Source organism: Kitasatospora sp. MBT63 (assembly GCF_000710465.2).
Lineage (GTDB): Bacteria > Actinomycetota > Actinomycetes > Streptomycetales > Streptomycetaceae > Kitasatospora.
The window spans coordinates 1-50,352 of record NZ_JAIZ01000202.1; the positions used below are offsets into that span (position 1 = coordinate 1).

The window sequence follows — 50,352 nt, forward strand, 5'->3', positions numbered from 1 at the left end:
GGGACCGGCCGCGTTCCGTCCAGGCCGGGGCGGCGGGGGCGGGGGCGAGCCGGCCCCGGGCCGCGTGGCCGCCGCGGGCCGGGCCTGACCCGCCGAGGGCGTCGTCGGCTCGGAGTTCCGCTGCCTCGGCGGTCCCGCGATGAGACTGTTCGTTCCTTGGACCACGCGCTGCAGCAACCCGGTACGCGGCGGTGCGTCCGCCTGCTCCTGCTGCTCCGGTACCTCGACGGCCGGGGCGGCCTTCGGTGTCTGCTTCTCCCCCGTCCATTCGAGGAAGCCTCCGCAGGTGCCGCAGAAGGCGTCGTCGTCACGGTTGTGCAGCCCGCAGCTGCGACACACGATCATCGCTCGACGACCTCCAGACTGTGCGGGACATGGGCGGGTTTCTCTGCCACGAGCAGCTCTTCCAGGGCGGTGACGTCCACCGGCGTACCCTTCGCCACCGTCACCCGGACGGCGAGGTGGGTCTGCGCCCGGCCCGGCAACGGGGAGTTGGGGGTCGTGGACCAGCGGATTCCGCCGCTCTCGGTGATCTCCACCTCGCCACCGGTGGCGAGCTGGACCATGGCCCGCAGACCGTCGACGGTCCCTCGTCCGCGAAAGAGCCGCACGCACTCGGCCACGGCCTCGCGTTGTCGCTCCAGCGGCCAGTTCTCGTCCAGGACGGTGCCCAGCCAGCCCGCCAGCCAGGGCACGAAGTCCGGGGGCGCCAGCGCCGGGTCCACGTACGCGGCCAGGCAGTCCAGGGTGGAGATCGCCGGAGCCAGCACCTCGTCCAGGGCCCCGGTCCAGCTCATCGCCACCGGGTCCTCCTGGAAGACCGCGGGCAGCATGGCACCGATCGGGTACGGCGTGCCCAGCCCTTCCACGGCTCTTCGCATCAGTGCGCCTCCACTCTGATCTGGTGCTCGTACGAGAACACCAGGCTGTTCGTATCGAGATCGATCCGGGCGGTCTCCTTGCCGTGCACCCCGGTGACCGGGTCGGCGGAGAACAGCCGCACGTCCTCGACCAGTTCGACCCCGGACACCTGCTGCAGCCGCCCGAAGATCTCCCCGGCCTGCACGGGCCGGCCGAACGGCCAGCCTGCCCCGTCGGGCCCGCCGCCCGGCAGCGGGTTGAGGTACCGGTAGAGGACGTCGAGGGCGTCCTCCCGCACCCGTTCGGCGTTCACCCGCGGCCGCGCCACCAGACGGGCGACCACGGTGACACCGCGGTACAGCGGCGGTTCGAGCACCGCGCGGGTGCCCACCACCCGTGCCCGGTCCAGGCGTTCACCGATCCGGCGCAGGGTCGGCTCCGGCGGGACGAGGTTCTCGAACAGGATCCGCCCGTCCGGCATCGCCGCAGCCGGAACGACCAGCACCCGCACGGCCCCGGCGTCGGCCGCGTCCCGGCCGGCCGGCACACACCGCACCCGGGCGATCTCCGGCGCCGCCTCGCGGGCCAGGATCTCGTAGTCCTCCGCGGTCACCGCCCGGCTGCGGGTACGCACCAGCAGCGGCCCGCGGTCCTTCGCCTCCTCCAGGGTCTCCCCGTCCACCCCGCCCTGGGCCGGCCGCCGGTTCTCCACGGCCGTGACCGACGGGATCGAGGACTTCAACCGGCTGATGGCCCCCGCCGCCACGTTCCCGTGCGCGCCGCCCCCGGTCGCGTACCCGCGGATGCGCACCTCGGCGCCCTTGTCGGGGACCGCGCCGTAGCGGCGCAGGCCGCCGTCAGGTTCGCGCACCGCCGGGCCGAACAGCAGCAGGCCCGAGACCGCGTCCAGCGCGAAGTGCCGGTCCTGCGGGCCGCTGTCGGCGAAGTGCTCGACCTCGCTCCACTCCACCCAGCCGTCCGGCGAGCTGGTCTCCACGACCGTCGGACCGTAACCGGCCAGTACGGGGCTGCGCCGCAGCGGGAACCTCTGGCCGGGCACGCCCTCCGCCTCGCCCAGCACCTCCGGGCCGGCCGGATCGGCGTGCAGTGCCTCGACGGTCGCGCCCACCGTACAGACCGTCAGCCCGTCGACGACCGGCGAGTTCGCATAGGGGGGCTGCCCCTCCTCCGGCTCGACGACCAGCGCCCTGATCCAGCCCGCCCGGTCACCCCCGATCACCGAGGCCCGGTGCCCGGCCGGTACGTGCAGGACGATCGCACCCGAGGTGTTCAGACCCCCGGTCTCGTCCAGGCTCGTCTCGCACGGCGCCCAGCCGTCACCGGCCCACGCTTCCCAGACCAGCGGCGGATGCTTGGGGTTGACCCCCACACCCTCCACCCGGCCGCGGAAGCCGATCCTGACGACGCATCCGGGGACGGGGTCGGACAGGCCGATCAGCAGCGCATCGCCGATCCCGGGGCGCCGCCGGAACGCCGTGAACGGCCGCCCGTCGGCGAGCGACCGCGAGCGGTCCGCAGTCCCGCCGGGCTGCTCCTGCCCGGCACCGCCCGTGCCCTGGCCCTCCGCGGCCTCCGCCTCGGCCGGGGTCCTGACCCTGGCGAGCGAGCACGGCACCACGGCCAGGTCCTCCCGGGTGGAGAACACGATCGACTCGGCGGTGGCCGTGCGCACGGTGCCCACCCTGGTGCCCGCGGCGATCGTCAGCGGCGAACCGGCCGGGCTGGAGAGCCAGAAGGTGACGGGTGCCCGGGCCGGGGTGGGCGGCAGCATGCGCAGACCGATCAGGTTGAGGAACGTCACGTACAGCCGGTCGGGAATCTGGTTCAGCCGGTAGAACAGCTGGTCGGTCATGTGGGCGAAGGTCTCGATCAGGGTGACGCCGGGGTCGGAGACGTTGTGGTCCGTCCACGCCGGGCAGCGCCGCATCACCAGGCGCTTCGCCTCGTCGACCAGGTCCTGGAAACGACGGTCGTCGAGGTCGGGGGCAGGCAGGGGCATCAGTACTCGCCCTCCTCGTGCTCGGGGATGGTGTAGAAGGGGAAGACGAGGTTGCGTGGACTGTTGGTACCGGGGATGACGTACCGGATGTCGATGTAGAGCAGACCGGGACGCTCCCGGTCCGGGTACACCTCCACCTCGGCGACGTCCACGCGCGGCTCCCACTGCTCGATCGCACGCCTCACCAAGTCGGCTATCTCCGCGGTCTTGTGGACGCTCGCACCGTCGAACACGTAGTCCCGCAGGGTGCTGCCGAACCGCGGCCGCATCGGGCGCTCACCCGGGTACGTCTCCAGGATCAGCCGCATCGCCTGCTCCAGCTTGACGGTCCCCGAGGCCATCGCCACCGTGCCCGCGGGCTCCACCGCGAACGGGAACGACCAGCCGCTCCCGACGAAATCGGTCATCGCGGCCTCACCCGCCCAACGAGATGGACGCGCCCGACACCGACACGGTGCCCTGGCTCTGGATGGTCAGCGAGCCCGCGGACTTCAGCGTCAGTGCGTCACCACCGTCGATGGTCACGGTGCCGGCGTCGCCCGTCACGATGTTGATGGTCCCCGCCCGGCCGCACTCGATGGTCAGCTGCCCGGCCGGATCCGCGGGCGCGCACCTCAGCGCCAACGACCCCTGAACGGCGTCCATGTCCAACTCGAAGGACCCGTCACCGGTACCGAGCGTGATCCGCGACCGCTCCGGCGTCGGCCCGTCACCCATCTCGTCGTGGAACACCAGCCGGTTGCCCGAGGCGGAGACGAAGCCGCGGCGCGCGACCGTGGCGTCCGCGCCACCCGGCCCCCGCACCACCGCGCCGCCACCGAGGTCGTACGCACTGTGCTCGGTGACCACACCGCCGAGCACATACGGACGGCGCGGATCACCGAACTCGAACCCCACCAGCACCTGGTCACCGACCTCCGGCAGGAACATCGCCCCGCTGCGCCGGCCCGCACCGAACTGGACCACCGGCGCCCAGTCCGTCCGCACGTCGGGCGACAGCCACGGCATCGTCAGCCGCACCCGGGCGTGGTCGTCACCGATGTCGTCGACCATCGCGCAGACCAGCCCCGGGATCCGCAGCGGATCGGCGGCGCCGGCCGAGGCGAGGTCGAGCAGCGAACGGTCTTGCGAGCCCCCGGCCGTGAACTCGGTACGGTAGCCGCGGTCCGTCAGATCGAAGACGTGCCGGGCCCGGGTGACCAGCCAGGTGTCGGGGAACCGGCCTGGGATCCCGCGGACCTTGACGGTGACGCCCGCCCGGACGGCGGGGTTGCCCATCGCGTCGCCCTCCGCCTCGGCGAAGGTGCCGCCGACGAAGGCGGCCAGAGCCTCGGCCGCGACCTGCGCACTGCCGACCGGCACAGTGCCGACGACGTGGGCGGTCGTGCTCGGCGCGGGGCCGCCGTCCTCCGACCCCGGCCCGCCCGCCGCCACACCCACCGGAACGGCCGACCCCGACGAGAACAGCCCCGCGACCCCGGCTGCGTCCTGCACACCCGGCGCCGAGGTGAAGACCGAGGCGACCGGCACCACGGACGCGTCCGCGAGCACGGCCCGCAACGGATCCCAGACCCGCACCTCGACCTCCGACGGCAGGTTCCCGGCGGTGACCCGCGGCTCGAACCGCAGCAGATCGCCCGGTATCGCCAGCTCCGGCGGGCTGCCACCGGAGTCCGACACCGTACGGGCCGGACGGAAGCAGAACCGGCCGTCGACCATCCCGAACTCGAACCCGATCTCCCTCGCGCGCCGGTCCAGGAACTCCCAGTCGCTCTGATTGCACTGCAGCACGTGCTCGTGCACGGTCCCGGTGTCGGCGATCCCGCCGATCGGCAACTGCGCCTCCTCGGCGATCCGCAGCGCGATGTCGGAGTCGGTCGCGTCGGCGAACGACCGGGTTCTGCGCGCCCGTTGCAGCCGGTGGCACAGGTCGTAACCACGGATCACCGTCTGCCCGGAGATGCCGTGATAGTGCCCCTCGACGGCGGTGATCTCGCCGACGATCAGCCGGCCCCCCGGCCCGGACCCGGTCCGTACCTGGACCCGCGTCCCGATCTCCAGCCCGGCATCGTCCAGGGCGAACCCGGTCAGGTCGTCGAAGGCGAGCACGAACATGGCCGGCAGCCGCAGGTGGGTGTCCACCTCGGCCCGCGCCAGACACCGCGCGGCGACCCCGGACAGCTCGCGCCCCGTACCCGGACCGATCAGAACCGTCGGCCGTACGGTGAAGGCCGGCCCCTGCGGTACGGTCATCGCTCGCTCTCCTGTGATCCGGGCAGGTAGACGAGTGTTCCCGGCCGCACCCGCAGCGGATCGTCGAAACGGTTCGCCGCGGCGATCTCGCGCCACCGCCCGGGGCTGCCGCAGGCGCGTGTCGCGAGATGCGGCAGGCTCTCCGCACCGGTGAGCAGATGACTGCGGCGCCCGGGTGCACCGCCCGAACTGGGGTTGGTGGGCGTCTCGGTGTTCCTGACCTCATGGAGCGTCAGGTCGACCGCGGCCCGCACGGGTACCCCGGAACGGTTGAACCGGCTGTACGTGACGGTCGCCTGGTGGAGCGTGACCCGGGTCTGCCTGCTTCCCCAGATGAAGTGCAGAAGCCTCGGGACGAACGTCTCCGAGGAATTGACCGCGGGCTCCAGATACGTCCATCCGAGCAGGCGCTCACAGGTCTTCAGCACGTCCCGGCCGTCGAAGGTGCACGAGCGCAGCACGATGCTCGTCGTGCCCATGGCCTTCGCCATGTCCTCCAGACTGAAGGAGGAGGCGGCCGCGTTGCCGTACGTGTTGGCCGTGTGGGAGACGGTGATGGTGGCCGGGTTGAACTGGAACTGGACGTACCCGGTCGGAGGGGTCGAGTCGACAGGGCCGAGCTGCGCTCTGGCGTCGGTGGACAGCGTGGGCTCCCGAAGGTGAGAGGGGATCCGGGTGCCACACCGTGTCGGCACCGGTGATGACAGCCGTGTTACGGCGCTTGCGGTGTGGCGGCGGGTCAGGGCAGAAAACCGGCGTGTTCGAGGGTGAGCGTCTCGATGGCGACCGCGTTCTGCTTGGCGTCCATGACCGGCCCGCTCCACGAGGCCGGATAGGCGTCGTGCAGGGTCCAGGCGGCGACCGGCTGCTGGTGGACGTCCTGCAGGACGATCTTCACCGTGCCCTTCGGCGGATGGGCGCCGTTCTCGTCGTCGTTCATCCAGCTCGCGACGAACCGGGCGAGCCAGTTCTGCAGGTCCTGGGAGCTCTTCGACTCCATCGCCCGCTCCAGGACCACCGCGGAGTAGACGACCTGGCCGGGAAGTTTGACCTCGCCGCTGTAGTCGCCACCTACCTTGACCGTCTCGGTCCTGAAGTCGACCTTCAGCCCCCGGCAGGCCGACCACTCCCCGAGCGGCACACTGGTGGCTCCCTCGAAGGTGACGGTGAAACGCATGGACAGGCCGTACTGCCGGAACGCGGCTCCGGCCGCCGCCCTGTGCGCCATGGACGCGGCTGCGGACGCGCCCGTGGCGAGACCGGTCGGGGTGGCGGCGTGGTCGGCTGTCACGGCGATGGAGGCGATGCTCACTGCGGGGCTGCCTTTCTGCTCTTCGGTCCGGTGGTCAGGAGGGGGAGATCATCGGTACGGGCGCGGCCGACGCCGAGGAGTCCAGGTCGTCCTCCAGGAAGCCGCTGTGGGCGAGCTTGAGGGTCTCGATCGCGGGCTTGGCGCCTCCCGCGTCGAACGAGTCGATGGACCAGGAGATCGGGAAGAACTCGCTCAGCCGCCACTCGACCACCGGGATCCCGACGAAGTTGACCAGCTGGATCGTGCCGCTCTGGGGCTGTGGCCGCCTGGAGGTCTGCGCGAGCCAGTGCTGCACCACCCGTGAGAACGGTCCGGCGGCCCGGCTGAGCGTGATCGGCTCGTACCGGGTGGCCCCCGGGTAGAGCCAGACGTGGTTCCCGCGGTCCCCGACCCGGTGCTCCACCTGCTGCCAGGACACCGACAGCCCGGTCACCTTGGACCACTCGCCGAAGTGGTAGGCGACGTTGTCGATGAAGACGGCGAACCGGTGGCTCATACCGACCATCCGCGGGTCGGCGATGTTCCCGGCCTGCTCGGCCGCGCCGAGCATCGACTCCATCATCGGATCTCCGTAGGTTCCAGGGCGGTCCCGGGGACCGGATGCGGCCGGTCGGGCTGCGCCGACCGGGACTTGTCAGGAGTAGCGGCCACCACCGCGCGGTGGTGGCCGTGGTGCGCCGGGGCAATGGTGCGAGGTGCGCCTGCCGGGGAGCGTCCCCGGTCACCGCACCTGCCCCAGGGGCCCGGCTTCGCCGAGCCGCCCGGATCGCTCGCGGTCGACGAGCAGTTCGCGGCGCAGCCGGGCGTGGATCGTCCGGTAGATCCGTCCGGCCAGTTCCGCGACGTGGCCCGGGTCGTCGAGGTCCATCGGGCGCTTGCCGCCGGGCTCGACGAGCCTGCCCCCGGTCGAGGCCGGTGCGGCGTCCACGCGCACCGGTTCCCCCGTGGAAGCCGCCGGCGGCGCCGCCGGCGCCGGCGCCGCGTTCATGGACACACCCGTCGGTGCGGGCACGGGAGCGGCCGCGGCGGTCACATCGCCGGTCTGCCGCTGCACCCCGCCCACGGGCGCCGGGTGCCCGGGCGGGGTCCACGGCAGCGGGAAGGTGTCGCTGCCCGCGGGTGCCTGCGTGCTCAGGCCGCGTGCCCGGCGCTCGGCCGACACCGCTGCGGCTTCCAGGGCGGCGCCGGCCTCGGAATCCTCCGGAGGGAGCGCGGAGCCCAGAACGCGCTGCTGCGCGGCGTGGGTGAGCTCGTGGGCGAGAAGTCCGCGTGCCACCGGATGATCGAGCAGCCCTTCCCGTTCGGGGAGGTACACCTCGCCACCGCGGGTGAACGCGCGGGCTCCGAGCACGGCGGCCTCGGCCGCGGCCTCGGGACCGCGGTGGATCGGCACATCGCTCACGTCCACGCCGTGTGCCTGCAGCACGGCCGCGGCGAGATCGGGCGGGGCGGTCGGCCCGGGTGCGTGCGGTCCGTCCGGGCGCTGTCCGCCCGGGCGGGGTCCGGGCGGACCGGAATCGGGGTGGACCAGATCCTGCCCGCGCCGAGCGGGCCGCGGCCCGCGGTGAACAGGCGGATGCACCGGGGCGGCGGTCGCCACCCGGGCCGGTGCGGGCCCGGCCGTCGCGGGCTCATCCGCTGCGGACTTCTCGGCCGTTGCGCGGAACGGCCGTTCACCGAGGACGAACCGGTGGACGGGACGTGCGGCCTGTCGGGCCGGCGGCTCGCCGGGCCGGTGGACGACCTGGTGAGAGGCGTTCGGGTCGGTGGCACCGTCCTCCCGCCGTTGCGGCTCCCGGTGAGGGGGTTGCACCGGCTCACCGACCGGCGCCGTGAGGCCGGCCTCGGGCGCCGGACGGTCCGTGAGCCGATCAGCCCCGGCGGGGACGTCGGGTGCGGGCCGGGGGGACGGATCCGGGTGGGCGTCCGCGTCCGCGTCGAGGCCGCCGTGGCCGCCACCGGGAGGCGGCGGCGAGGGGAACACCGGGCTGCCCGGGCCGCTCGCCCGTTGGCCGTGGACGGCGGCCGTACCGAGTGGCCCGGGCACGCCGGGCGACTCGCGCGGTGGCCCGGGGGTCTCGGCAGGGCTCTCGGGCGGATGCTCCGGAATCCGCCCGTCCACCGTCGTCGGTGGCCGGCGGATCGGGTTGCCGAGTCCGAGGCGCCGGCTCTCGGCGAGTGACGCGCGGGGCGCGGCCTTCGGCGCCACCGCCCGGGTGTTGTCCCGCGGCGGCGGAGCGGCGACGGCCTCGCTCGACCAGGAGGTGCCCGCCTCGGGCACCGGCAGCGCTGCCTCCGGCCCGCCCGGCGAGGGCGCCGTGGCCCCGGTCGCCCACGGCGGACGGTAGGACTCGACCATCTGCAGCCAGTCCGAGGAAGGCGGCGGCGCGACGGCGGGGTCTGCGGCGGGTGCGGGCTGCGGCGGTCCCACGAATCCGTCCCCGGCCTCGACCAGCTTCGGCCGGGGCCCGGACGACGCGAGCGGGCGCGGCACCAGCCGCGGTGCGGCGGGCGGCGCACCCGCAGCCCGGTCCCCGTCCGGTACCGGCACCGGCCCCCGCCGCCGTCCTCGTTCCCGAGGCGCCGCGACCGGCTCCCGCTCCGGCGGAGCATCGGAGTGGACGGCCACCAGACCGGCCACATGACCGACGGCCGTGTCCACGGCGGGCGCCGAGCCGGCCCACCGGGGAGCCGGACGCGGGGCCTGACCCGGATCCTGACGGTCCGTCGGACGGGGGAGCCGCGGTGCCCGGATCAAGGGGCGGTTCCGTTCGGCGGCGAACACACCCATCGACGGGGCCCCGGTCAACGCCGGCCGCCGGACGGTCGGTACGAGCGGCGGCAGCCGACGCCAGTGCGCACGGCCGCGCCCGCGCGCAGCAGCCTCCCCCGGCAGGGAGCCGGACTCGGGCCCTGCATCGTGGGTCTTCCCGCGTCGCCACCGGGGCATCCAACGCATCTCATCTCCTCTCCGTCCGACGGGATCAGGGCCGGAACGCCCCGAACCCCTCCGCTGCACCGCCGTCGGGACGGGTGTGGATCCGCCCGATCTCCTGGATGACCCTCTCCCGCACCGGGTGTTCGAGGCCGAGGACCTCACCCAGGGGCCAGTGCAGGTAGTACGCCACGTACACGGCCTCCTCCCAGAGCCGGTCGGCCGTGTACGTCAGGATTCCCCCGGGGCATCACCCGCGATGTCCACCGCGAACTCGTGACCGCACGAGGGACAGGCGACGTCCGCCTCGGTGTGCCCGTCCTGGTTGATCCGCCGGTAGAGGTCCTGCAGGAACGCGAGGTCCGAGGCGAACAGGTTTTCGACCACCGCCGCGTCGATCGCCGGTGTGGACCCGAGTCGGGTCAATGTCCGCGCGATCAGCACCACGCTGAGGTACGCGGGATTCTGCCGCACCCGCGGGTCGCTCTGGCTCGCGATCTCGTCGCGGGCCGTGGCCAGCCGCATCACCCCGTCCCGGTGCAGGTTGCCCTGGCCGTCCAGGTAACCCCGCGGCAGCACGAACGGGTACTGGGTCATCAACCCGGCCGAGTCGGCCGGTGCGTACAGGTCGAAGGTCGTCGGGAACGTCATCGCGGCCTCTCCTCGGGTCATCCGGCGGGCTGCATCAGGATGTGGTCGCAGTGGAGCACCACGGTCTCGGTCACCACTTCGGTCGCGCCGGCCTTCATACCGCCGATGTCCAGCTTCGACGGCCAGGCGTTCTCCAGGATGTACGTGATGATCGGGGAGTCCGACGACGGCGACCTGGACGCCGCGAACAGCATCAGCGAACAGGTCTTGCGGGCCGCGGGCTCACCCTGCAACACCGCCTGGTGCCACGCCCACATGTAGGCGTCCGTGTCCAGACCCCGCTTGAGGGTGACCGTCGGCGGCTTGGTCTTCCCGTACTGCTTCGTATGTACGATCCCCTCTCGACCGGTGGAGATGTACTCGATCGACTCGACCTCGGTGTTGATCCCGGACAGCTCACTGAACGTGGCGACCTGGATCCCGTCCACCTGGATCACGAACGTCGACGCGCTCATCACCGTCGGGTTCCCGCCGGCTCCTGCCACCTTGGACTCCCCCTCCGTTTCGCTTGCTCACAATTCCTTCCGTACACATCCGTGCGGTGCCCGCATCAACCGCCGTCGCCCTGGGCGATCATGTCGCAGGCGATCACGACGTCCTGGGTGACGACGCCTTCCCCCGCCCTGGCCGACGAAATATTGATCTTCGCGCACCAGGCGTTGACGAGCGTGTAGCTCATCAGCGGCTTCCGGTCCTGCGTGCCCGCCGACGCGCCGACGAAGATGTCCAGGCTCAGATACGGGGCGCGGGCAGTGGGCTTTCCACTGAGCGCCATCTGGTGCCAGGCCCACAACGCCAGCGAGTCGTCCAGCCCGCGCTTGAGCGTCACCGTCGGAGGCTTGGTCAGACCGAACAGCTTGCTGTGGTTGATGAACCCCGTCGGATCCGCCGACACGTACTGCTCGATGCCGATCTCGCTGCTGATGCCGGCGAGCTCCTGGAACGCGATGTTCTGCAGCCGGTGCCCGCCGGTGATCTGGATGTTCGAGGAGACCACGAAGATCGGCGCGGAGGCGACGACGTGCGGCGCCCCCTTGTCCCCCGGCGGCTGGAAACCTTGATTGAACACGATGCACGGACCCCTCTCCACCCGGCCGGAGCCGGGCTCACTCCTCCAGTGCCGCGCCCTGCGAATACTGCGAGACCCGGAACACGATGAACTCCGCCGGCTTCACCGGCGCGATCCCGACGTCGACCGTGAGGATCCCCGCATCCCGGTTCTCCGGCGGGTTGTTCTCCTCGTCGCACTTGACGAAGAACGCCTCCTCCGGGGTACGGCCGAACAGCGCACCGCTGCGCCACACCCGCCGCAGGAACATCGTGATCGTCCGCCGGACCGAACCCCACAGGAACCGGTCGTTGGGCTCGAAGACCACCCAGTTCGTGCCGTCCAGGATCGACTTCTCCACGAAGTTGAACAGCCGTCGCACGTTGAGGTAACGCCACTCGGGATCGCTGGAGAGCGTGCGCGCGCCCCAGATCCGGATGCCCTGTCCCGGGAAGGCCCGGATGCAGTTGACCGCCACCGGGTTGAGCTGGTCGTGCTCGCCACGGGTGATGTTGGTCGCGAGATCGATCACCCCGCGCACCACCTCGTTCGCCGGAGCCTTGTGCACACCGCGGCTCTCGTCGCTGCGCGCCCACACCCCGGCGACGTAACCACTGGGCGGGATCACCGAGGGCCTGCCCTTGACCGGGTCCATGACCTTGATCCACGGCCAGTAGAGCGCCGCGTACTTGGAGTCGTACCCGGCGACGTCCGTCCGCCACTCCTTGACCTGCTGGGCACCCAGCCCCGGCGGGGCGTCGAGGATCGCCACCCGGTCGGCCATCAGCTCACAGTGAGCGATCATGGCCAGCTGCACGGCTTTGACCCCGTCGAGGTCCACCGCCCCGCTCTCGTACGCCGCCATCAGATCGGGAACGCAGAGCATCGTCACGTTCTCGACCGCCTCCAGGCCCGCGAAGCCCGTCCGGTCGGCGGTGTCCCCGACGTAGTCGGCCGGGGTGACCCGCTCCACCAGCGGCCCCCCGGGAACCACCGGCGTCGATGCGGTCGTCCCTCGGCCGAGCGCGATGCGCGCGCCCTTGGCCGGCACCAGCGCCGAGGCGCCCTTGACCTCCTCCAGCGCGATCAGCTTCGAGGACTCCTTGACCACTGTCACCGCGTGGCGTGCGCCACGGCGCAGCGACAGGTTGTCGAAGACCTCCACCTCGCGGTCACCCTGCTGCACCACCAGCTTGAACATCTCGTCGCCGGGCTCCGTCGCGTCGGTGACCTCGATGCTCAGCTCGTCGCCCGCCGTCCCGGAGACCAGCGCCCTGGCCCGCAGGGCCGGGCGGGCCGCATCCCCTGCCGCCGGAAGGTCCCTCTGCGCGAGGGTGCCTGGGGCCGCAGACGCGCCACCCGGTGACTGTTCCCCGGAGACCTCCCCGCCGGCGCCGATGCGCACGATGTAGGCGGCCCCGCCGCCGTTGAGGAAGTACCCGTAGACGGACTGCGGAAGGTGTGCGCCTTCGACGAACCCGCCGAAGGCCTTCGTGTACTGAGTCCAGTTGGTCACCAGGGTCGGCTGATCGGTGACACCACGCTCGGTGAACCCCACGAAGGCACACAACGCGGTGCCCACACCTTCGATGGGCCGGGAGCCCGAGGAGACTTCCTCGACGTAGACTCCGGGGGATTGGTAACTAGGCACGTCCTGCTGACTCCCCTTCAGACCTCCGGAAAAAGCGCTGACAGGCGTCGTCGGCGGGGAAGCGCGATGGCTCACGGCCTTCCGCCGGGCGACAGCGATCAGTCTCCGGCGGACCGGACGGGTTCAGGTGCGTGCAGTGGTGGCATAGAACGCAAGCCGCTGTGCGTGATGAAGCAGAGCCGCCCGGCTCCGGCGCGGGGCGGCTCTCACCCCGCCGGAACTGGCTGCGGCGGCGGCCGGTGGAGCAGCCAGGCGGTGGTCCTGTCGGGCGGCATCGCCGCGCAGATCAGCCAGCCCTGTATCGCGTCGATCCCCTCGGTGCGCAGGCGCCTCCAGGTCCGGTGGTCCTCCACCCCTTCGGCCACGGCGGTGAGACCGAGCGTGTGCGCCAGCTCCACCGAGCAGCGGACGACCGCGGCCTCGTGGTCGTCGGAGGCCATCTCGGAGACGAACGACCTGTCGATCTTGATCTCGTCGATGGGGAGGTCGCACAGCCGGGACAGTGAGGAGTACCCGGTCCCGAAGTCGTCCAGCGAGATCCGGACCCCGTGCCGGCGAAGCTCGGCCAGGGTGTCGGCGGCGCGGCCGGGGTCGTCGAGCAACTGCCGCTCGGTGATCTCCAACCCCAGTGCCCGGGGCGGCACACGGTGACGGGACAGCGTCGCGATGACCTGCTCGGCGAACCCGGGGCCGATGATGTCACTGGGCGCGATGTTCACCGCCACGGGGATGCGCAGGCCGTGGGAACGCCACCACGACAGCTGGGCGGCCGCCCTGTCGACGGCGTAACCGGTGAGCTGCGGCATCAGCCCGCTGGACTCCGCCAGGCCGATGAACTCGTTCGGCGGGACCTGCCCGTGCCCCGGCCGGTTCCAGCGCAGCAGGGCCTCCAACGCGGTCACCCGGCCGTCCATGGAGACGATCGGCTGATAGTGGAGCTGGATCTCGGCCTGCTCGAGCGCCCGCCGCAGATCGCCGAGCAGACCGATCCGCTCCGGCGTGTCGATGTCCCGCGCCTCGTCGTACAGCTCGACCATGCTGTGACGCCGCTGGGCACAGGCCATGGCCGCGTCGGCGTGACGCAGAAGTGTCTCGGCGTCGTGAGCTCCCTCCGGAAAGGTGCAGATGCCGACACTGGCCTCCAACGTCAGATGCAGGCCGTCGAGGCGGACCGGTTCGGCCAGCCGACGCAGGACCCCGGCGGCGAGTCCGCGCAGGGACGCGGTGTCGTCGACCTGGGGAAACAGGACGGCGAACTCGTCGCACCCGATCCGGGCGACGACCGGGGAACCGGAATCCCCCGGCACCGGCCGACCGGCAGAGGACGGCGCCTCAGGGGGACCCCCGTGGAACATCTCCCGCAGCCGATGGGCGCTGACCTCCAGGAGCCGGTCACCCACCGCATGGCCGAGGGCATCGTTGATGGAGCGGAAACGGGCGAGATCCACCAGCAGGAGACCGCACCCTCGATCCTGCGCACGCATCCGGGTGATGCACCGCTCGGCCGCCACGAGCAGGGCCCGCCGGTCCGGCAGACGGGTCAGAGGGTCGATCGAATGACCTCGCCGGTGAACCTGGGCGGTCCGCCGCGAAGCCCAACCCGCAGCGAACCCGATCATCGTCCCCGCCGGGCCCAGACTCCTGCTCGTCCGCCCCATCGATCGTCTCCGTTCCGGCCCGTGCCGCTCCGTACGCCGGTCCGGGCGGAACGCGTCAGCAGGGCTCAAGTAAGGGGAGAACCCATTGTCAGCAGCGCTCCCGGCACGCCCGGTGCCTCCCCGTACCGCAGGCCGAGTGCCCGAGTCTGCCCCTCCGGGCGGCCGGCCCGGGACAGGAGCCACGGCTCCCCACGGGCGCCGGCCGCAGACCCGCCGGGCCCCCGCGCGGAACGCACGCCGTACAGATCATCCCTGCCACGGGTGCGGATCACGGACGCGCACCGGAATACCGGCGAGCTGCGCCCACAGTTCCCGCTCGGTAGGCGTCGGCGGCTGATCGGGGACGAGCCTCTCCGGGTGCCCCGGAGGAGGGCCGGACGCGACGACCCACCGGCTCAGTGCGGCGGCGCGCAGCGGTGTGGTGACCGCCGCCCAGGCCGTCCCGCAGGCCGCGGAGACCGCGCGCCACCACCGGCCGATGCGGCCGGGTGCCCGTTCCGCCCGGGGCTGCACCCACCATGAGCGACGTGACTGTGCCATCTGCGAGATCCTTCCGATCCGACGTGTACCGGTTGGCTCCAGTCTGGTCGGGGCGGTCGCCGCCGCGGGCTTCCCTTCGGGGCAGGCGGGGGTGTGGAGAGGTCCGCTCGGTGTGCGGCGTCCGAGCCCTGCGCTTCCGACACCCTTTGGCGGGGTCGGCCACGGGTGCCTGCCGGGCGGTACGGGCGGGCACCTCTCGACAGCCGCGGGAGCGGAACCTGGCACTGACAATCGCGTCGTGCTGCGCGAGAGGCCGCGCACGGAAAGGGAATCGGGTATGAGACTTGGCATTGGACGTCCGCCGGGAGGAGCCGGCAACCGTGGCCGACCGGCTGCGGTCGATCCGGGGACCAGGCGTGCCAACCCGCACCCCGGTCCCTGGCCGCCGCCTACGCCCGCTGCCCGGCGGCGCCGCCGGAAGAAGCTTCTGCTGGGGATCTCCCTGGTGGGGACGGTGTACCTGGCTGCCGGGGCCGCCGCGGCGCTGTCACTGACCCGGGCCGGTGTCGGTGAGGCGATCGCCGGCAGCGCCGCCTACCTCGCCGCCGCCTCGCTGGCGTTCGGGGTACAGGTCCCTGTGACCTGGCGGGACTACGACGTCCCCCGGGAACGGAAACGGGTTCGCTGGCCGGTGTTGGCGGTGACCGTCGGAATCGGCCTGGCGCTCGACACGGCTGTGGTCGTCGCGGTCCGGGATTTCCTGACCTTCACGGTCATCTACGGTCTGGGGGTGACGGCCGGGGTATCGGCGAACTACGTCCTGTGCGACTTCTTCGTCCTCCGTCCGCGCAGAGCCGATCGGTCGACCGTTTCGGCCCGGCGGCGGCCGAAGAAGCGCCGCCGGGTGCCGATGGCGGCCAAGTTCGCTCTGCGCGGCGTCCGTTGGCGGCAGGCCGGTCAGCGATGACCTCGGAGGGCTTCCGATCCGCCGTGGATGGGCCGGACCCGTCCGGCCCGGTGGCGACCACAGAGGCCGCCGCGCCCCCCGCTGCGCGGCGGACGGCTCACCAGATCCACAGGGGCGGTGCCGGGTACGCCTGGCGGAGTGTCGGGCCGCCGTGCGCACCGTCGCGAGGCGTGGGAACGGTGGACGGTTCTGTGGGCTCCTGGCACTTGCCGCACAGGACGAGGCCTCGGCCGCCGGGGGCGACCAACGTCGCCCAGCCCATACAGCCGTCGCAGTCGCGGGCTGCCTGAAGGTCAAGGGACTGCCCGACGACGGTGCCCTGGTGGAACTGGTTCACGGCATGCCCTCCATGTGGTCGGCGGCATGGTGCCCGCCGTGGCCGAGTCTCTTCTCACCGCTGGGCGAAGACGCTGGTGGTGATGGTCCCGTCGAACAGGCGGTGCTCCAGTGCGAGGCCTTCGGCCAGGGGGAGCGCGCGTCCGTCCAGGACGGCCCGCTTCGCGGCGAACAGGGCGGGAGCCGGATTGCGGGTCAGGTCGGCGCACCAGTCCGCGGCCCGCAGGGCGAATCCACCGCTCGGCAGGACCGCGTTGACGATGCCCAGCCGATGCGCCTCCTCTGCCGTGACCGCTCGTCCGGTGAGGATGAGGTCGGCGGCCGGGCCGTTGCCGATCAGCCGGGGGAGGCGCTGGGTCCCGCCGCCGCCCGGAATGATGCCGTTGCGGATCTCCGGCTGGCTGAAGTGCGAACGGTCGGACGCGATGCGCAGCGTACAGGCCAGTGCCGTTTCGAGACCGCCGCCCCAGGCCTGGCCGTCGATGGCCGCCACCGTCGGCTGGGGGATCGATTCGAGCAGGCCGAGGGCGCGCGGCCAGATCTCCTCCTCCTCGGCCGTCGCCAGTCCGGCGGCCTTCCGCTGGAGGATCGACAGGTCCGCGTGCTTGATGAAGATCCCGTCGATGCCGCCGGCCAGTACGACGACGCTCGCCTCGTCCGTGCGTCCGGCCAGGTCTTCCAGGTGGGACGACAGCTCCGTCAACGACTCGAGGTCGATCTGGTTGTCCGGGAGCCGACGGAAGGTCAGCGTGGCGATCTTGTTGCGAATCTCTAGGGACCAGGAGCTCATGCGGGTGGGGCCTTTCTTTGCGGCAGATCGTTCGAGTCGTTGAGTTTTCAGGGGCACCCGGGGTGCCGGGGCAGCGTGCTACGCGACCTGTATGACGATCTTCCCCCGCGCCCGCCGCGACGCGCTGAACAGGAGAGCGTCCTTGGTACGGTCCAGGGAGTACCGTCGGCCGACGTACGGCTTCAGTGCGCCGACGCTGACCAGCTCCGCGATGTCCGCGAGGTGGTCGCCTTCAGGGCGCATGAAGTAGGGCTCGACCCGCAGGTCCCGTGCCGCCGCCTGTTCCAGGGTGGCCGGAGCGAGGGGAAGCACGGACAGCAGCAGCCCGCCGGGCTTGATGACGGCGAGGGACTGCTCCTGGGTCTGTCCGCCCACCGTGTCGAGGACGACGTCGAAGTCGGCTCCGGTCTCCGCGAGGTTCTGGCTGCGGTAGTCGATCACCTCGTCGGCCCCGTGGTCGAGGGCCTGCTGCACGCTGTCGGCGGAGACGGTGGTGGCGACGGTGGCTCCCCGCTGCTTGGCCAGCTGAATGGCCAGTGAGCCCACCCCGCCTGCTCCGGCGTGGACCAGTACCCGGTCCCCGGCGTTCACCTCGGCCCTCTCGACCAGCCCTTGCCAGGCGGTCAACGCGGCGAGCGGGAGGGAGGCGGCTTCCTCGAAGGTGGTGTCGTGGGGCATCAGGGCGACATAGGACTCGGGAACGGCCACGTACTGGGCGAAGGTCCCGGGGCGGCGCGGATCCACCCGGGTGAAGACCTCGTCCCCGACGGCGAAGCGGACGACGTCCTCTCCGACCTCGACGACGACGCCCGAGGCGTCGTTCCCGAGAATCATGGGCAAGGGCATGTCCATGAGGCCACGCATCGCCCCGGACGCGACGATGTAGTCGATCGGATTGACGCCGGCCGAGTGGACCTCGATCAGTACGTCATGAGGGCGGACGGGGGGTGCCGGCTGCTCGCCGACCTCGACCACGTCCTCGATGGGACCGTACTGTTGGATAAATGCTGCCTTCACTTCTTGCGATCTCCTCGCCTCGGCCGTTCCACTTCTCGAAGAAGTAGACAGAACGGTCTGTCTATCTCTGGACTGTAGCAGTCAGCCAGCCCGGTTGGAAGTGGTGTAGACCGTGAGCTGCAAATTCCGGCTCATGCGGCAGAGTTGAAGTAGATCGTAACCGTTCAACGCCTGAGAGTGACAATCCTTTCTGGGCGTAGGTGAACGGTGTGATCTTGAAATGTATTTAAGTATTGAACGAACGTGGGGGAGTGCATGACAGGTCGGCGTCCGGGAACGGACTCGGGGCCCGGGTCGTGACCCGGGCCCCGAGGACTCCGCCGATCACCCGATGCCGGGCACGGTCAGGCTGCGCTGTACGCGGTGGTCAGTACGACGCTCTGCCTGTTGGGAAGCGCGGTGATGCTGACCGGGCTCCCCGCGGTGTAGGCGGAGCCGAAGGGGCCCGCGATGGGTGCCCACCCGGTCCAGCTTCCGTCGAGGTTCCGGGCGTCGTGATAGACGAACCCGGTGACGCCGACGGCGACGACCTGTGACGATCCGTCGGACATGCCCGCGATGCTCACGGAGGTGGCCGAGAAGATCGAGGCACCTCCGTAACCGCCCATCCGGGCGAACCCGGTGTAGGCACCGGACGCCGAACGGGCCTGGTGGTAGACCAGGTTGTCCGGACCCAGCGCGACGATCTGTGACGAGCCGTCCGGCAGCGCGGCGATCGCCAGATCGTGGGCCAGGAAGCTCTTCTCGCCGTTGAAACCGGGCACCTGGCTCCAGCCGCCCCAGGAGCCGTCGGCCTTCCGCACGCAGAGGTACACGGTCCCGTCGGCGCGGCCGATCGAGATCACCTGGGTGCTGCCGTCGGGCATCGCGGCCAGGGCGACGGCGTTGCCCGACCAGTTGCTGCCCGGGCTCTGCCCCGGAACCGGCTGGAACCCGCCGACCGTGCCGTCGACGCGCCGGGTTTCGACGTAGACGCCGTGGTCCGGGGTGACGGCCGCGATCAGTGCGCTGCCGTCGAGCAGGCCGGTCACCGCGACGTTCGTCGGGGTCTGGGCCCCGGGCGTGTCCAGAGCCTGCCAGGCTCCCACGGCACCTGCCGTGTTCCGGGTCGCCGTCCACAACCCGCCCGCCGTGCCGACCGCGACGATCTGCGCCCGGTTGTCGGGAAGGCCCGCGACCGCCTGGGCGTGCAGCGAGGTGACGGGAGGCCCGACGGAGGTGAACACCGACCGTCCCTCGACACCCGGCACGGCGGCGGACTGCGTCCAGGAGCCGTTCGGATTCCGGGTGGACGACCACAGCTGGTAGCGGCGCAGGACGTTGCGCTCGATGATGGTGCCGACCAACTGCCCGCCGGGCCAGTCCATCTCGATGATGCCGGTGTTGCCGGTGGTGGCGCGCAGGTAGTCCAACAGGCGCTGGTTCATGCCCTGACGGCCCATCGAGCCGCCGGCCACATCGGCGTAGGTCGCACCGAACGGGGGACAGCTGGCGGAGAGGCCGGTGGTGGCGACCGTGTTGCCCGAACCGGTCTCCAGCTGGTCCAGCCGCGCCTTGAGCAGTCCCCAGCGGGTGTCGAGGTTGCACTCGGTCCAGGAGATGTTACCCGTGTCGAGCCCGGCCAGACCGTAGGCGGGCTGGTGGGCGCCGTTGAACGACTCCAGCACGATCCGGCCCCGGACCTGGCCGAGCGTGGGGGACTGCGCCGCGGCGGTGCCGGTGACCGAAGGCGCCCAGAACAGGCCGGGGTAACGGGCGATGTAGCTCTGGAAGATCCGGGCTTCGTCGTCGAGCGTGGTGCTCGGCGGGTCGTTCACGCACTGGCCGATGGTCTCGGGCCCCGACCCGCACTCCCCGGCCAGCTTCATCAGGACGGTCTCGCCCGGGTGGGCGGCCAGGAACGTCCGGGCCTTGGCCAGGACGTCGTCGAAGTTGGCGTGCTCGTAGACGTTGGTGTGGTGGACGGCGAACGCGGTGCCGCTGTTGACGACCCGCACCCGGATGTCGATGGCGCGGATGCCCGCGTTGAGCTGCGCGGTGAGGGTGTCGGCGCTGTCGCCGTGGTTCTCCTGGGTCTGCCAGTACCACGGCGCGATGCCGCCGTGGATGGCCAGGGTGTCATGGGTGCCGGGGATCGACATCTGGCCGAGGCCGGTGGCGTCGGGCAGCTGGTTCATCCAGTCGGGGTTGCTCACGGCGGTCACGCTGTTGAACGACCCCGAGGAGTAACTCGGGGCCCAGGGAAGGTCGGCGGCGGAGGACGGCGCGGTGGGGATCAGGCCCAGCGCCACCACCGTGCCGACCGCGACGAGCGGCCGGACCAGCCGTCGAAGGGGACGTGCGGTGAGTCGGTTCTGCGAAGGGGGGGCAGCCACGTGAGACTCCTTACCCGATGAGGGTGAGCGGCTCCGGAATCCGGTGGGGACCGGCCGGACTGTCGTGATCGGGAGTTCGGTGGTTCGTCGGCGCCGAGCCGGATCGTTCTGATGCCGGCCCGGGGCCTGAGCCCTGGCGGCGGGCGTCGCGCCGTCCGATGCCTGTGGAGGCCGCGGCAGGGTTCACCGGGCGACGGGGAGCACGGGCGGCGATGCGTGGCGAAGAGGGACACGGCAGGGCTGATCGCGAAGTGCTGGCCCGGTTCCCGTAGCGTCCGGACGCCAGCAATGAGCATGCCAGACGAGGTGAGTCCGGAGAAGCGTTCGAGCCGTCCGTCCTGCGGGTTGCGACGACGGGCGCCGGACGCCGAGATCCGGTCGAGGCTGTGCCGCCGCACCGGAGGCCACGAACCGGACGCCATCCGGCCACGCCGAAGCCCTGACGCGCACCGTGCAGGGCGCGGCGGCAGGAACCGATGAGGCGGAACGCCCCGAACAGGACGAGCGTGGCGGAACGGGGTACGGGAGCGGGTTGTACAGGCGATTCAGATCGTTCGCATATTGAACCGGAAATCTATGGGTCCCTGTCCGAGAGGCCGTGATCTGCAGTCGGAGTTCGGTCCGGTAGCCGGCCGTGGAGTGAACTCCTGTGCCGTTTTCGCCAGAACAAGCCGAATCGCATGGAAAGCTTCGGACCCGGCGATGCCGGGCGGTGCTGCTCCGCTCCGGGCGTCCGTGAGGGTTACGCACAGGTGATGCTGGAACAGGGGATCGGTGGGGCCGGAAAATTCATTCTGGGTGGAGCCGAGCCGGCCAGGGTCTGTCGGAGTGGGCTGGGACCCTATGCTGATCTCAAGTCCCCCCTGGCGGCACTCAGTGCGCTCTCCGATTACAAGGTCGGGGAACCGCGGATCCTCATCCTGCATGGAAATATGGAACAGAAATGGCGGGAAGCCTGGCAGTGGGGGAGTGGTTCAAATCTGCCTCGGAAAGGTTCACGGGGGAGCCCGATCAAGACTCCTGCCGGTACCGGACCCGTGAAAGGCGTTCGATGCAGGGCTGCATCGCCGTGAGGAGCTCGATGACGGGGCCGTGCTCACGGATCGTCCTGCGGACGGGAGTGTCCTCCTGCCGATGCGCCGGCAGCTCGCGCGTGCGCTGGGCGTGCAGCCGGTCGAGGTGCAGCCGCATGACGTCGAGGGCATCGGTCAGGGCTGCCACGTGTCCGGCCCGCTCCTCGGGCCGGGCCGCGGTCAGGGCCGCGGGAGCGTGCACACGGTAGTCGTCGAGGCCGGGCACGAGCGCCGCCCGCCGGGTGCCGTGCGCCGTGAGGGCGGTCAGGCGTGCCATGAGCGTGGCCAGGGTCTCGACGGCGGCCGAGACCTCCGCCACCGCCGCGGGGTCGTGCGCCGGCTCCCGCCGTGCCCGCCGCAGTGACGTCTCGGCCTCGGCCAGGACGCCTTCGGCCCGGCGGCGTGCCTGATCGGCGGACGGATCGCGGGAACGGCCCAGCTCTTCCACCACCGCGCCCAGGTAGGAGGCGACCGCCCGTGTCGCCTCGGCGGCCCGTGCGCCGAGCCGGTCGTGTTCCCAGTCGGGCCACAGCAGATAGCCGCCGACGAGCGCTGCCGTGCTGCCGAGGACGGTCATGGCGATCCGCTCCAGGGCAGATCCCCAGTCACCGGGCTGCGCCACGTCACCGATCAGCAGTACCAAGGGGGTGCCGAAGACGACCCAGAACGCGTAGTTGACGGGTCTGAGGGCGAAGCCCGCACTGATCACGACGAACAGTACGACCGCGAGGACCGCGGGTTCCTCGACTCCCGCGATGAGCAGCGCGGCGCAGGTTCCACCGATCACGGTGCCGGTGATGCGCTGGCCGGCGCGTTCGACGGTGGCGCCGTACTGGGGCCGCAGAACTCTCAGGACGGCGAGGCTCGCCCACTCGCCGTGCGGCAGGCGGGCCGCCCAGACCAGGGTGAAGACGGAGGTGCAGACGGCGGTGACGCGCAGTGCGTGGCGGAAGGTGGAGGAGCCGGGCGTCATGGCCGTCCGCAGGCGGGCCGCGTCGAAGCGGTCCTGCCGGGCGGGACCGGGGTGGAGCCGGGCGGGAGCCGCGTGGCGCAGGGCGAGGGCCTGACGGTGCGCGGTGTCGGCGGCGGCGCGGATGCGGTCCAGCAGCCGGCGTTGGCGTCCGGCCCTGGCCGCCTCGGCGTAGGGCCCTCGTCCGGTGGTCGCGTCGGAGCGCAGGTCGTCGCAGGCGAGGACGAACGCCGTCATCGAGTCGGCCGAGCCCGGTGGCGGGGCCACTGCGCGGCGGGGGTGGGTGAGCAGACCGGCAACGGTCGCGCTCCGTTCGGCCAGGGCCTCGGTGGCCGTGGTGAAGGCACCGATGACGGCCCGGGGCGGGGCGCCGGTGGCGGCGAGCGCGGCGGTCAGATCGACCAGTGCGGATGCCTGGCGCAGCAGCGGTTCCAAGGTGTGGGCCAGCTGTTCGTCGCCGCCGGGGCCGCGCAGGTCCCGGACGGCCTGTTCGGCACGGCGCAGCGCGGTGACCGAGGCGTGTCCGTGGCCGGCGCCGGTCTCATCGCTGCCGACGGCGAGCCGGGCCAGGTGACGGCTGACTTCCAGGTAGGGCCGGGCGGCGGTGGCCAGGACGCCGCGCAGGCGGGGTGCGGGGGTGAGCAGGCCGGTGGCGGCGGCGTACCAGAGTCCGCCGGCCAGGACGAGGAGCGCCGCCCGCGAGGCGCCGGACGTGCCCGAGGCACTCTGCCCGGCTCCGGCGAGCAGGGCCGTCGCCGGCATGGTGCCAAGGCGGGTCACCGTCCCGTGGACCGCAGGCCCCATCGCGGCGAGGAAGACCAGCACCGCCAGCAGGGCCAGCGCGAGGGGGAACAGGCCGGTCACCAGTTCCCCGACCCCGAAGGCGAGCGCGTTGACCGCACCGGCCACGACCAGCCCGGTGGTCCGTTGCCGGCGGGGGCCGCCCTTGTTGGTGAAAGCCGCCACATAGGCGCCCAGGCACGCCAGCGCGCCCGCCTCGGAGTCACCGGCCGCCACGCCCGCCAGCAGGGGAAACCCGACGGCCACCCCGTTGACCAGTCCCGCGACGGCCGCGGGCCGGCTGCCCGGAGCCGGTGTGAACGGAGCGGGCAGCCGGGCCCCGCCGCGGTGGCCGGTCAATCCCGCTGGTACCGGCCCATCAGGACGGCCTTCGCCAGTACGTGGTCCTCGACCGCCCGTTCCAGTTCCGCGCGCCCCGCGGAGGGCGGCAGGTCCAGGCCGGTGTCGAGGGCGTAGAGGGTGAAGTAGTAGCGGTGAGGGCCGTCACCGGGCGGTGGTGCCGGTCCGATCCAGGTGTTGGTACCCCTGGAGGTGATCCCCACCACTCCGGCCTGCCCGCTGTCCGTCCCGGACATGCGGCGCTGTCCTGCCGGGATGTTCCACACCACCCAGTGGTCGAAATTCCCGTCCGGCCGCCGGTCCCGGGGTACATCGGGATCGTGCACCACCAGAGCCAGACTCGCGGCCGCGGTGGGCACGGCGTCGAACTCCAGCGGCACCAGGGACTCGCCACCGTCGATGGAGTGCTCGACGGGGATCCACCCGCCGTCATCGAAGGAGGGGCTCGAAATCCTCATACCGTCATGCTCTCCCACGAGGGGCCCGGGGCAGGCAACGGCGCCCTAGAACGCGACGAAGTCGTGGTAGCTCGCTCCTGCCATCAGCCGGGCGAGTTCCTCGTCCACGTAGAACCTCTCGCCTTTCAGGAGCCGCCCTTCCCGGGTGAGGACGACCATGATGCGGTAGACCTTCGAGTCGTACGGCGGCTTCAGCCTCAGGTCGTACTCCATGCAGGCGCTCTGCGCATCCCAGCACTCGCCGACGGGGGTGTGGGATTCGATCAGTGGGAAGAAGTTGTCGAAGTGCTCGCGGTAGAACCGTTCGACCTTTTCCCTGCCCTCCAGCCTCAGCCGGGCCGGGTGGAACTCGTAGACGGGGCGCCCGACGAGGGTGGCGAGAGTCCCCTCCAGATCGAGAGCGGTCTCCCGGTCGGAGTGGAGTCTTACGAGTTCGCGCATGTCGTCTGCCGACATCTGTTCTGGCCTTTCCGCCGGATCCGACTGTATACGAGCAGGCCGTCTTTATCATAGCTGGTGTGCGGCCGGCGCCGGGTGAGAATGGGCTCCCTCGACTGCCCGTTGACTCCATTTTGGAATCTCCTTTTCCGTTCTGCGGATCGCTGCATCTCGACTTCCGGCGATGTCCGAGGCGCGCGGGGCCAGTCATAAGTTCAGTGCACGGGCGGGGGCGGAGCGGGTGTATGTGGGTGGACTTTCGCGCAGGAATACGAGGATCCGGGGGCAGGCCGGGTGACCGGGCCCGGCTGGGCCTGGGCTCCGTCGGAGTGCCCGTGGCCGTGGCCGGTTTCGCAGGTGCGATTTCTCGCCGCCGACCTCCCGGCCTTCCTCGCCGACCCCGCGAAGCGGCCCTGGAGTCCGGTGTTCGATACGCTCCGTCGCGGGAAGCCGCCCCGGCCGAACCGGCCGGCGGCGCCCCGGAGCCCATCTGCTCGTCCGGATGCGCGGCCCGCCCGTGCGCCGGTGACCGCGACCTGACCGAAGGAGACCGCTGCCATGCGGATCGACCGGCTTGACCACCTCGTCCTGACGGTGCGGGACATCGACGCCACGGTGGACTTCTATACGAAGGTCCTCGGCATGGAAGAGACGGCCTTCCGTGGCGGGCGCCGAGCTCTGACGTTCGGCCACAGCAAGATCAACCTTCATCAGGCCGGTGCCGAGTTCGAACCCAAGGCCGCCCGGCCCGCCCCCGGCAGCGCCGACCTGTGTCTGATCGTCGATCAACCCCTCGACCAGGTGGTCGCCGAGCTCGCCGCGCACGGTGTGCCGGTCGAGGAGGGCCCTGTCGAGCGCACCGGGGCCACCGGACCCATCGACAGCGTCTACGTGCGCGACCCCGACGGCAACCTCATCGAACTGAGCAACCTCCGTCCCTGAGGCCGTTCGGACCCGTCGGCCTGTTCGAGGCATTCGCGGGGAATCCGACGGTGCGGGGCGGCCGTTCATCTGCCGGCCGCACGGTGCCAGGCTCGCGTCACCCGCCGGCAAGCCATGACTTGTAATGTCCACGACATGGACATTCAGCGTATGCCGCACGAGGCCGTCGAGCGCCTGAGCATGGCCGAGCAGCACGAGTGGTTCCGCAGTGTCACGTCCCGGCGGGCTCTGATCCGCGGCGGCCTCGCGGGCGCGGGTGCACTGGTGGCAGGTGCCTCGGTGGGGACCGGGTCGGCGTCGGCGGCCCCCGCGCCCGCGCCGAACACCGGCGGGCTGCTGGGGAAGGCGGAGCGCAGGGCGGGGGCGTCCGTCATACCGTTCGGGCGCCACCTCGCCTACGGACCCGACCCCAGAACGTCGATGTCCGTGACCTGGCAGGTCCCCGCCCTGGTGGACCGCCCGTTCGTCCGGATCGGCTGTTCCCCCACCGACCTGGGCCAGCGCATCCCGGCCCGGCTGTCCGTCCTCAGGACGCCGTACGAGTCGTTCACCGGGCCGCGCAACGGCCTGCCGCCCGTGCACCCGACCGATCTCGAGCAGTACTACCTCACCGCCCGGATCGATCACCTCACCCCCGGCCGCACGTACTTCTACACGGTCGGCCACGACGGCTACGACCCGGCCGCCCACCCGGAGCTCGGCGGCCCCGCGTCCTTCAGGACCGCCCCCGCCGGGCGCGAGAAGTACACCTTCACCGCCTTCGGGGACCAGGACGTCAACGTCGACAGCCTCGCGATGACGGCCGCGATCCGCCGCCAGGCCCCCGCCTTCCACCTGATCGCCGGAGACCTGTCCTACGCCAACGGCAACGGCGTGGGACACGTCACCGACTGGGGCTTCGACCCCCGCGCCTGGGACACCTACTTCCAGCTGAACGACTTCGTCTCCGCATCCCTGCCCTGGCAGGCGGTGGTCGGCAACCACGAGCTCGAACCCTGGTACTCCGGCGACGGCTACGGCGGCTACCGCGAGCGCTTCGCCCTGCCGGACGCCGAGCAGACGACCTACTACTCCTTCACCCACGGCAACGTCGCCTTCCTCGCCCTGGACGCCAACGACGTCGCCTACGAGCAGGCCGCCAGCCTCGGCTACACCGCAGGCGCCCAGACCAGGTGGCTCACCCGCCGGCTGGCCGCCTTCCGGGCCGACGAGAACATCGACTTCGTCGTCGCCTACTTCCACCACTGCGGGTACTGCACCGCCCCCGCCCACTCGTCCGACGACGGCGTGCGCGGCACCTGGGGACCCCTGTTCGACCAGTACGCCGTCGACCTCGTCATCAACGGTCACAACCACCTCTACGAACGCACCGACCCCCTCAAGGCCGGCCGCGCCACCGCCAAGGCCCCCATCGGATCCACCGTCACCACCACGACCCACGGCACCACCTACATCGTCGCCGGCTGCGCGGGCGACTCGCACTACAACTTCGACGTCCCCGACAGCTACCAGGGTGCCGTCCACGATGTGGACTCAGTCACCTCCACCACCCACAACCCGGCCGGCGGCAAGACCGCCGAGACCGTCGAATGGTCCCGCGTGCGCTACACCGGCTACGCCCTGCTCGCCGTGGACGTCGACCCCGGCGGGCACGGGCGCACCCCGGAACTCGTGGTACGCGGCGTCAACCAGTTCGGCGCGGAGATCGACCGCGTCACCATCCGCCGCACCTGACCCCCCGGCACCCCCACAGCCGCAGGGCCCGCCCTTTCCGGGCCCGCGGCGGCGGGAGCCCCCCGGCTCCGCCGCCGCACCGCAATCCGCCCCGACGGTCAGCCGACCGGCGGCAGCACGGCACCGGGGCCCTGCGCCGGCGCGCCGGACCGATGGAAGTACATGGTCCAGTTCGTCTCCCAGCTCTCACCGCCGTCGGCCGAGAACGCCTGCTCCCAGTAGGCCGAGTCCGCCGTGATGTCCGACCAGACGAAGCGGCACCGGATCGGGACGCCGTCGTGGGTGTCGTCACCGTGGAACACGCCCCGCCCGTCGCCGCCGAACCGGCCGCGCACGGGCGGCTGGAGCAGGCCCGTGCGGCTGCTCGCCCAGTACAACGACCACTCCATGTGCGCAGGGTCGAACAGCCTGAGGGTCAGGCCGGTGGTGCCCAGGGTGGGGAAGGTGATCTCGTCCAGATTGGCCGCCCCGTCGAACAGCGTGCCCGTGCACACCGCCCGGCCCGGGAACTCCTCCCACTCGGTGCAGCCCGCCAGTCGCGTGACGAGCCGCCGGTTCGCCACCTCCCAGGTGCCCACCAGGAAGTCGAAATCCCCGCTGCCGGGCTTCTCGATGACCGAATCGCTGTTCAAAGTGCCGACTTCCTTAGCTCTTGCTCTTGCTCTTGCGCTTGTACGGGCCGGGCCCGCTGCCCGACCGGAGGAACGTAGCCCGGCTCCACTGACACCTTGTGTCAGTGGAGTACGGCAGACTTCTCCGCATGCGTGCGAGTCGTCTGCTGTCCGTCCTGTTGCTGCTCCAGACCCGTGGCCGGATGACCGCCCGGCAGCTGGCCGAGGAGCTGGACGTGTCCGTCCGCACCGTGTACCGGGACATGGAATCGCTCAGCGCCGCCGGGGTCCCGCTCTACGCGGACCCCGGCCACGACGGCGGCTACCGGCTCATCGGCGGCTACCGGACCCGGCTGACCGGACTGACCCACGACGAGGCACAGGCGCTCTTCCTGACCGGTCTGCCCGGCGCGGCCGCGGACCTCGGCCTGGAATCCGTCCTCGCCGCCGCCCAGCTCAAGCTGACAGCCGCGCTGCCCGCCGAACTTCGCGAGCAGACCGGCGTCCTGCAGCAGCGGTTCCACCTCGACACCTCCGCCTGGTACACCGAGGCGGACGTCACACCACACCTGGCCGCCGTGGTCGACGCACTCTGGCAACAGCGCCGCATCCGGATCCGCTACCACCGCTGGAAGGCGCCCCAGGAGGTGGTCCGCACGGTCGAGCCCTACGGGGTGGTGCTCAAAGCCGGCCGCTGGTACCTGGTGGCGGGACAGCCGGAATCCGTCCGCACCTACCGCGTCTCCCAGATCCTCCGGGCCGAGGTGCTCGCGGACCACTTCGACCGGCCCGACGGCTTCGACCTGGCCACCCACTGGAAGTCCTCGCTGGACGACTTCGACGCCCGCCGTCGGCAGGGCGAGGCGCTGGTACGGCTCTCGCCGGGCATCCTGAAGGAGCTGCCGGAGCTCGTGGAACCCTCCGTCGCGCGCGCCGCCCTGGAGAGCGCCGGACCGCCCGACCCCGACGGCCGGATCCACGTCGTCATCCCGATCGAGTCCCACGACCACGCCGCCCGCACGCTGCTGCGCCTCGGCGCGGAGGCGGAGGTGCTGCAGCCCCCCGAGCTGAGGGCACTGATCGCGCGGACGGCCGCCGCCATGGCCGACACCTATCGGACCCCGCACCGGCCGGGGTAGCCCCGGGCCGTCCGAGTGAGGCTCCCCGAGCGTGCCCGGTCTCTGCCGCCGTGCACCGCCCTGCCGGCCGGTAGGGTCCCCGTGTGACCACCGTGCACTGTTCGAGGGCGTGTGCGCCCTGCTGGCGGGAAGGCCTGGTCATCGCCGCCCCCGGTGCGGCCGGCCTCCGTGTGCGGCTGTGCCGCCAGGGCGTGATCGTCGGCCGGCGGGCCGGATCATCCGGATCACCCGTGTTCGGTCCGCCCCTGCCGCCGAGGTCTTCCTCCGCCGGAACCCGGCCGGACGCCGGGCCGGCACATCCGACGGCCACGGCGTTCGCCGCCGGCTGGGACGGTGTGACCTCGGCGCCGGCCGTGCTGCTGGAGAAATCCGGCTACCGGGCCGCTCCCCACGGGGGCGACGTGCCGGTCACCGCCCCCGTCGCGGGAGAACCGACCGGACAACGAAGCTCCGGCGGCCGAACGGTTCGCGAAGCCGGACCGGTCCCCGGTTCCCGGGCGCTGCGCTACCCTTGAGGCACCGTCACTTGACGCTCTGGAGGACCGATGCGAATGGTGTTCGACCCTGCCGAGGCCGGGCAACTGCGCGCAACGGCCCGGGACACCGCGCTGGAGGATCCCACCCTCGCGTACGTCCTGCTCGACCTGGCGGAGCACGGTGTCGACCTGAACGCCTGCCGTACGTGGGAGGACATCAGGTCCGAACGCGGGATCGAGACCGCCCCGGCGGCCGGCGGCGAGCAGCGCGTTGCCTGATCGCATCCCGCGCCGCGCGGTCATCACCTTCCACGAGGTCGCCGAGCGCCAGATCGCCGAAATGGACGACGCGGCCCTGGCCAGGCTCGACCCGCACCTCAACACCATCGCATCGTCCCCGAAGACCGCCGGCGTCCAGATGCGCCCCGACAGCCCGGTCCTGGAGTACGCCAAGGACGGTGCGCGGATCGCCTACATCTCCACCGTGCTCGGCACGATCGTCCTCGTCGCCTACGTCGAGGTCGGCTGAACCCGGCCCGGCGGCCGCCCGACTCACCGGTGCGGGTCCGGCACGGCGTGCGGATCCCGTCCCGGTCGGCGGGTGCAGAAGACCGAGCGGTCTAGAAGATCCACGAGAAGATCTTGTGGATCAGGTCGAACAGCGCGCTTCCGAGCGGCCTCCTGCCGTCATCGCAGCTACCGGCGCTCTGGGTCGACGTGGCACCGAAGAACTGGTCCCCCGTGTTCTTGACCTCCGTGAACCCCAGCGGCTGCGTGGACGAGTTCCTGGGCACCGGGTTCAGACGCAGGATGCGGCCGTCGGCGGTGAAGGAGTACGTCCTTCCCGCGGACTGTGCGAGTCCGTACGACGCGGGGAGCGAACCCAGCTCCGTGGTGGTGCGGTCCGGGTGGAGCCGGAACAGAGCGGTCGGGTCCGTCGCCGACCGCCTCAGCGAGATGACGTCGCCGTCGCCTAGGACCATCAGGTCGCCGGAGGCGGAGAACCCCGCCGGGAAGTCGGCGTAGGCCGCACTCGCCCCGGTCCGAGGGTCGATGGTCCACACCGTGGTGGTGCCGCTTCCGGCCAGCAGCAAGCCGTTGGGGAGAGCGGTCAGGGAGATGATTCCGACGGCTCCGGCCGGCCCGGTGATCGGGATGGTGGAAATCTCCTGCCCCGTCCGGGGGTCGATCGTCGCCAGGACGCTGGGCGACGCCCAGTCTGCCCCGTAGAGGGTCTTCCCGTCGGAGCTGAAGGCGATGTCGCCGTAGACGCGTGTCAGCGGGACGTCGCGCAGCTTGGCGCCCGTGGCGGGGTTGAACTCCAGCAGGCGGGCGCCGTGATCCCCGGTGTTCGCCCAGAGCGACACCGGTTTGCAGCTCTGCGAGTTCGAGGGGACCTGTGCGGCATCGGCGTTCGAGGCGGTCGCCGCGAGCGAGGTTCCGGCAGTGGTCAGCGCGATCACCGCGCACATCGCGCCGTTGCGCACCTTCGAGTGACCATCGAACATCCTCATCGCCTCCGTGCCGAGTGCCGAATGGGGGACTGTGAACAGGCATCCGCATGCAGGCCGGGGTTTCCCGGTCGGCCACGTCCCACGTTCGTGCGTGGCGGCGTCGGGCGAGGATGCCCGAAGGGCAGGAGATCGGGCACGGTTCGCCGACCTCGTCCACCGGGGGGCCGCCGCCCGTCAGGTTCCGCTGGGTCAGGGACATGCCTTCGGCGTGGGGCGGGGCGGCATCATGCGCCGCGTCGGGGAGAAACGGGCCGCAGGATCACCAGACGGTTGACCGCCGCCGGCGTGGTGAAGGCGGCGAACAGGGCGGCGGCCTGAAGCGCCGGGTCCAGGTTCTGGCCCAGTCGGCCCACCAGCGTCAGGAGGGCGAGGGACGGCACGAGCCACCGGGCGACCCGGGCAGGCTGTTGTCCGACCGTGGTGACGGCGAGGAAGGCGTTGTTGCACAGGAAGATCATGAGAGCGGCCGACATCAGCCAGAGCACTCCGGGGCTCGGACGGCCGAGCAGCGTCCCCAACCCCGCGACCAGGGTCATGAGGGCCGCGGCGGGGAGGAAGTGCCCGTACATGAAGATGCGCCGGGCCAGCACGAACGCGTCGTGAGGCCGGTTCCGCAGGGTGGAGGCGGCGAGGGTCGAGCCGAAGTCGAAGTAGATCCAGCAGACCGCGCAGAGCACCGCGAAGGCCGCGACCGCGGTCGCCACCGAGTGCGGCGTGGAGTGCGCGGCGACCAGCCCGCTCACCAACTGCGCCACTCCCTCGCCGAGCACGATGATGATGAAGCCGCCGAACCGGTCCACCAGGTGGGAGACGTCCACGGAACCGGTGCGCCGGTAGAGGGCGGTGGCGATCTCGACGCCGGTCCCGGCCGCCCACAGCGGATAGACCAGCGGTGGGTGCAGGGGTATCGACGCGGCCCAGCACGTCATCGAGATCAGTACCGCGGCGCTGGAGCCTCCGCGCGGATGCCGCCGGCCGAGCAGCCATCGGACCAGCAGCAGCCCGGCCAGGACGGCCACGTAGGACCCGGCGAACAGCGCGGTGCGCCCGTGCGCGGCATCACCGGCCCCGGCGGCCATGACCAGGACGACCGCCATCTGACCCATGACCGCGACCCGGCGCTCCGCACCGCCCTCGCCGAACAGATTGGTGTAGACGGTCGAGGACACCCACACCCACCACACCGGGGCGAACAGCGCGAGCATCGTCAACGCGGCCCGGAAACTCGGGTCACCCACCAACGGGTGGGCCAACTGGGCGACCAGAGCGACGAACATCAGGTCGTAGAACAGCTCAAGCCACCCGACACGCCGGTCCTCGATCATGCCGTCAGTAAACCTTCGCCACCTGCTCGTCGTACCCGGCCGGCAGGCCCGAACGCGGTCTTCGACATCTGCGCTCAGGTCGGCGCGTTCGCGCAGGGAACGTGCTCCGGGAGCCGTACACAGTGGTCCACGCGATCCCGAGGAAGGAGCCCGGGTATGGCTGGCTGGCTCGACCCGGAGACAGCGGACCGGCAAGCGCTGGACCGTGACCTGGCCCTGCTCTCGAGCAGGACGAACGCATGCCTCGACTTCGCCACGTGCCTGTCGGACCAGGAGGCCGTGACCGCGTTCGCGGACTTCTGCCTGTACGGGCCGACCTACGATCCGCTCCCGAAGACGGACGCGGGGCAGAACCCGTCGATCGCGGAGGCCGCGCTCCTGGCGTACTGCTGCGCCACGGCGGAGACCGCCGACGTCCAGGCGGTACTCCGGGACCACCGTGCCACCTGGGGCCTGGATCCGGAGAAGAACACCCTGGTCGGCCAGGCGCTGGCGGCCGCGCGCGAAGCCGCCGGTGACGGGCTCAGCGAGGCGGACCTGCTGCGTGCGGCACTGGAAGGTGTACTCGAGGCCTATCACGAGGACTTCGTGGAAGACGTGCTGGCCCACCACACCGCTTCGCGAGACACAGAGCCCGAACCGCCGCTGTACGCGTTCCACCTGGACCTGGAGACCGCGCGGGGACGGCAGGAGCTGGGGGGCCGTTGGTACACCCGCGAGGAGGCCCTGGAGCTGTTGGGTATCGGAGGTATGGCCGGGCCGGCCGCTGCGCTGAACGCCGTGGACCGGCCCGGCACGGTCAACGGAATCAAGATCGGTAGCGTCGACGGGGCCACCACGGTCCGCGCCGTGCTGTCCCGGGAATCGGTGCGCGTGATGAACGACGGCACGCTGCTCCCGGGCTCCTCGGCCTACGTTCTGGGCGGATCGGTGCTGCTCACGGCCGTGCCGGGCCGACCGGAGGGAAGGCTGGCGGTCAGGCTGGCCGAGGATCTCGGTGCGCTCTGGACGGTATCCCTGGTATCCGGGTGGGGCGGTGTACGGATCGCCGAGGATCTCCCTCAAGAGGTCCTGGAGCAGCTGGCCGAGTTCCTTCCGCCGGGGGCGAAGCCGCGACGGCAGCAGGTCCCGGGGGAGAAGAAGGGGCCGAGCCGCAGCTCCCGGGACAGACTCTGGCGTCCCCTGCCCGACGGGTCCTGGGCCAGCTCCGCCCCCGGCGGCGAGGCTTGGCGTCCGGAGCCGGGCCCGCCCGCTGACGACGGCGCCCGGGTGGTGCTGGACGACGGAAGCACCCGTCCGTGGCGTGCCCACCGGCGTGCGCTGGCAGCCGAGCAGATCGGCCTGTCCAATCCGACGGTGCTGCCACAGCTCGGCTACGGAGAGACGCTCTACGGAATCCCCCTGCCGTGGATCAACTTGCGCAGGCTGCTGCGCGACCACGGATTCGACGCGGCGCAGGCCCGCCGCAGGCTCGCCGAGAAGTGGGAGGAGAACCCCGGCAGCACCGAGCGCACAGAGCGGATCATCCCGGAGGACCCGCTCCTGGAGCTGGCTTTGCAGATGAGGGTCGACATGTCGAGTGAGGTCCGGGTGGAGTGGCGGTTCATGGTCGGGGGCTCCCCCGTGCTGATGAGGACGGCCAACGAGCACCGGATCGACGGACTTCGCCAGAACACCGGGCGGAAGCTCCGACTCATCGAATTCGAGGCGACCCTGGTCATTGATCCGTCCGAACAGCAGCGCCGGGCCATGGAACTCGCCGCCGCACTCAAAGGGCAGGGGGCGCGGGTCCGGACGGGAACGATCAGATCGGCCAGGACGACCGTCGGGCGCCGCACCTACATCAGCGCTGCCATGGACGATCGGCTCGGGCCGTCACAGGAGCTCGCCGCACGGGTGGCGGCACGCGGCCTCACGCTCCGCAGTGCGGCCGACACCTAGACGACCGATCGACGGCGCCGCGGGGGAGAACCGAGCCCCGGTGCAGGTGGACCAGCGGCCGCGACCGCGCAGGCATAGAGGAGATAAAGGGACAATCGACATATCTGGTGCATCTGCTGTGAAATAATCGTGTCTGTGGCTGTCATCTCCAGCGACACCGAGGGGACCACCCAGACCCGGGCAGGGCCAGCGGCGGGGGGCTCGTTCGTGGGCCGCGCAGCAGAACTCGCCGTGCTGGCCCGGTACGCCGCCCAGGCCGAACAGGGCACCCCCGGCCTGGTACTTGTCGAGGGCGAGGCGGGGATCGGCAAGACCGCCCTGGTCCGCCAAGCACTCGACCACCTCGACGGCTTCTCGACCTGGTGGGCCCTGTGTGACCCCTCCGAGCAGGACTGGGCCTTCGGCGCCGTCGGCCAGTGGCTGCTCCGCGCCGACCGCGACACGCTCGAACGCTTCGAAGTCCTGAGCAGACCTCTCGGCCCCACCACCGCACCGTCCGCCGTCGGAGCCGAACTGATCGAGCTCATCGACCAGGCCCAGAGCGACGGCCCCGTTCTTCTCGCCGTCGACGACGCACAGTGGGCGGACGAGGAGTCGCTGCGCGCCCTGCGGTTCCTGCTGCGCCGCCTGTGGGCCGACAGAGTCCTGGTGGTCGTCACCGCCCGCACCTCCCCGCTCACCGCCGCAGGACCGACGGACGTCCTGTCCGAACAGGACGTCCAGGAATGGCGGCATCTGGAGTCGGGCATCGCCAACACCCACGTGCTGCGTCTGTCCGGCCTGCCCGAGAACGACGTCAGAACACTCGCCGGACCGGGAGCCGAAGCCCGACCGGACCTGGCCCATCGGCTGTGGCGCCACACCGACGGGCACCCCCTGCACCTGCTGTCCCTGCTGGAATCAGTCACCCCGGCCGACCTGGCCGACCCCGACCGCCCCCTCCCGGTGCCCACCTCGCTCAGCAGTGCCATCTGCCGGACCCTGGACACCCTGCCCCCACGGAGCCGGGCGCTCGCCGAGGTCCTCGCCGTACTCGACGCCAGAGTCCCGCTCGTCCTGGCCGGACGCTTCGCCGAGATCGACGACGTGGCCGAGGCCCTGGAGCCACTGCTGGAGTGCGGCTTGGCCGGATGGTCCCCGGGTGAACCCTCCACCCCGGTCCACCTGAACCACCAGCTGCAACGCGACGCCATCTACCAGGCCATGACACCGCAGCGCCGCCGTACGCTGCACACCGCGGCCGCCCCCCTGGTCGGCGCGGACGCCGCCTGGAGCCACCGGGTCGCAGCCTGCGACACCACCGACCCCGCCCTGGCCCTCGAACTCGAACAGGAATCCCGGCGCCAGGCCGGCGACGGCCAGCTCGCCCGCGCCGCGACCCTCCTGCGGTGGGCCGCCGACCTGTCCGACACCCGCGAACTCCACGAGGACCGCCTGCTGTCCGCCGCCACCCACATGAACAACGTCTTCAACCGCAACGGCCTCAAAGGCGCCTCCCAACTGCGCGAGGCGGTCGAACACTGCGCCCCCACCGCCCGTCGCACCATGCTGCAGTGCTGCTACGCCCAGCAGACCGGCGACTACGGCACCGCGTTGCAACTCGGAATCCTCGCCGTCACCCAGGCCCGGGAAGAGGGCGACCGGGAGACCGAGACCATCGCCACCATCCGTCAGAGCGTGGCCGCCTTCCACGCCGGGGAACAGGCACGCGCCGCCGAACTGATGAGACAGGCGGACCTGGCCACCCAGGGCACCTCCGTGCTGGTGAGATGGCTGCTGGGCATCGCCCTCATGTTCACCGAGGGCCCGCGGGCCGCTCTCCGGGAGCCCTGGCTGGCCGCCCTGCCCGAAGACCCCGCCGAGACCGCTCTGACCGACACGGTCCTGCTGGTGAACCGCGGCTTCTGCCACCTCGCCCTCGGACAGCTGCGGGAGGCGGCCCGGGACTTCAGCGCCATGCTCGCGCCGGCCAGGTCGGACGCCACCGCACCGCTCTCCCTCTCGCACGCACACAGCAACCTCGCCGTCTGCCAGTACCTGCTCGGGGACTGGCGGGCGGCCGCGGTGCAGGCCGAACTGGCTTACACCGAGGCGGAACTGGCCGCTTTCGGGACACAGGAGGCCGCCGGCCACGGCTGGGCCGCGATCGTCGCGGCCGGCCAGGGCCGCTGGGAGAGTGCCCGCGAACACTGCCGGGCGATCGCCGGCCGGCCCACCCTCCCCGTCTTCGCGGACAGCCACAGCCTCGGCCTCGCCGCCATCGCCCAGGCCCAGGCGGACCCCGCGGCCATGTACGAGGCGCTACTGCCGGCCCTCGCCCTCGTGCAGTCCGACGGCGGAGTCTGGCCGACCCACCAGTTCTGGCCGATGTGGGCCGAAGCACTCACCGGCACCGGACGAATCGACCAGGCCCGCGAAGCACTGGAGCGACTGCGGGAGCAGAGCCGACAGATCGAATTCCTGCGACCGATCACCGCCTTCACCGCAGGACGGATCGCCTTCGTCGAGGGAAACCCGGAAGCCGCCGCGGCCGCCTACGACGAAGTCCTCGCCCGACCGTTCGGACCCGACTACCCGCCCCTGCACCTGGCCCGGCTCGAACACGCGGCAGGAACACTGCACCTGCGCCAGGGCGACCGGCAACGAGCCCTCCGCCTGATCGACAGCGCCCGCGACCGCCTTCAGGGACTCGGGGCGGCCCCCTTCCTCGCCCGCCTCGAACCCGACCACCGAGCACTCGGCACCACCACTGCCCCGGAGCCCGCCGGAGCGGCCACCCGGCTCACCGACCGGGAGATGGACATCGCACGCTGCGCCGCCCAGGGCCTGACCAACCGCGAGATCGCCCAGCAGCTGTTCGTCAGCGTCAAGACCGTCGAGTACCACCTCGGCCACGTCTTCGCCAAGCTCGACCTCTCCTCACGCCGCCAGCTTCAACGCCGGCTGGCCGAGGTCGTTCCGGAACACGTCTGAGCCGTCGACCCGGACGGGACGGCCGACCTCAGACGTTTCCTCTGATCTTCGTCGGATTCGGACCGCCGCTGTCCGATTCGGACCGCGAGCTCACCCAGGCGATCCCCGCGGAGGCGACGAACTCGAACACGGCCCGCTGGGACAGGTCGAAACCGGCACTGTTCCCGGCCAGCACCATCTCCGGCGCCTTGCTGCGGAGCCGTGCACCGTGTCCGGCTCCCCCACTCATCGCCCTGATCATTTCCTTGATCTCTCCAGTGAGCGGATCGCCGCCGGGGAAGGCCTTGTCCGCCTCCTTCAGAGCATCGGTGACATTCCAGACCCCGCCCTCGCGCCCGGAGAAATTCTTCAGAGCCCCGGCAGCGGCGGCATCCGGCAGCGGGGCCCGGAGAATCGAGGTCACGGGGAGCCCGACCCCCAGGAGGTGCCTGAAGGCTTCATCGACATCATGCTCGGGAACCTCGGAGAGGCTCGACTTGAGTCGCTGCAGAGCCTGCTTCAACGGCGCGGGAACCGAGGACGAGGAGGAGGAGGGGGAGGCCGGGAACGGATCCTCACCCCCGGCCGCACGCTGGAACGCATCCAGGAAGGACTGTGCGCCCAACTTGCCCAGCTGCTCCGACTCCGGCAGCCCCCGTGCTCCCTCCAGCGCATCCCGAAGCTTGAGCAGCGCCGTACGACGGTCCCGGAGTGCCCGCATGTCGGCCCGGTCGAGGAATGCCTCCTCCACGGCCTGCAGGGGGACGCCGTGCTCGTTCTTCTGGTCGATCCCGAGGGAATTCCTCCACTGCGTCTCGAGACTGTTCGACTCCCTTTCGGTCTCGCGCAGGGACGCGTTCACCTGATTGAATCGACCGCGTATGTCGGAGGCTTTCTTGAGTACCTCCGCCTTGTGTTCCTCTAGCAGCAAGCGCTGCTTCTCCCTGCCGTCCTCCATCTGCTTCTTGACGCCCGTTATGTCATTGAGGAAGTCATTGCTGGCCTGAGTCAACTCCGTCAGCCGGCCCTGCGAGAAACCGGCCTCCTTGATGGCCGAGATGATCTCCGCATGCACGATCTCTGCGCGCCTGATCGAAGCTTCGTCCCGGTTGCTCCTCCTGAGTTCCTCCCTGGCCTTGGCCGCCTTGTCCATGATGCTCTGCGACTGCCTGTTGCCCATCTCGTTCCAGCCGTCCTCGGTCGGTGGCGCCGCTCAAGCGGCCACGGTGGTCATTCCGGCGCGCCCGGCGCGTCGAGTGCTTCGGAGAGGGCCCTGATCGCTTCGACCGCCTCGTCGAGGGTGAATCCCAGAAGCGCGTACTCCTCCTCCTGCTCCGGGGTCGGGTCCGCGGGAGGTGCCGGGGGCACCGCGCTCCAGCCCTCGTCGCCGGCTCCCGGTGTCCGCTCGGGCGAGTACAGGTACCGGTATCCGCCTGCCGTGTCCGGCAGGGTGTACCAGCCCCGTGCCCACGTTTCGTCCTCCAGGTCCTGCCAGCCGGGAATCAGGAAGACCGGCATCACCCGGGTACGGGCCTGCTCGGCGCTCAGCCACACCTCGCCGCAGCCGCTGGACCCGTTCCCGGGGGACCTGGCGTCGGCGTACTCGTAGGCGCCGTCCGGCCCTAGCCGGTAGAACATCCTGACATTGCCGTCCCAGGCCGCCTCCGAACGATCCGAAGCGCCGGAGGCGGCCCCGTCCGTACCGGCCGCCCGGGCATCGGCCCAGGCCTGGTCCCGCCAGCCGGCAGACTGCTCGTCGTACCACTCGTACGTCCCGTCCCTACGGTCGTACCGGTACGCGAGGCCGTACGCCTCGTCCCTGGCCGGTTCGGAGTAGCGGCGCTGCTCGTAGGCCAGCCACTCCTCGTCGTCCTCGCCCGCCGCGTACAGGTACCCGCCGGTGCCCGGGTCGATCCGGTAGAACTCGGTGCCGGGCGTGCCGTCGTGGTTCGGGTTGCGCCAGCACGGTTCGTCCCCGGCGTCGCCCTCCTGGCTCCGCGTGGCCTGTTCCTCCCGGGCGAGCACCACGGGGAGGAACCAGTCGATGAACGCGCCGGGGTCCGCGTCCGGACGGGTGGCTTCGACGAACCGGGACTCCCCGGCGCTGTCGCCCGCGAACCACACACGAAGAGCGTCCCGGTGGCTGACGGCCCGCCCCGGGTCGTCCGGCCACCCCCGGTCGTCCTGGAAGGCCAGCACCGCGAGCCTCTCCACCAGCAGGTCGCCCCCGGTGTGCGTCCGTGCAGGGCCGCCCTCCGCGAGCCATCCCATCAAGCACTCGACGTTCTCGGTCTCCACCGCCATGCCAGAGCCCTCCGCCCGATCCGCGAACTGACGCCACGATAGAGACCGCGCCACGACTCGAACCTGCCTGACATGGCAGAGATTCACGCAGGATCCGGCGCGGGCCCGGCATCGAAGTCGTGGCCCGGGGACGCGTGGTGCCCCAGCGGGCGAACGGAATGCCCCGACTGCCACCAATGCCCCTTTGGCGGTGTATGCACCCGCCCGCTTTGCTGTCGGGCAACTTGCTGAGGGGGCACGGAAGTTGAAGCCAGTCGTGCGGGCCCGCAGGCTGTGACCAGGAGGAACGGCCGCCACTTCGGAGACGGAACCGGTCCCTCCTCCTCACGCCTGCCACGGAACGCCCCCGTTCGCGTCCCACACCCACGCACGCAGGCACGGAAGACCCCACCCTCCCGCAGCCCAGGAGCCCGTATGCGATTCGGCCCGTTCCGCTTCCCCGCGCAGCGTCCCGGCCACCCCCGCCCGGCCACCGATACGCCCACGGCGTCGACGGGCGGTGCTGCCGCAGCGGCGGACCGACCCGGCCTGCGCGGCCTGTTCGGTCTGATCGGCCGGATCGCGGCCGAAGGCGGCCGGCCATGGCTCTGATGCAGGGGACCGAACGGGCCACCCTGGCCCAGGCCGCACTGTTCTTCGCGGACGAGAAGGCCGAGGCGGCGGGCGCCTACAACCTGGCGATCCGCGTCGAGGTCCGCGGCCCGGTGACGGCGGCCGACCTGGCCGCCGCCTGCCGCCTGCTGGTGGCCACGACACCCGCCCTGCGGGTACGGACGGGGATCGACGGCTGGACCGGCGAGATCGTCTACTGCTTCTCGGACGAGACCCCCGAGGTCGACGTACTCGCCGAGCCCGTGGCCGACACCGAAGCCTTCATCGCGGCCCGGACCATGCTGCCGTTCGAGGTGGACGGCGGCCCGCTGGTGCGCTTCCTCAGCCTCCCGGCGGGCCCGGAGCACACGACGGTGGTGCTGATCGTCCACCACCTCGTCTACGACTGGATCAGCCACCACCTCCTCGCCGAACGGCTGAGCACGCTCATCTCCGGCGCCGCAGCACCGCAACCGCCCGACGAGGACGAGTACGTCCGACTGGTCCGCCGGATCCGCGCCGCCGAGGAGGCCGCGCTCACCGAGGACCGCGACTACTGGTACGACCGGATCCAGCCGTCGGCGATGCTCACCCCGTTCCCGCGCGAGGGCTCCGCCGACACGGTGCTGCGCCGCATCATCACCGCCGACCCGGCCGCCGCGCAGGGCATCGGCCGCAGCGCCGCCTCCGCCGGCGTCAGCGTGTTCAAGCTGGTCTCGGCGGCGGTGCACCATGCCCTGCCCGTCCCGGACGGCGGCGTGACCGTCCTCGGCGCGGCCGCGTCCCAGCGGCCCGCCGCGCACGCCCCGGTGGTGGGGTGCTTCGTGAACGAGGTGCCGATGCCCGCGCACCGGGAGGGCGGCGAGACGGCCGTCGACCTGGTCCGGCGGGAGCACCCGCGCTGGTCCGACGACCTGCGGCGGCGCCACTACCCCTTCGCCGACCTGGCCGCGCACGTGCGCCGCGGCGGGGGAGCGGTGGAGGCACTCAACCAGGTGATGATCTCCCACCGCCGCCAGCAGCAGTCCGTCGAGCACACCCGCGCGGGCGTGACCTGCACCGCCGAGCTCGACGTCCCCAACTACGCGGCCAAGACCCCGCTGTCGGTGCGCTTCTTCGAGGACGGCGGCGCCCTGGGCTGCGAGGTGCAGTGGAGCGGACACCTGTCGCAGCAATCCGGCGAGCACTACACCCACCGCCTCGCCGAATCGCTCGCACAGTGCGCCGGACGAACCGTCCGGATCGAGGAGACCCCATGAACGGGACGGACGGAACAAGCCGGATGAACGACGCGGGCCATAACCCCCCCGAGCACCTGATCCCCCTCGGCGACACCGGATGGCAGGTGTGGCGGGACGTGGAACTGCGCTCCGCCGGCTTCCCGTCGGCCACCGTCGAACCGCTCGCCGACGACGCCCTGCTGGCCGCCGCGGCCGCCGAGGACGGCGAAGACCCGGCATCGCAGCAGCTCACCCTGCACTACGAACGCGCCGTCACGGCACTGGAGGAGGCACTGCGTTCGGCGGCGGCCGACCCGATGCTCCGCGAGGCGATCGCCTGGCAGAACCCCGCCATGCTGCGCGACTGCGTGGACAAGGTCGCCACCCGCTCCAAGGCCCGGCCCGCGAAGCAGCGCCGCCGCGAACTCAAGGTCGCCACCTACCTCCAGCGCTACGCACTGAAGAACGAGACCATCGGCTTCTTCGGGCCGCACTGCTGGGGCCGCTGGAGCGAGGACACCACCGGGATCACGGTCCGGCCCGGCGACAAGCTGCTGAGCCGGCGCCAGGTGTACTTCGAGACCTGGGCCCTCGACGCGGTGGCCCGCGCGATCGCCGCCGACCCGCAGGTACGGGCGTCCCTGAAGCCACGCCGCTCGCAGGCCGACACCCTGTCGGCCGACGGCGGCGTCCGGCGGCCGCACGGCCAGGTCCGCATGCTCACCACCGCGGAGGCCGAGGTCCACGACCGGTGCGACGGCGCCACCACGATCCACGAGATCGAGCGTGCGCTCCCCGGCTACACCGGGCGGACCGGCGAGCGCGTGCCGGACGTCGTCGACCGGCTCGGCGCCGAGGACCTGCTCGTGTGCGAGCTGCCGCTGTCCTTCGGCGAGTTCCGCGAGCAGGACCTCCGGGACGAGCTCGCGCAGGTGGCGGACGCGCAGGCCCGCGAGCGGGCGCTCGCCCTGCTGGACGAGGTGCTCGCCGCCCGCGACGCCGTCGGCGATGCGGCGGGCGATGCGGACGCGGTGCTCCTCGCCATGGACCGGCTCGACGAGGTCTTCGAGCGGGTGACCGGGCAGGACCCGGAACGCCGCGCGGGCCAGGCCTACGGCGGCCGGCGCGTGGTCTACGAGGACACGGTCCGCGACACCGAGGTCGCACTCGGAGCGGACCTGCTCGGGGAACTCGCCGCGCCCCTGGGCCTGATGCTCGACAGCGCGCGCTGGTTCGTCGGCCGGGTCGGCGAGGCCTACGCCGGGCGCCTCACCCAGGTGTACGAGCGGCTGCGCTCGCGCTCCGCCGACGGCGAGGTGACGCTGAACGCCCTCCTCAACGCCATGACACCGGACCTGATCTACTCCTTCCAGGACCTCGCACCGCCGGTCGCGGCGGTGGTCCCGGAACTCCAGCGCTGCTGGGCCGAGATCCTGGCCGTCCCGGACGGCGTCCGCCGCCACCACCTGTCGGCCGCCGACCTCGCCGACCGGGTGCACGAGCTGTTCCCGGCCTGCGAGCCGCCGTGGTCCTCGGCCGTCCACCAGTGCCCCGACATCATGATCACCAGCCGTGACCCGCAGGCGATCGCCGCAGGGGAGTACGAGTTCGTCCTCGGCGAGCTGCACCTGGCGATCAACACCCAGGACAGCCGGGCCGGGATGTCCCAGTTCCCGGACCCCGCCCGGGCCGCCGCGATGGACGCGGCCGACCGCCGCACCCCGCGCGTGCTCCCACTGCCCTCCCGCGAGTCCCCGGCGGTCAACTCCCGGACCTACCCCCCGGTGCTGACCGGCCCGCAGGACCTGACCTGGACCATGCACGCCCGCAACACCGGCACCACGCGCCGGGTCGTCCCCGGCGCGTCGATGAGCGTCCACCGCGACGGCGAACGCCTGATCGTCACCTCCCCCGACGCACCCGACCTGGACATCCTGGAGGTGCTGGGGGAGTACCTCTCCGGCGCCGCCATGAACGGCTTCAAACCGCTGCCGTCCGCCGCACACCGCCCCCGCGTCACGATCGACCGGCTGGTGATCTCCCGCGAGTCCTGGAGCATCGGCATCACCGGCCTCGCCTGGACCCGGCGTTCCGACCGCATCGAGCGGCACCGGGCCGCACTGCGCTGGCGCGACGCCGCGGGACTGCCGCAGCGGGCGTTCTACCGGGTCGCCGTCGAGGCGAAGCCGATGTACGTCGACTTCGCCAGCATCGCGCTGGTGGAACTGCTCGCCGCCGCCGTCCGCAGCGCCGCCGAGGACGACCCCACCTCCCGCATCTCGTTCTCCGAGATGCTGCCCGACCGCGACGGCCACTGGCTGCACGACCGCGCGGGCGCCGCCTACGCGTCCGAGCTGCGGCTCGTCGCCGTCGACCGCCCCGGCGCATAGACCCCCGGCGCGGCCCTCGCGGGACCGCACCCACCGCACCCGCCACCACCACCCCGACCGCAAGGACACCGCACATGACCACCACACCCGACCAGACGTCCCCGACGTCCGCCGTGCCCACCGCCGAGACCATCGCGCCGCGCGTCGCACAGGTCTTCCAGGAGATCCTCGGCGGCGACGAGCCCGTCGACGGCGAGAGCGACTTCTTCGAACTCGGCGGCAACTCGATGCTCGGCGCGCGCCTGGTCGCCCGGCTCCGCCAGGAATTCGACGTCAAGGTGACGATCCGCGACGTCTTCCGCGGCCGGACGGTCGACGGCGTCGCCGAGGCCGTCGCCGCCCGGACCGTCCAGGGCTGAGACCCGCCCGGAGACTGGAAGCAGGTACGCACATGACCGCAGCGACGCAAGGGTGGGACCGGCTCGGCGGGGACCACCGGGGCGCCCTGGTGCTGGCCGTCGACTTCGACGGGAGCACCCGCCAGGAGGCCACCTTCCGGGACCTGGCCCGGCTACTGCCCGACGGGCTCGACGTGTGGCACGCGATACCGCCCACGGCGGACACCCGGCACGCCGACCAGTACCTGGCGTGGTGGCTGGAGACCCTGCCCCGACCCGGCGAGCGGGTCTCGGCGGTCCTCGGCTACTGCGCGGGCGGCGTGTACGCGGCCGCCCTCGCCGACGCCGTCGAACTCCGCCAGGGCGAGCGCCCCGAGGTCGTCCTGTTCAACCCGGGCGCACCCAACGCCACCACCCTCACCCGCGACCTGTTCGGCGCCCTCGGCGCGATGACCGTCCTGGAGGACGACGAACAACAGCGCTTCCGCCGCCGCGCCGAAGAGATCGTCGAACAGTGCGGCGGCGAGTTCGCCGCCCTCGCCGACGGCTTCCACACCGTCTACACCGACGCCTCCCGGATCGCCTTCGAGCGGTGGGGCATCGAAGGCGAGGTCGGCGACGAACTCACGGCACTGTTCCGCGGCTACACCCGCTACCTGACGGCGGCACTCCGACTGGAACGCCGACCGCGCCGGACGGATGCCCTGTCCCTCAACTCCCGCGACCACGAAGGCGGCTTCACCGGCCGCGAGACCTCCTTCGACGTCAGCCGCGCAGATCTGCTGCGCAGCCCGGCCGTCGCCGCCGCCGTCACGGCAACGCTCCTGGTCAGCAGCTGAAAGGTGGTAGTCACCATGTCCTCCCGACTTCCGGCGAAGGCGCCGCGCACGGTACCCGAACTGTTCGCCGCGCAGGTCCGCGCCACCCCCGACGCGGTCGCCGTCGCCCACGACGGCCACACGTCGACCTACCGGGAACTCGACGACCGGGCGGCGCGGCTCGCCGCGGTGCTCGCCGACGAAGGCGCGCGGCCCGGCACCCTCGTCGCCGTACTGCCCGACCGGTCGGCCGACCTCGTCGTCGCCCTGCTCGCCGTCCTGAAGACCGGCGCCGGCTACGTGCCGATCGCCGCCGACGACCCGGCCAAGCGGATCGCGCAGGTCCTCGCCGACTCCGCCACACCGATCGTGGTGGCGTCGGGCGAGGCCGTACGCACCGTGCTCGCCGGGACCGCCACCGACGCCCGCGTCCTGCACCTCGGCTCCCCGCAGACCGAACGACTGCTGGACGACCACGACCCGGCCGGATCACCGTACTGCGCCCACTCCCCGGCCCCGGTCCCGCCGCCCGCGGGCGACGACACCGCGTACGTGATCTACACCTCCGGCTCCACGGGCACCCCCAAGGGCGTCGTGATCGACCACGCGGCCCTGAACGTCTACCTCGACCACGTCCGCACCCACTACCCGGCCACGGCCGGCCGGACCCTGCTGCACTCCTCGGTCTCCTTCGACCTGGCCGTGACCAGCATCTTCCCCCCGCTGCTGAGCGGCGGATCGGTGGAGATCGTCGACCTGCTCGCCCTGGCCGACGGCCGCGCCCTGCCGCCGGGATTCCGCAAGCCGACCTTCCTCAAGGTGACACCGTCGCACCTCGCGCTGCTGCGCCGCCTGCCCGCGCAGTGCTCGCCGAGCGAGCAACTGGTGATCGGCGGCGAGGCCCTGCTCGGCACCGCGCTGCAGGAGTGGCGGACCGCCCACCCCGGGGTCGGCGTCGTCAACGAGTACGGGCCCACCGAGGCCACCGTCGGCTGCTGCGTGTACACCGTCGGCCCCGGCCACCGCCTGGAACCGGGAGCCGTACCGATCGGACGCGCCGTCGAAGGCACCCGGCTGTACGTGCTGGACGGCGCCCGGCGGCCCGTCCCCGACGGCGCGCGCGGCGAACTCTTCATCGGCGGCGCCCAGGTGGCCCGCGGATACCTGAACCGCCCCGAGCTCACCGCGGAACGCTTCCTCGACGACCCGTTCGACGGGCCGGGCACGAGGATGTACCGCACCGGCGACCTGGTACGCACCCGCCCGGACGGCGAACTCGAATACCTCGGCCGCACCGACGACCAGGTCAAGGTCAACGGCCACCGGGTCGAGCCCGGCGAGATCGAGGCCGCACTCGCCGCCTCCCCGCTGGTGGACCGGGCCGCCGTGGCGGCGGGCACGGATACCGCCGGCACCACCGTGCTCACCGCCTACGTGGTGACCGCCGACCGGACCGCCGTCGACGCCGCCGAGCTGCGCCGCTCCCTGGCCCGGACCCTGCCCCCGTACATGGTCCCGGCCGTCTTCGTCGCGATGGACGACCTCCCGCTGACCGCCAACGGGAAACTCGACCGCGAGGCACTGCCCGCACCCGGCACGGGCCGACCCGCCGCCACCCGGACGGCACCCGTCACCCCGGAACAGGAACTGCTGTGCCGGGTCATCGCCGAGACCGTCGGCGCGCAGGAGGTCGGCATCGACGACGACTTCCTCGCCCTGGGCGGCACCAGCATTGCCGCCGCCCGCGTGGTCACCCGCGCCCGCAAGGCCGGACTGCAGATCCCCCTGACGGCCGTGCTGCGCCTGCGCACCGTCCGGGACATCCTCGCCGCCGGCTGACCGACCCGCCCACCCGTTCGACGAACAGGACCGTCCATGCCCATCACCGAAGGCAGCACGCTCGGCGGCGTGCAGGCCGCCGTCCACGACAACGGCCACACCACCGCCCGCGTCTACGACCTCGCCACCGTCGACAACCCCCTGGCCTGGGTCGGCGCCCACCGCGAGCCGCTGCTCGCCGAACTCCGCAGCAAAGGGTTCATCCTGCTGCGCGGCGCCTGCGGCGACGTCGGCGAGTTCCACCAGGTGGTCAGCGCGATCGGCGGCGAGCTGCTCGAGTACACCGAGCGCTCCACCCCGCGCAGCGCCGTCAGCGGGAACATCTACACCTCCACCGAGTACCCCGCCGACCAGGCGATCCCGATGCACAACGAGAACTCCTACGCGAGCCGCTGGCCGCAGCTGCTGTTCTTCTTCTGCCAGACGCCGCCCGCCACCGGCGGCGCCACCCCCATCGCGGACAGCCGCTCGGTCCTCGCCCAGCTGCCCGCCGGCCTGCGTGCCCGCTTCGCCGACGGCGTCGTCTACACCCGTACCTACCGCGACGGGCTCGGCCTGAGCTGGGAGGAGGCCTTCCAGACCACCGACCGCGCCACCGTCGAGCAGTACTGCACCCGCAACGGCATCGAGTTCGAGTGGGTCGAGGACGGGCTGCGCACCCGCCACCGCCGCCCGGCCACCGCCGCGGCCGCGCACACCGGTGAGGAGGTCTGGTTCAACCAGGCCAACCTGTTCCACGTCTCCAGCCTGGAACCGGAGGTCCACGAGGCCCTGACCGAGCTGTACGCGGAGGCCGACCTGCCCCGCAACGCCTACCTCGCGGACGGCGCCCCGATCCCCGACGAGGACCTGCGGACGATCGCCGCCGCCTACGACCGGGTCGCGCTGGCCCTGCCGTACCGGCAGGGCGACGTCCTGCTGATCGACAACATGCTGATGGCACACGGCCGCGAGCCGTACTCCGGCGAGCGCCGGATCCTCGTCGCGATGAGCTGACCGGCCGCGACACCCCACCCCCACCCCCCACTCATACCCGCACGAAGGAGAACGTCATGGCCGTCGGTCACGAGGCGCAGTTCAAGGTAGTCGTCAACCACGAGGAGCAGTACTCCGTCTGGGCCGCGGACCGGCCGAATCCGGCCGGCTGGTCCGACGAGGGGACGACGGGCACCAAGCAGGAGTGCGTCGAGCACATCGACCGGGTGTGGACGGACCTGCGGCCGCGCAGCCTGCGCGACCGGATGGCCGCCGCGGCGGACGCCTGAGCGGTCCCACTTTCCGACGAGGCTGATTGGTGAAAAGGCGATGACTCAGCGGCTCCGGCCCACCCCCGAGCAGTTCCCCGCGGCCGACCTGGACGCGGACTCTCTGGACGGCGTCCTCGACCGGTACCCGCCGGACACGGTCGTGGACATCTACACCCTGTCGCCCCTGCAGGCGGGGATCCTGTTCGAATCCACGCACCGCCCGGGCAGCGGCAACTACCTGACCCAGACGGTGTTCGAGATCCGGGGCCCACTCGACACCGAGGCGTTCATCGCCGCCTGGCGGCACGTCATCGACCGGCACCCGATCCTGCGCACGACCTTCGTCACGGACGGGGTCCCGCACCCCGTCCAGGTCGTCCACCGGGGCTTCCCGCTGCCACTGCGGACCCTGGACTGGCGCGGCCGCGACGAGCAGACGGTCCACGACGCGACGGGCCGGCTGCTGCTCGACCGGCGCCACCGCGGCATGGACCTGGCCGCGGCGCCGCCGCTGGCGTTCGACCTGATCCGGCTCGACGGCGAACGCCACCTGCTCGCCTGGCACCAGCACCACATCCTGATGGACGCCTGGAGCGGCTCCATCGTCCGCGGCGAACTCGGCGCCGCCTACGCCGCACTGGCCGCCGGTACGCTCCCCGAACTGCCCGAGCCGGTGCCCTACGGCCACCACGTCCAATGGCTGCGCGGGCGCGACGAGAGCGCCGACGAGGAGTTCTGGGCGGCTCTGCTCGGCGGCTTCGACGCACCGACCACGCTGCCGTTCATCGCCCCCGCCGCGCGCGAGGCGAGCGCGAGCAGCGCCTCCGCCGTCCGCACCCTGACCCCGGCCCTCACCGGGCAGGTGGCCGACCTCGCCCGGCGCAACCACTGCACCGTCCACACGGTGGTGCAGGGCGCGTGGGCGATCGCGCTGGCCCGCTACAGCGGCCGGCGGGACGTGTGCTGGGGCACCATCCTCTCCGGCCGCTCCGCGGACCAGGCCGGCCTGGAACGAATCGTCGGCCTGCTGATCAACACGGTGCCCGCCCGGGTCACCGTCGACGCCGACGCCGTCGTCACGGACTGGCTCACCGCGCTGCACTCCACGCTGAACGGGATGCGCAAGGCCGAGCACATCGGCATCGCCCGGATCCGGCGGCACACCGCGGTGCCGAGCGGCACACCGCTCTTCGAGAACCTGTTCCAGTTCGTCGACCTCCACCAGGACACCGACCCGCAGGCCGCCGAACCGCAGGACACCCACTCGCAGGCCGCCGGGCTCGACCTGCGGGCCGTCCGCAGCTACGAACAGACCGGCTTCCCGATGGACCTCAGCGTCGTGGCCGGCACGCAACTGCTGCTCCACCTCACCTACGAGCCCTCACGGATGAGCGAGGCCGACGCGGAACGCGTCCTGGCGCTCTACGAACTGACCCTCCAGCAGCTGGCCGAGCGGCCCGGCGCGCGCCTCGGCGAACTGGACGTGCTCACCGCCGCCGACCGCCGCGAACTGCTCGACCGCGGACTCGCAAACCTCGGCACCACCGCGCGGACCACGGTGCCCGAGCTCTTCGCCGCCGTCCTGCCCTCGGCAGCCGGCTCGACGGCCGTCGTCGGCACGGACCGCACCCTGACCTACTCCCGACTCGACCACGACTCCGACCGGCTGGCCCGGGTGCTGCGCGCGAACGGCGTGCGGACCGACACCGTCGTCGGCGTCGCGGTCCCGCGCTCGGCCGCCCTCATCACCGTGCTGCTCGCGGTCCTGAAGGCCGGCGGCGCGTACCTTTCGCTCGACCCGGCCGCACCGCCCGAGCGCAACCGGCTGCTCGTCGGCGACAGCGGGACCGAGGTGATCGTGGCCACCGTCGAGTCGCTGGCCGCCCTCGGCGAGGCGGCACAGGGCCGCAGGGTCGTGGTGCTGGACGATCCCGAGGTCGAGGCGCTGCTCGCGGCGCAGCCCGCCGGGGCGCCCGCGCCGGCCGCGGACCCCGACTCGCTGGCGTTCGTGACCTTCACCTCGGGGTCGACCGGCGCTCCGAAGTGCGTCGGCATCACCCACCGCAACATCGTCCGGCTGGCGCACCGGCAGACCTACCTGTCGGCGGGCCCCGGCTACACCGCCCTGCACACCGTCCCGCTCGCCTTCGACGTCTCGCTGGAGGAGATCTGGGTCCCACTGCTCAACGGCGGCACCGTCGTCGCGCCCGCCCCCGGCCGCCTGGACGTCCCCGAGATCGCGGCGCTGATCCGGGAGCACGCGATCACGAGCTTCAGCCCCACCACGGGACTGTTCCACCAGATCGCCGAGCAGGACATGGGGGCGTTCGGCGGCCTGCGGCAGCTGCTCATCGGCGGCGACGTCGCCCTGCCCGGCCCGTGCGCGGCCGTCGCCCGCACCTACCCGGACCTGAAGCTGATCAACGCCTACGGCCCGACCGAGAACACCTGCGTCACCACCACCGCCGTCCTCGGCCCCGAGCAGGGTTCACGGGTGTCGATCGGTGGTCCGGTTGGGGGGTCGTCGGTGTATGTGGT

The 50,352-nt window shown here is 71.7% G+C and carries 44 protein-coding genes; 18 read left to right on the top strand and 26 right to left on the bottom strand.

What is annotated here, in order from left to right:
- Positions 1 to 341: 341 nt before the first annotated feature.
- From AA75_RS14050 to AA75_RS14070, 5 genes are read right to left on the bottom strand one after another with little or no spacing between them, the layout of a single operon-like run.
- The gene (locus AA75_RS14050; RefSeq protein ID WP_033820318.1) at positions 342 to 881 is read right to left on the bottom strand and encodes a phage tail protein I; all 540 of its coding nucleotides are present in this window, start codon (positions 879 to 881) and stop codon (positions 342 to 344) included.
- Entirely contained in the window at positions 881 to 2,881 is a 2,001-nt protein-coding gene (locus AA75_RS14055; RefSeq protein WP_033820319.1) for a putative baseplate assembly protein, read from the bottom strand. The genes AA75_RS14050 and AA75_RS14055 overlap by 1 nt, the downstream gene beginning before the upstream one ends.
- Positions 2,881 to 3,288: a GPW/gp25 family protein gene (locus AA75_RS14060; RefSeq protein WP_033820320.1), complete on the bottom strand. Its 408-nt coding sequence runs from the start codon at positions 3,286 to 3,288 to the stop codon at positions 2,881 to 2,883. The genes AA75_RS14055 and AA75_RS14060 overlap by 1 nt, the downstream gene beginning before the upstream one ends.
- A 7-nt stretch (positions 3,289 to 3,295) precedes the next feature.
- On the bottom strand, positions 3,296 to 5,134 hold the full coding sequence (locus tag AA75_RS14065) for a phage baseplate assembly protein V (protein WP_033820321.1): 1,839 nt from the start codon (positions 5,132 to 5,134) through the stop codon (positions 3,296 to 3,298).
- Positions 5,131 to 5,691, bottom strand: coding sequence for a hypothetical protein (locus tag AA75_RS14070; RefSeq protein WP_233289019.1), 561 nt, complete (start codon positions 5,689 to 5,691; stop codon positions 5,131 to 5,133). Before AA75_RS14070 ends, AA75_RS14065 begins: the two co-directional genes overlap by 4 nt.
- Between AA75_RS14070 and AA75_RS49285 the strand changes: the two genes are divergently transcribed.
- On the top strand, positions 5,624 to 5,797 hold the full coding sequence (locus tag AA75_RS49285) for a hypothetical protein (RefSeq protein ID WP_158515494.1): 174 nt from the start codon (positions 5,624 to 5,626) through the stop codon (positions 5,795 to 5,797). The genes AA75_RS14070 and AA75_RS49285 overlap by 68 nt on opposite strands.
- Before the next feature lie 76 nt (positions 5,798 to 5,873).
- Here the strand turns inward: AA75_RS49285 and AA75_RS14080 are convergent, their stop codons facing one another.
- The 10 genes from AA75_RS14080 to AA75_RS53975 all read right to left on the bottom strand — a co-directional run bounded on the left by AA75_RS14080 (position 5,874) and on the right by AA75_RS53975 (position 15,220).
- Positions 5,874 to 6,446 (bottom strand): phage tail protein, encoded by a 573-nt coding sequence (locus tag AA75_RS14080; RefSeq protein WP_033820323.1) that lies wholly within the window; start codon positions 6,444 to 6,446, stop codon positions 5,874 to 5,876.
- A gap of 34 nt (positions 6,447 to 6,480) precedes the next feature.
- Positions 6,481 to 7,008 (bottom strand): phage tail protein, encoded by a 528-nt coding sequence (locus AA75_RS14085; RefSeq protein WP_033820324.1) that lies wholly within the window; start codon positions 7,006 to 7,008, stop codon positions 6,481 to 6,483.
- 159 nt (positions 7,009 to 7,167) lie between these two features.
- The gene (locus AA75_RS53455) at positions 7,168 to 9,405 is read right to left on the bottom strand and encodes a DUF4157 domain-containing protein (RefSeq protein WP_149038121.1); all 2,238 of its coding nucleotides are present in this window, start codon (positions 9,403 to 9,405) and stop codon (positions 7,168 to 7,170) included.
- A gap of 25 nt (positions 9,406 to 9,430) precedes the next feature.
- A complete protein-coding gene (locus AA75_RS14095; RefSeq protein WP_359889730.1) occupies positions 9,431 to 9,619 on the bottom strand; it encodes a DUF6760 family protein in 189 nt (62 codons plus the stop codon).
- Positions 9,613 to 10,032: a hypothetical protein gene (locus AA75_RS14100; RefSeq protein ID WP_082526494.1), complete on the bottom strand. Its 420-nt coding sequence runs from the start codon at positions 10,030 to 10,032 to the stop codon at positions 9,613 to 9,615. Before AA75_RS14100 ends, AA75_RS14095 begins: the two co-directional genes overlap by 7 nt.
- A 17-nt stretch (positions 10,033 to 10,049) precedes the next feature.
- Positions 10,050 to 10,487 (bottom strand): phage tail protein, encoded by a 438-nt coding sequence (locus AA75_RS14105; protein WP_033820328.1) that lies wholly within the window; start codon positions 10,485 to 10,487, stop codon positions 10,050 to 10,052.
- A 95-nt stretch (positions 10,488 to 10,582) separates the two neighbouring features.
- Positions 10,583 to 11,101 (bottom strand): phage tail protein, encoded by a 519-nt coding sequence (locus AA75_RS14110; RefSeq protein ID WP_158515496.1) that lies wholly within the window; start codon positions 11,099 to 11,101, stop codon positions 10,583 to 10,585.
- A gap of 37 nt (positions 11,102 to 11,138) precedes the next feature.
- On the bottom strand, positions 11,139 to 12,731 hold the full coding sequence (locus AA75_RS14115) for a phage tail sheath subtilisin-like domain-containing protein (RefSeq protein WP_033820330.1): 1,593 nt from the start codon (positions 12,729 to 12,731) through the stop codon (positions 11,139 to 11,141).
- A 206-nt stretch (positions 12,732 to 12,937) separates the two neighbouring features.
- Positions 12,938 to 14,389: a bifunctional diguanylate cyclase/phosphodiesterase gene (locus tag AA75_RS14120; RefSeq protein WP_082526496.1), complete on the bottom strand. Its 1,452-nt coding sequence runs from the start codon at positions 14,387 to 14,389 to the stop codon at positions 12,938 to 12,940.
- Between the two features lie 246 nt (positions 14,390 to 14,635).
- Positions 14,636 to 15,220: a DUF6059 family protein gene (locus AA75_RS53975; protein ID WP_368666563.1), complete on the bottom strand. Its 585-nt coding sequence runs from the start codon at positions 15,218 to 15,220 to the stop codon at positions 14,636 to 14,638.
- Between AA75_RS53975 and AA75_RS14125 the strand changes: the two genes are divergently transcribed.
- Positions 15,168 to 15,836: a GtrA family protein gene (locus tag AA75_RS14125; protein ID WP_149038123.1), complete on the top strand. Its 669-nt coding sequence runs from the start codon at positions 15,168 to 15,170 to the stop codon at positions 15,834 to 15,836. The genes AA75_RS53975 and AA75_RS14125 overlap by 53 nt on opposite strands.
- A 391-nt stretch (positions 15,837 to 16,227) precedes the next feature.
- On the opposite strand, the gene AA75_RS14135 is transcribed toward AA75_RS14125, so the two are convergent.
- From AA75_RS14135 to AA75_RS14160, 6 genes are all read right to left on the bottom strand, one after another.
- Positions 16,228 to 16,962, bottom strand: a complete 735-nt coding sequence (locus AA75_RS14135) for an enoyl-CoA hydratase/isomerase family protein (protein WP_033820333.1) — start codon at positions 16,960 to 16,962, stop codon at positions 16,228 to 16,230.
- 78 nt (positions 16,963 to 17,040) lie between these two features.
- Positions 17,041 to 17,979: an NADP-dependent oxidoreductase gene (locus AA75_RS14140; RefSeq protein WP_033820334.1), complete on the bottom strand. Its 939-nt coding sequence runs from the start codon at positions 17,977 to 17,979 to the stop codon at positions 17,041 to 17,043.
- Between the two features lie 344 nt (positions 17,980 to 18,323).
- Positions 18,324 to 20,354, bottom strand: coding sequence for a phosphatidylinositol-specific phospholipase C domain-containing protein (locus AA75_RS14145; protein ID WP_051812346.1), 2,031 nt, complete (start codon positions 20,352 to 20,354; stop codon positions 18,324 to 18,326).
- A gap of 1,011 nt (positions 20,355 to 21,365) precedes the next feature.
- A complete protein-coding gene (locus AA75_RS14150) occupies positions 21,366 to 23,444 on the bottom strand; it encodes an FUSC family protein (protein ID WP_149038124.1) in 2,079 nt (692 codons plus the stop codon).
- A gap of 89 nt (positions 23,445 to 23,533) precedes the next feature.
- Positions 23,534 to 23,995, bottom strand: a complete 462-nt coding sequence (locus AA75_RS14155) for a YbhB/YbcL family Raf kinase inhibitor-like protein (protein WP_033820336.1) — start codon at positions 23,993 to 23,995, stop codon at positions 23,534 to 23,536.
- 45 nt (positions 23,996 to 24,040) lie between these two features.
- Positions 24,041 to 24,451: a hypothetical protein gene (locus tag AA75_RS14160; RefSeq protein ID WP_033820337.1), complete on the bottom strand. Its 411-nt coding sequence runs from the start codon at positions 24,449 to 24,451 to the stop codon at positions 24,041 to 24,043.
- Positions 24,452 to 24,991: 540 nt separating this feature from the next.
- Between AA75_RS14160 and AA75_RS14165 the strand changes: the two genes are divergently transcribed.
- Complete coding sequence (locus AA75_RS14165; protein ID WP_033820338.1) at positions 24,992 to 25,375, top strand: VOC family protein; 384 nt, start codon at positions 24,992 to 24,994, stop codon at positions 25,373 to 25,375.
- A gap of 135 nt (positions 25,376 to 25,510) precedes the next feature.
- A complete protein-coding gene (locus AA75_RS14170) occupies positions 25,511 to 27,109 on the top strand; it encodes a metallophosphoesterase family protein (RefSeq protein ID WP_033820339.1) in 1,599 nt (532 codons plus the stop codon).
- Positions 27,110 to 27,207: 98 nt separating this feature from the next.
- Here AA75_RS14170 and AA75_RS14175 read toward each other — a convergent pair whose 3' ends face one another.
- A complete protein-coding gene (locus tag AA75_RS14175) occupies positions 27,208 to 27,741 on the bottom strand; it encodes a hypothetical protein (RefSeq protein ID WP_233289018.1) in 534 nt (177 codons plus the stop codon).
- A gap of 128 nt (positions 27,742 to 27,869) precedes the next feature.
- Here AA75_RS14175 and AA75_RS14180 point away from each other — a divergent pair, with 128 nt between their 5' ends.
- The 3 genes from AA75_RS14180 to AA75_RS14190 all read left to right on the top strand — a co-directional run bounded on the left by AA75_RS14180 (position 27,870) and on the right by AA75_RS14190 (position 29,864).
- The gene (locus AA75_RS14180; protein WP_033820340.1) at positions 27,870 to 28,859 is read left to right on the top strand and encodes a YafY family protein; all 990 of its coding nucleotides are present in this window, start codon (positions 27,870 to 27,872) and stop codon (positions 28,857 to 28,859) included.
- 551 nt (positions 28,860 to 29,410) lie between these two features.
- A complete protein-coding gene (locus tag AA75_RS14185) occupies positions 29,411 to 29,614 on the top strand; it encodes a hypothetical protein (RefSeq protein ID WP_033820341.1) in 204 nt (67 codons plus the stop codon).
- Positions 29,607 to 29,864, top strand: coding sequence for a hypothetical protein (locus AA75_RS14190; RefSeq protein ID WP_033820342.1), 258 nt, complete (start codon positions 29,607 to 29,609; stop codon positions 29,862 to 29,864). The genes AA75_RS14185 and AA75_RS14190 overlap by 8 nt, the downstream gene beginning before the upstream one ends.
- 91 nt (positions 29,865 to 29,955) lie before the next feature.
- Here AA75_RS14190 and AA75_RS14195 read toward each other — a convergent pair whose 3' ends face one another.
- The gene (locus AA75_RS14195; protein WP_033820343.1) at positions 29,956 to 30,843 is read right to left on the bottom strand and encodes a hypothetical protein; all 888 of its coding nucleotides are present in this window, start codon (positions 30,841 to 30,843) and stop codon (positions 29,956 to 29,958) included.
- Positions 30,844 to 31,073: 230 nt separating this feature from the next.
- Positions 31,074 to 32,174, bottom strand: a complete 1,101-nt coding sequence (locus AA75_RS14200) for a low temperature requirement protein A (RefSeq protein ID WP_033820344.1) — start codon at positions 32,172 to 32,174, stop codon at positions 31,074 to 31,076.
- On the opposite strand from AA75_RS14200, the gene AA75_RS14205 reads away from it, so the two are divergent.
- Positions 32,094 to 34,115, top strand: a complete 2,022-nt coding sequence (locus tag AA75_RS14205; protein WP_149038125.1) for a hypothetical protein — start codon at positions 32,094 to 32,096, stop codon at positions 34,113 to 34,115. The two genes, AA75_RS14200 and AA75_RS14205, sit on opposite strands and share 81 nt — an antisense overlap.
- A gap of 135 nt (positions 34,116 to 34,250) precedes the next feature.
- Positions 34,251 to 37,088 carry a LuxR family transcriptional regulator gene (locus AA75_RS14210; RefSeq protein WP_149038126.1) on the top strand — a complete coding sequence of 946 codons (2,838 nt, stop codon included), beginning with the start codon at positions 34,251 to 34,253 and terminating at the stop codon, positions 37,086 to 37,088.
- Between the two features lie 28 nt (positions 37,089 to 37,116).
- On the opposite strand, the gene AA75_RS14215 is transcribed toward AA75_RS14210, so the two are convergent.
- Together AA75_RS14215 and AA75_RS14220 are read right to left on the bottom strand one after the other, a co-directional pair.
- Positions 37,117 to 38,247 (bottom strand): hypothetical protein, encoded by a 1,131-nt coding sequence (locus AA75_RS14215; protein ID WP_033820347.1) that lies wholly within the window; start codon positions 38,245 to 38,247, stop codon positions 37,117 to 37,119.
- A 50-nt stretch (positions 38,248 to 38,297) separates the two neighbouring features.
- Complete coding sequence (locus AA75_RS14220; RefSeq protein ID WP_033820348.1) at positions 38,298 to 39,371, bottom strand: hypothetical protein; 1,074 nt, start codon at positions 39,369 to 39,371, stop codon at positions 38,298 to 38,300.
- A 414-nt stretch (positions 39,372 to 39,785) separates the two neighbouring features.
- On the opposite strand from AA75_RS14220, the gene AA75_RS49295 reads away from it, so the two are divergent.
- From AA75_RS49295 to AA75_RS14260, 9 genes are all read left to right on the top strand, one after another.
- Positions 39,786 to 39,962: a hypothetical protein gene (locus AA75_RS49295; RefSeq protein ID WP_158515497.1), complete on the top strand. Its 177-nt coding sequence runs from the start codon at positions 39,786 to 39,788 to the stop codon at positions 39,960 to 39,962.
- Positions 39,953 to 41,221: a condensation domain-containing protein gene (locus AA75_RS14225; RefSeq protein ID WP_082526499.1), complete on the top strand. Its 1,269-nt coding sequence runs from the start codon at positions 39,953 to 39,955 to the stop codon at positions 41,219 to 41,221. The genes AA75_RS49295 and AA75_RS14225 overlap by 10 nt, the downstream gene beginning before the upstream one ends.
- Positions 41,218 to 43,572 carry a lantibiotic dehydratase gene (locus tag AA75_RS14230; RefSeq protein WP_082526500.1) on the top strand — a complete coding sequence of 785 codons (2,355 nt, stop codon included), beginning with the start codon at positions 41,218 to 41,220 and terminating at the stop codon, positions 43,570 to 43,572. The genes AA75_RS14225 and AA75_RS14230 overlap by 4 nt, the downstream gene beginning before the upstream one ends.
- Before the next feature lie 74 nt (positions 43,573 to 43,646).
- Positions 43,647 to 43,931 carry an acyl carrier protein gene (locus AA75_RS14235; RefSeq protein WP_033820351.1) on the top strand — a complete coding sequence of 95 codons (285 nt, stop codon included), beginning with the start codon at positions 43,647 to 43,649 and terminating at the stop codon, positions 43,929 to 43,931.
- Positions 43,932 to 43,963: 32 nt separating this feature from the next.
- Complete coding sequence (locus tag AA75_RS14240) at positions 43,964 to 44,749, top strand: hypothetical protein (protein ID WP_051812348.1); 786 nt, start codon at positions 43,964 to 43,966, stop codon at positions 44,747 to 44,749.
- A gap of 15 nt (positions 44,750 to 44,764) precedes the next feature.
- Positions 44,765 to 46,567: a non-ribosomal peptide synthetase gene (locus AA75_RS14245; RefSeq protein ID WP_051812361.1), complete on the top strand. Its 1,803-nt coding sequence runs from the start codon at positions 44,765 to 44,767 to the stop codon at positions 46,565 to 46,567.
- A 36-nt stretch (positions 46,568 to 46,603) separates the two neighbouring features.
- Complete coding sequence (locus AA75_RS14250) at positions 46,604 to 47,563, top strand: TauD/TfdA family dioxygenase (RefSeq protein ID WP_033820352.1); 960 nt, start codon at positions 46,604 to 46,606, stop codon at positions 47,561 to 47,563.
- 56 nt (positions 47,564 to 47,619) lie between these two features.
- Positions 47,620 to 47,832: an MbtH family protein gene (locus AA75_RS14255; RefSeq protein WP_033820353.1), complete on the top strand. Its 213-nt coding sequence runs from the start codon at positions 47,620 to 47,622 to the stop codon at positions 47,830 to 47,832.
- A 40-nt stretch (positions 47,833 to 47,872) separates the two neighbouring features.
- The coding region (locus AA75_RS14260) for a condensation domain-containing protein (RefSeq protein WP_033820354.1) at positions 47,873 to 50,352 on the top strand (2,480 nt) is incomplete at its 3' end.

Coding starts and splice junctions, on each gene's coding strand:
- AA75_RS14050 (WP_033820318.1), bottom strand. CDS start 881: ATGCGAAGAGCCGTGGAAGGGCTGGGCACGCCGTACCCGATCGGTGCC.
- AA75_RS14055 (WP_033820319.1), bottom strand. CDS start 2,881: ATGCCCCTGCCTGCCCCCGACCTCGACGACCGTCGTTTCCAGGACCTG.
- AA75_RS14060 (WP_033820320.1), bottom strand. CDS start 3,288: ATGACCGATTTCGTCGGGAGCGGCTGGTCGTTCCCGTTCGCGGTGGAG.
- AA75_RS14065 (WP_033820321.1), bottom strand. CDS start 5,134: ATGACCGTACCGCAGGGGCCGGCCTTCACCGTACGGCCGACGGTTCTG.
- AA75_RS49285 (WP_158515494.1), top strand. CDS start 5,624: ATGTCCTCCAGACTGAAGGAGGAGGCGGCCGCGTTGCCGTACGTGTTG.
- AA75_RS14085 (WP_033820324.1), bottom strand. CDS start 7,008: ATGATGGAGTCGATGCTCGGCGCGGCCGAGCAGGCCGGGAACATCGCC.
- AA75_RS53455 (WP_149038121.1), bottom strand. CDS start 9,405: ATGCGTTGGATGCCCCGGTGGCGACGCGGGAAGACCCACGATGCAGGG.
- AA75_RS14100 (WP_082526494.1), bottom strand. CDS start 10,032: ATGACGTTCCCGACGACCTTCGACCTGTACGCACCGGCCGACTCGGCC.
- AA75_RS14105 (WP_033820328.1), bottom strand. CDS start 10,487: ATGAGCGCGTCGACGTTCGTGATCCAGGTGGACGGGATCCAGGTCGCC.
- AA75_RS14120 (WP_082526496.1), bottom strand. CDS start 14,389: ATGGGGCGGACGAGCAGGAGTCTGGGCCCGGCGGGGACGATGATCGGG.
- AA75_RS53975 (WP_368666563.1), bottom strand. CDS start 15,220: ATGCCAAGTCTCATACCCGATTCCCTTTCCGTGCGCGGCCTCTCGCGC.
- AA75_RS14135 (WP_033820333.1), bottom strand. CDS start 16,962: ATGAGCTCCTGGTCCCTAGAGATTCGCAACAAGATCGCCACGCTGACC.
- AA75_RS14155 (WP_033820336.1), bottom strand. CDS start 23,995: ATGAGGATTTCGAGCCCCTCCTTCGATGACGGCGGGTGGATCCCCGTC.
- AA75_RS14160 (WP_033820337.1), bottom strand. CDS start 24,451: ATGTCGGCAGACGACATGCGCGAACTCGTAAGACTCCACTCCGACCGG.
- AA75_RS14165 (WP_033820338.1), top strand. CDS start 24,992: ATGCGGATCGACCGGCTTGACCACCTCGTCCTGACGGTGCGGGACATC.
- AA75_RS14170 (WP_033820339.1), top strand. CDS start 25,511: ATGGACATTCAGCGTATGCCGCACGAGGCCGTCGAGCGCCTGAGCATG.
- AA75_RS14180 (WP_033820340.1), top strand. CDS start 27,870: ATGCGTGCGAGTCGTCTGCTGTCCGTCCTGTTGCTGCTCCAGACCCGT.
- AA75_RS14185 (WP_033820341.1), top strand. CDS start 29,411: ATGGTGTTCGACCCTGCCGAGGCCGGGCAACTGCGCGCAACGGCCCGG.
- AA75_RS14195 (WP_033820343.1), bottom strand. CDS start 30,843: ATGTTCGATGGTCACTCGAAGGTGCGCAACGGCGCGATGTGCGCGGTG.
- AA75_RS14200 (WP_033820344.1), bottom strand. CDS start 32,174: ATGATCGAGGACCGGCGTGTCGGGTGGCTTGAGCTGTTCTACGACCTG.
- AA75_RS14215 (WP_033820347.1), bottom strand. CDS start 38,247: ATGGGCAACAGGCAGTCGCAGAGCATCATGGACAAGGCGGCCAAGGCC.
- AA75_RS14220 (WP_033820348.1), bottom strand. CDS start 39,371: ATGGCGGTGGAGACCGAGAACGTCGAGTGCTTGATGGGATGGCTCGCG.
- AA75_RS49295 (WP_158515497.1), top strand. CDS start 39,786: ATGCGATTCGGCCCGTTCCGCTTCCCCGCGCAGCGTCCCGGCCACCCC.
- AA75_RS14225 (WP_082526499.1), top strand. CDS start 39,953: ATGGCTCTGATGCAGGGGACCGAACGGGCCACCCTGGCCCAGGCCGCA.
- AA75_RS14230 (WP_082526500.1), top strand. CDS start 41,218: ATGAACGGGACGGACGGAACAAGCCGGATGAACGACGCGGGCCATAAC.
- AA75_RS14235 (WP_033820351.1), top strand. CDS start 43,647: ATGACCACCACACCCGACCAGACGTCCCCGACGTCCGCCGTGCCCACC.
- AA75_RS14240 (WP_051812348.1), top strand. CDS start 43,964: ATGACCGCAGCGACGCAAGGGTGGGACCGGCTCGGCGGGGACCACCGG.
- AA75_RS14245 (WP_051812361.1), top strand. CDS start 44,765: ATGTCCTCCCGACTTCCGGCGAAGGCGCCGCGCACGGTACCCGAACTG.
- AA75_RS14250 (WP_033820352.1), top strand. CDS start 46,604: ATGCCCATCACCGAAGGCAGCACGCTCGGCGGCGTGCAGGCCGCCGTC.
- AA75_RS14255 (WP_033820353.1), top strand. CDS start 47,620: ATGGCCGTCGGTCACGAGGCGCAGTTCAAGGTAGTCGTCAACCACGAG.